Origin of the sequence: Massilia sp. BHUDP2 (assembly GCF_046236355.1) — a bacterium.
In the GTDB taxonomy this organism is placed as follows: Bacteria; Pseudomonadota; Gammaproteobacteria; order Burkholderiales; family Burkholderiaceae_D; genus Telluria; species Telluria varians.
On the sequence record NZ_JBJUVW010000003.1, the window covers coordinates 394166 to 451836 of the forward strand.

General features: G+C 66.7%; 39 protein-coding genes (1 of these 39 cut by a window edge). 10 read left to right on the forward strand and 29 right to left on the reverse strand.

Going from position 1 to position 57671, the window contains the following annotated elements; all coding sequences use genetic code 11:
- The 10 genes from ACK6C6_RS18540 to ACK6C6_RS18585 form a co-directional block, all read right to left on the reverse strand.
- A protein-coding gene (locus ACK6C6_RS18540; protein WP_409268663.1) for a hypothetical protein crosses the window boundary here: on the reverse strand, positions 1-1292 show its 5' portion. The gene continues 238 nt to the left of window position 1, outside the view; 1292 of the gene's 1530 nt are visible here — the first part of the coding sequence; it begins with the start codon at positions 1290-1292; the stop codon falls past the left edge of the window.
- Entirely contained in the window at positions 1292-3283 is a 1992-nt protein-coding gene (locus tag ACK6C6_RS18545; protein ID WP_409268664.1) for a DUF4175 family protein, read from the reverse strand. The genes ACK6C6_RS18540 and ACK6C6_RS18545 overlap by 1 nt, the downstream gene beginning before the upstream one ends.
- On the reverse strand, positions 3267-4238 hold the full coding sequence (locus ACK6C6_RS18550; RefSeq protein ID WP_409268666.1) for a BatA domain-containing protein: 972 nt from the start codon (positions 4236-4238) through the stop codon (positions 3267-3269). Before ACK6C6_RS18550 ends, ACK6C6_RS18545 begins: the two co-directional genes overlap by 17 nt.
- Positions 4235-5125 carry a DUF58 domain-containing protein gene (locus ACK6C6_RS18555; RefSeq protein WP_209589821.1) on the reverse strand — a complete coding sequence of 297 codons (891 nt, stop codon included), beginning with the start codon at positions 5123-5125 and terminating at the stop codon, positions 4235-4237. Before ACK6C6_RS18555 ends, ACK6C6_RS18550 begins: the two co-directional genes overlap by 4 nt.
- Positions 5126-5127: 2 nt before the next feature.
- Positions 5128-6132 carry a MoxR family ATPase gene (locus tag ACK6C6_RS18560; RefSeq protein ID WP_209589822.1) on the reverse strand — a complete coding sequence of 335 codons (1005 nt, stop codon included), beginning with the start codon at positions 6130-6132 and terminating at the stop codon, positions 5128-5130.
- A 3-nt stretch (positions 6133-6135) separates the two neighbouring features.
- A complete protein-coding gene (locus ACK6C6_RS18565) occupies positions 6136-6756 on the reverse strand; it encodes a DUF4159 domain-containing protein (protein ID WP_209589823.1) in 621 nt (206 codons plus the stop codon).
- 10 nt (positions 6757-6766) lie between these two features.
- A complete protein-coding gene (locus tag ACK6C6_RS18570) occupies positions 6767-8104 on the reverse strand; it encodes a TldD/PmbA family protein (protein WP_209589824.1) in 1338 nt (445 codons plus the stop codon).
- A gap of 13 nt (positions 8105-8117) precedes the next feature.
- On the reverse strand, positions 8118-9755 hold the full coding sequence (locus ACK6C6_RS18575; protein WP_409268667.1) for a TldD/PmbA family protein: 1638 nt from the start codon (positions 9753-9755) through the stop codon (positions 8118-8120).
- 180 nt (positions 9756-9935) lie between these two features.
- On the reverse strand, positions 9936-11270 hold the full coding sequence (locus ACK6C6_RS18580; RefSeq protein WP_409268668.1) for a TldD/PmbA family protein: 1335 nt from the start codon (positions 11268-11270) through the stop codon (positions 9936-9938).
- Positions 11271-11285: 15 nt separating this feature from the next.
- Positions 11286-12920: a TldD/PmbA family protein gene (locus ACK6C6_RS18585; RefSeq protein WP_409268669.1), complete on the reverse strand. Its 1635-nt coding sequence runs from the start codon at positions 12918-12920 to the stop codon at positions 11286-11288.
- Positions 12921-13310: 390 nt separating this feature from the next.
- Here ACK6C6_RS18585 and ACK6C6_RS18590 point away from each other — a divergent pair, with 390 nt between their 5' ends.
- Together ACK6C6_RS18590 and ACK6C6_RS18595 are read left to right on the forward strand one after the other, a co-directional pair.
- On the forward strand, positions 13311-14111 hold the full coding sequence (locus ACK6C6_RS18590; protein ID WP_409268670.1) for a class I SAM-dependent methyltransferase: 801 nt from the start codon (positions 13311-13313) through the stop codon (positions 14109-14111).
- Positions 14112-14222: 111 nt separating this feature from the next.
- Positions 14223-15794: a trypsin-like peptidase domain-containing protein gene (locus tag ACK6C6_RS18595; protein ID WP_409268672.1), complete on the forward strand. Its 1572-nt coding sequence runs from the start codon at positions 14223-14225 to the stop codon at positions 15792-15794.
- Positions 15795-15908: 114 nt separating this feature from the next.
- Here ACK6C6_RS18595 and ACK6C6_RS18600 read toward each other — a convergent pair whose 3' ends face one another.
- Both ACK6C6_RS18600 and ACK6C6_RS18605 read right to left on the reverse strand, forming a co-directional pair.
- On the reverse strand, positions 15909-17522 hold the full coding sequence (locus tag ACK6C6_RS18600) for a serine hydrolase (protein WP_409268673.1): 1614 nt from the start codon (positions 17520-17522) through the stop codon (positions 15909-15911).
- A 29-nt stretch (positions 17523-17551) separates the two neighbouring features.
- Positions 17552-19405: a M1 family metallopeptidase gene (locus ACK6C6_RS18605; protein ID WP_409268674.1), complete on the reverse strand. Its 1854-nt coding sequence runs from the start codon at positions 19403-19405 to the stop codon at positions 17552-17554.
- 131 nt (positions 19406-19536) lie between these two features.
- Here ACK6C6_RS18605 and ACK6C6_RS18610 point away from each other — a divergent pair, with 131 nt between their 5' ends.
- Positions 19537-20112: a TMEM165/GDT1 family protein gene (locus tag ACK6C6_RS18610; RefSeq protein ID WP_409268676.1), complete on the forward strand. Its 576-nt coding sequence runs from the start codon at positions 19537-19539 to the stop codon at positions 20110-20112.
- A gap of 4 nt (positions 20113-20116) precedes the next feature.
- Here ACK6C6_RS18610 and ACK6C6_RS18615 read toward each other — a convergent pair whose 3' ends face one another.
- The 5 genes from ACK6C6_RS18615 to ACK6C6_RS18635 form a co-directional block, all read right to left on the reverse strand.
- A complete protein-coding gene (locus ACK6C6_RS18615; protein ID WP_409268677.1) occupies positions 20117-21760 on the reverse strand; it encodes a CehA/McbA family metallohydrolase in 1644 nt (547 codons plus the stop codon).
- Positions 21761-22855: 1095 nt separating this feature from the next.
- Positions 22856-23284, reverse strand: a complete 429-nt coding sequence (locus ACK6C6_RS18620) for a two-component system response regulator (RefSeq protein WP_409268679.1) — start codon at positions 23282-23284, stop codon at positions 22856-22858.
- A 1604-nt stretch (positions 23285-24888) separates the two neighbouring features.
- Positions 24889-25755: an outer membrane beta-barrel protein gene (locus tag ACK6C6_RS18625; RefSeq protein ID WP_036209071.1), complete on the reverse strand. Its 867-nt coding sequence runs from the start codon at positions 25753-25755 to the stop codon at positions 24889-24891.
- Between the two features lie 4 nt (positions 25756-25759).
- Entirely contained in the window at positions 25760-33841 is an 8082-nt protein-coding gene (locus ACK6C6_RS18630; protein WP_409268680.1) for a GH36-type glycosyl hydrolase domain-containing protein, read from the reverse strand.
- Positions 33842-33998: 157 nt separating this feature from the next.
- Complete coding sequence (locus tag ACK6C6_RS18635; RefSeq protein WP_409268682.1) at positions 33999-35966, reverse strand: aminotransferase class V-fold PLP-dependent enzyme; 1968 nt, start codon at positions 35964-35966, stop codon at positions 33999-34001.
- Positions 35967-36112: 146 nt separating this feature from the next.
- On the opposite strand from ACK6C6_RS18635, the gene ACK6C6_RS18640 reads away from it, so the two are divergent.
- The 3 genes from ACK6C6_RS18640 (at position 36113) to ACK6C6_RS18650 (ending at position 39644) form a co-directional block, all read left to right on the forward strand.
- A complete protein-coding gene (locus tag ACK6C6_RS18640) occupies positions 36113-36598 on the forward strand; it encodes an Lrp/AsnC family transcriptional regulator (RefSeq protein ID WP_027867309.1) in 486 nt (161 codons plus the stop codon).
- Positions 36599-36685: 87 nt separating this feature from the next.
- Entirely contained in the window at positions 36686-37822 is a 1137-nt protein-coding gene (locus tag ACK6C6_RS18645; protein WP_409268683.1) for a branched-chain amino acid ABC transporter substrate-binding protein, read from the forward strand.
- A gap of 16 nt (positions 37823-37838) precedes the next feature.
- The gene (locus ACK6C6_RS18650) at positions 37839-39644 is read left to right on the forward strand and encodes a DUF885 domain-containing protein (RefSeq protein WP_409268684.1); all 1806 of its coding nucleotides are present in this window, start codon (positions 37839-37841) and stop codon (positions 39642-39644) included.
- A gap of 36 nt (positions 39645-39680) precedes the next feature.
- Here ACK6C6_RS18650 and ACK6C6_RS18655 read toward each other — a convergent pair whose 3' ends face one another.
- The 6 genes from ACK6C6_RS18655 to ACK6C6_RS18680 all read right to left on the reverse strand — a co-directional run bounded on the left by ACK6C6_RS18655 (position 39681) and on the right by ACK6C6_RS18680 (position 46491).
- Positions 39681-40994 carry an alpha/beta hydrolase family protein gene (locus ACK6C6_RS18655; RefSeq protein ID WP_409268685.1) on the reverse strand — a complete coding sequence of 438 codons (1314 nt, stop codon included), beginning with the start codon at positions 40992-40994 and terminating at the stop codon, positions 39681-39683.
- Positions 40995-41152: 158 nt separating this feature from the next.
- Positions 41153-41656, reverse strand: coding sequence for a hypothetical protein (locus ACK6C6_RS18660; RefSeq protein ID WP_209589841.1), 504 nt, complete (start codon positions 41654-41656; stop codon positions 41153-41155).
- 23 nt (positions 41657-41679) lie between these two features.
- Positions 41680-43368 (reverse strand): M14 family zinc carboxypeptidase, encoded by a 1689-nt coding sequence (locus ACK6C6_RS18665; protein ID WP_409268687.1) that lies wholly within the window; start codon positions 43366-43368, stop codon positions 41680-41682.
- A gap of 17 nt (positions 43369-43385) precedes the next feature.
- Positions 43386-44900: an ATP-binding protein gene (locus ACK6C6_RS18670; RefSeq protein ID WP_409268688.1), complete on the reverse strand. Its 1515-nt coding sequence runs from the start codon at positions 44898-44900 to the stop codon at positions 43386-43388.
- Positions 44897-45829, reverse strand: a complete 933-nt coding sequence (locus ACK6C6_RS18675; protein WP_051996309.1) for a hypothetical protein — start codon at positions 45827-45829, stop codon at positions 44897-44899. The genes ACK6C6_RS18670 and ACK6C6_RS18675 overlap by 4 nt, the downstream gene beginning before the upstream one ends.
- An 8-nt stretch (positions 45830-45837) precedes the next feature.
- Entirely contained in the window at positions 45838-46491 is a 654-nt protein-coding gene (locus tag ACK6C6_RS18680) for a response regulator transcription factor (protein WP_027867316.1), read from the reverse strand.
- Between the two features lie 328 nt (positions 46492-46819).
- Here ACK6C6_RS18680 and ACK6C6_RS18685 point away from each other — a divergent pair, with 328 nt between their 5' ends.
- The 3 genes from ACK6C6_RS18685 (at position 46820) to ACK6C6_RS18695 (ending at position 51652) form a co-directional block, all read left to right on the forward strand.
- Positions 46820-47488: a TonB family protein gene (locus tag ACK6C6_RS18685; RefSeq protein ID WP_409268689.1), complete on the forward strand. Its 669-nt coding sequence runs from the start codon at positions 46820-46822 to the stop codon at positions 47486-47488.
- 122 nt (positions 47489-47610) lie between these two features.
- Positions 47611-49950 (forward strand): M28 family peptidase, encoded by a 2340-nt coding sequence (locus ACK6C6_RS18690; protein WP_409268690.1) that lies wholly within the window; start codon positions 47611-47613, stop codon positions 49948-49950.
- A 64-nt stretch (positions 49951-50014) separates the two neighbouring features.
- The gene (locus tag ACK6C6_RS18695) at positions 50015-51652 is read left to right on the forward strand and encodes a M28 family peptidase (RefSeq protein WP_409268692.1); all 1638 of its coding nucleotides are present in this window, start codon (positions 50015-50017) and stop codon (positions 51650-51652) included.
- A 127-nt stretch (positions 51653-51779) separates the two neighbouring features.
- Here ACK6C6_RS18695 and ACK6C6_RS18700 read toward each other — a convergent pair whose 3' ends face one another.
- Positions 51780-53291: an acetyl-CoA hydrolase/transferase family protein gene (locus ACK6C6_RS18700; protein WP_409268694.1), complete on the reverse strand. Its 1512-nt coding sequence runs from the start codon at positions 53289-53291 to the stop codon at positions 51780-51782.
- A 24-nt stretch (positions 53292-53315) separates the two neighbouring features.
- On the reverse strand, positions 53316-54257 hold the full coding sequence (locus tag ACK6C6_RS18705; RefSeq protein ID WP_209589846.1) for a bestrophin family protein: 942 nt from the start codon (positions 54255-54257) through the stop codon (positions 53316-53318).
- Positions 54258-54372: 115 nt separating this feature from the next.
- Here ACK6C6_RS18705 and hpaR point away from each other — a divergent pair, with 115 nt between their 5' ends.
- On the forward strand, positions 54373-54852 hold the full coding sequence (gene hpaR, locus ACK6C6_RS18710) for a homoprotocatechuate degradation operon regulator HpaR (protein ID WP_409268695.1): 480 nt from the start codon (positions 54373-54375) through the stop codon (positions 54850-54852).
- Between the two features lie 6 nt (positions 54853-54858).
- Here hpaR and ACK6C6_RS18715 read toward each other — a convergent pair whose 3' ends face one another.
- The 4 genes from ACK6C6_RS18715 to ACK6C6_RS18730 all read right to left on the reverse strand — a co-directional run bounded on the left by ACK6C6_RS18715 (position 54859) and on the right by ACK6C6_RS18730 (position 57625).
- Positions 54859-55104: a hypothetical protein gene (locus ACK6C6_RS18715; protein ID WP_409268696.1), complete on the reverse strand. Its 246-nt coding sequence runs from the start codon at positions 55102-55104 to the stop codon at positions 54859-54861.
- Positions 55105-55159: 55 nt separating this feature from the next.
- Positions 55160-55681, reverse strand: coding sequence for a superoxide dismutase [Cu-Zn] SodC (gene sodC, locus ACK6C6_RS18720; protein ID WP_409268697.1), 522 nt, complete (start codon positions 55679-55681; stop codon positions 55160-55162).
- Positions 55682-55786: 105 nt separating this feature from the next.
- Complete coding sequence (locus tag ACK6C6_RS18725; RefSeq protein ID WP_409268698.1) at positions 55787-56533, reverse strand: hypothetical protein; 747 nt, start codon at positions 56531-56533, stop codon at positions 55787-55789.
- A gap of 93 nt (positions 56534-56626) precedes the next feature.
- Entirely contained in the window at positions 56627-57625 is a 999-nt protein-coding gene (locus ACK6C6_RS18730) for a hypothetical protein (protein ID WP_036209107.1), read from the reverse strand.
- Positions 57626-57671: the final 46 nt, after the last annotated feature.

Consider the following 57671-nt stretch of genomic DNA (forward strand, 5'->3'; position numbering starts at 1 on the left):
TCCGGCCAGACGGCCACGCAGGCGGCATCGACACGCGGCGACCAGGAGCGCACCAGCTTCAGGTCCGGGAACGCTGCCTCACCCTTTACGCCGCGCGCGCACAGCTCCATGCGCTGGCCCGGCAAGGGTAGTTCTTCCGGCTCCAACCATTCGACTTCTTTCGAAACGTCGATACCCACGCGGTCCAGCACGGCCTGCCACCACAGCGCCAGCGCTTGCGGCTCGGCGATCGCGTGGCGATGCCATTCTGCGGCGCCGAGCCAGGCGATGCGGCCCTTCTGCCAGCTGCGGGTCCACACCATGCCGTCCGCGCCGAGCCACTCGCCGGCTTCACGCGCGGCGGGGTTCAGCCGCGCCACCGGCAGCTCCAGCGGCGCATCGATCTTCTTGTCCGCCGGCTGCGGCAGCAAGCGCAAGCCCAGGGTGCGCGACCAGATGCCCGGATCGTTGGCGTTCGCGCCCAGCACCAGGAGCGGCAGGCCGCCGGCCACGCGGCCCAGCAGCGCTGAGCGTTCCGCGCTGCTTGCACGCTCGAGCCAGGCAGCGTCGATCACCAGCAGGTTCGGCGCCTTCATCTCGGCCAGCGGCAGCTCGGTGCGCGTGATGGCGCGGCCCAGCACCACCTGCCAGTCGAGCAGCGCACCGCTGCCGGCCAGCAGTTCGTTCAGGGTGCGCACATCAAAAGAAGGCGCGCCGAAGCGGCCCTGCACCTGCAGGATATTCGGTTCCTCGATGGTCAATGGCACCGGACCTTCGGCGATGGTCTTGCCGGCGCCATCCAGCAGGCGCGCCCTGAGCACCAGGCGCTCGGCCAGCGGCGGCATCCAGTTGACGACGAGATCGCCGGTGCCGCGCGCATCGGCGATGAGCTGGCCGTTCTCGGCCAGCAGCTGCAGGCGCGCGTCTGTTTTATCGTCGCGCTGCACCCGGAGCGTGAACGTACGGCCGAGCGCCAGCTGGCGCGGGTAATGCAGGCGCAGGCTGCCGCCTTCCGGACGCTGCCACTGCAGCGGCAGCGCGGGCAGGTCGTTCCACTGGGCGGCGCGCAGGCCGTCGCCCTTGACCGCAAAAGCGCGCACGCCCTCCAGTGCCGGCGCAGGAGCGGCCGCATCGAGCGTGAGGGTTCGGCCCGCATCGCCCGGCAGCTTGACGCCGGCCGCGAACAGGCCGAGCGCCGCCGCGGCGACCAGCACCAGCAGCGCATCGATGAATGCGCGGCGCCAGGCATACAGGCCGGCGCTGGCAATGCCTGCCAGGCCGATCAGGGCCAGCATCAGGTTCGTGCTCATCATTATTTCGTCCCCTCACGCCAGGCGCGCACGAAGGGCGTCTCGACCACCGGCTTGGCCTGCAGCAGCACCTGGCCCTGCCCCGCGCCCTGGCGCAGCCAGGCGCGCAGCACCGGACGGCATGCGACGCAACCGTCGGCCACGTCCTGGATCGCCTTCTGGGCAGACAGGCGCTGGTCGTCGTCCTGCAGGCGCTCGCGCACCCAGTCGTGGGCGCTGCGGGTCCACAGGGCCGGCAGCGGGCCGTCGCCGGAGAGCGCCTGCACCAGTTGGCCGAGGTCTTCCGGCACGCGTTTGTCGGCGCCGCCCTGCTCGCGGCGGTAGCTGGCAGTGCCATCCATGTCGCCGGTCATGCGCTTTTCTTCCTTGATCGGCGGCGGCACGAAGGCGGTCTTGTGCAGGTAGATACGCTCGGCCTGTTGCAGCTCCTTGATCGCTTCCAGCGCCTTGTGCTCGGGCGCCAAGGCCACCTTCGGCGTGATCGCGCGCAGCGCCTTCTCGGCATCCCACATCGCCACCAGCGCGCGGCGCAGCACCTTTTTCGTGTCTTCGTCGTACAGCGTGGCGTTTTCGGCCTCGTCGTGGGCGTGGCCGTATTCGTGCAGGATGTCCTTGGTGCTTCCCTCGCTGCCATGGTCGTGGCCGTCGTCCTCGGCGTGTTCTTCTTCGCCGTCGGTAAACAGCGAGGACTCCTCGCCCAGGAACTGCCCGTAGCGCCGGCGCAGCGTGCCCTGGTCGCTGGCGATCTTCTGGCTGCGCTCGATCACCTCGTCCCTGGCGATCTTCCGGGTGCGCATGTCGGCGATCAGCTGTTCGGTATCGATGATGATCTGGCGCTGGCTGCGCAGGCTCTGTGGCTTGACCAGCATCGGCATGGCGGCGCTCTCCTCTTCCGCTTCCTCCGCGGGCGCCGGCAGGCGCAGGGTATAGGTCGGCGACTGCACGGTATGCGGGCGCGCCGCGTTGTCGGTGGCGCGGACAAAAAAGTACAGCTCGTCGCCCGGCTCCATGCCCAGCTCCGCCAGCGACCAGTTCTTGGACCAGTTGCGCTGCTTCGGGTCGGGCGAGCCCGGCAAGGGCATCTCGCGGTCGGTGAAGCGGATGTTCTCGCCGCTGCCGCGCGCCAGCGTCATGTGCAGGGTGGCGCGCTTTATCAGGTAGTCGTCGCGCACCTTCACGCCCATGGCGGCGCTGGTCGCCGTATCAGGCAGCTCCTGCACCATCTGGGTCGGTGCGGTGATGGTGATTTCCGGCGGCTGGTCGGGAATGACCTTGACCGTATAACGGCTCCCGCGCCAGCGCCAGAACACCGATTCGGTAGCAGTCCAGCGCACGCACTCCTTGCCCGGCTTGAGCACCTGGCCGGTACTGAGCTCGATGCTGTCTTCCGCGGTCGACGGGTCCTTCAGGCACCAGGTCATCACGGTCTGCTCCGGCACCTGCAAGTCCTTCGGCGCCGTTTCGATCGGCGCCACGCCGGTATAGGCCGGCGGCGCGGTGCGCACCACCAGCTGGCTCGCTACCTGCGCCGCGATCGTCGCCGGCAGCTTGGCGGGTGCGGCGACACCGCCCTGCTGCGGAGCGGTCGTGGCGAACCAGACCGCAGCGGCCGCGGCCACGCTGCCCAGCAGCCAGGGCACACCAAGCGTCACGCGGCCGCGCGCGATGCCGCGCAGCTGCCGGTTCGTGAGGCTGGCATCGAGGCGTTCGAGGATGCGGCGGCGCTGCAGCTGGGCGACCGGCGTCGGCGCATGCTCGATCAGCGCGCTGCTGTCTTCCATCTCCGGGACGGCGCCGTCCAGCCAGGAGGTCCATTCGATAGCGACGCGGCGGCGCAGGATGGCCCAATCCCAGGCGCACCACATGCTCCATGCGATCAGGCCCGGCGCGGAGCGGATGAACAGCCACGGCAGCGCACCGGCGATCCACAGGGGCAGCCGGCGCAGCTGGGCGGCACGCCAGACGCGTTTGACGATCTCAGCGCCGTCTTGCATGCGTGAGTATCCTTTCGAGTACGAACAATGCCGTAAGAAGCGCCATCAGCATGTCGCGCAGCGCGCCGCTCGGTTCCGGCGCACGGGCAGTGCCGGACGCTTCGAACACGCGCGACGGCGCGGTATAGGCTGGCGGCCCGACATGCAGGCGCTGCCAGCTATCGAGCAGCGTGCGCGCCGCATCCGCCGTCGCCGGCGGCCAGGCTTCCGAATGCCATACACGGCCGCGCGCGCTGTCGGCATAGCGCAAGCCGTCTACCTGCTGGGCCTTGCCCAACTCCGGGAAGGCGGCGATGTCGGTGACCAGCCACAGCGGCGCGCGCAGCGATGCCGGCGGCGCCTCCTTGCGGTCCCAGACGATGAGCGAGGTTGTCGTGCCCGGCGCCGCGTCGATGGCGATACCCTCCAGGGCGAACACGCGGCGCCACTGCTCGGGACGCTCGCTGGCGATATGGACGCGGCGCTCGACCTTTTCCGGCTGACGCGCCAGGGTACGCAGTTCGATCCTGCGGCCGAATTCCGGCCGCAGAGCCGGCATCGGCACGTCGCCCAGCACCAGCAGGCGCGCTTCCGGGCGCCACTCGCGCTGGTGGGCGCGCAGCCAGGCGATCGCCTGCTCGGCCGGCATGCTCAGGCGGTCGGCCTTGGCCAGCCCGGCCTGCGCCGCCTGCGCATCGGCCCACTTGGCATCGGTGCCGGTGGCGACGATCACGGTATCGCCGCGCCAGGGCGTGACTGGGTCGGCCAGCCAGGCGATGACGGTGGCCAGCAGCAGGCAACGCACCAGCAGCAGGAGCATGTCCTTCCAGCGCCACTCGCGCGTCTGGCGCGGCTCGGCGCGCGGCAAGAAGCGGCTGGTGGCCAGCAGCTCAGCCTTGTTCTGCTCGCGCTTGCGGCGATGCCACCAGATCGGCAGCAGCAGGATCGGTAATGCGAACCACCACAGCTGGTTCATGGGCGACTCCCCGGACGGCGCAGCCAGAGACGCAGGACTTCGCCCGGCGGCTGCTCGATACGTGCGGACACGATCGGGATATCGCTCTTGCGGCAGGCCGCCGTCACCGTGGCGAAGTGCGCCTCGCGGTTCTGGCGATAGCCTTCCTTCAGGTCGGCGCCGAAGCGGTAAACACCCGCCTCCTGCTCCGGGTCGCGATAGGCCAGGTTCGACGAAAAGCTGGCGTCCACTTCCGCCTGCGTCTGCAGGCACAGCACGCGCACGTCGTGGCGCATGCCGCGCAGGCGGACCAAAGCCTGCGACAGCGGCGAGGGCCAGTCGAGCAAATCGCTGGCCGCATAGACGACGCTGGGGGACTGGGCAAAATGCAGGCTGGCACGCAGGACGTCGGCATCCGGCAGTTCGCCCTCGGCCTGCACGCGGCTGAGCTGCAGCAGCACGCGCTGCAGCTGGCGCGGTCCGCGCATGGCCGGAGTGAACTGGACCTTGCCGCCGTTCAGGACGACCAGTCCGAAGGCGTCGCCCTGGCGCTGGGCGATCGCTGCCACGCAGCCGAGCAAGGTGCGCGCATAGGCCAGCTTGTCCACGCCCTCTACCTCGCGGCTGGGCTCGAGCATCGAGGCGCTGGCGTCCAGCACCAGCCAGACGGCCACGTGGCTGTCGCGCTCCGCCTCGCGCACGAAGTAACGGTCGGCGCGCGCCAGCAGCTTCCAGTCGACGCGGCGCCACTCGTCCCCGGGCGCATAGGCCCGGTACTCGGAAAATTCAACGCCCGCCCCACGCTCGCGCCCGGCGTGGATGCCGTGGCCGAGCCCCGCCAGCACATGGCGGATCACGAGGTCGAGCTTCTGCGTGTGCGCGATCAGCGCGGTCTTCGCCAGCGACAAGATTAATCGACCCGGATCTCGTTACGCAGGGATTGCAGGATGTCGGCGATGGCGATGCCGTCGGCCTCGGCCTCGAAGTTGCGCAGCACGCGATGCGCCAGCACCGGCAGCAGCATGGCCTGGATGTCGTCGCGCGTGACTGCCAGGCGTCCCTGCATCAGGGCGCGCGCTTTCGATGCCAGCACCAGGGCCTGGCCGGCGCGCGGACCGGCGCCCCAGCCGATGTGCTGCTTGACCGCCGCCACCGTGGTGAGGGCCGGACGGGTGTTGCGCACCAGGCGCGTCGCGTAGCGCAGCAGGTGTTCGCCGATCTCGATGTCGCGCACCAGCTGCTGCAGGCGCAGCAGGGTCTCGACCGTCATCGCCGGCTCGGCGTCGTCCAGGCCCGCGTGGGTGGTGCGCGAAACCATCAGCACCTCCTCATCCTCGGTCGGATAGACGACGTCGATGCGCAGCAGGAAGCGGTCGAGCTGGGCTTCCGGCAGCGGATAGGTGCCGGCCTGCTCGATCGGGTTCTGCGTGGCCAGCACGAAGAAGGGGCGTGGAAGTTTATGGGTGGTGCCGGCGAAGGTGACGGCACGTTCCTGCATCGCCTCCAGCAGCGCCGACTGGGTCTTGGGCGGTGCGCGGTTGATCTCGTCCGCCAGCAGCACCTGGGTGAACACGGGGCCTTGCTGGAAACGGAACACGCGCTGGCGCGTCGTGGTGTCTTCTTCCAGGATCTCGGTGCCGACGATATCCGAAGGCATCAGGTCCGGCGTGAACTGCACGCGGCGGAATTCCATGTCGGTGGCCTGCGCCAGCGATTTCACCAGGAGGGTCTTGCCCAGGCCCGGCACGCCCTCGACCAGCGCATGGCCGCCCGCCAGCAGGCAGGTCACCAGCAGGTCGACCACGTCTTCCTGCCCGATGATCACGCGCGCCATGCTGGCCTTCAGTGCGCCCACTTTCGCCGTCAGCTCGGCAATTTCCGTTTCACTCCACGCTACCACTTCACGTTCCGCCACCGCTTACGCTCCCAACGCATATTGAATGATATTGACCGCGAAGCGGGTGTTGTCGACCGCGAGAAACCGCTTGTTGCGGAAGTCGTAGTCCCACTCGCATCCGTAGTCCTTGTTCGAGTACAGCAGGCGGATGCGCCCGCCGAACTCGATCGCCTTCAGGTACTCGTGCACCAGGTCGTCGCCCCAGCCATTGAGTTCCCCGCCGGTGGTCGGCGGCCCGTCGAACTTGAAGAAGCAGGAATACAGCGGATGCGTATTCGGAATCTTCTTCAGTGCGGAGGCGCCGAAGATCTTGACCATCTCGGCCTCGAAGGATTTGGCGAACAGCCCGTCGATGTCGTGGTTGCAGTCGTCGACAAAAACGAAGCCGCCGCCGCGTACGTACTTTTCGAGGTTGCGCCGCTCCGCCGGAGTGAACTGCACCAGCTTGTGCCCCGCGAAGTAGCAGAACGGCGCCTGCAGCATCTTCGGATCCGACAGGGCGACGATGCGCTCGGTCGGATCCACCCGCAAGGTGGTGTACTCGACGAGCGAGTTCAGCACGTTGCTGGGCATACGGATATCCACGTCCCAGTCGCCCGATTCGTAACTCAGGCGCGTGAAGTAGAAATCGTAGTTCGCCATCGTTAAAAACTTAAACCGCGTCGGACAGCGAGGTGAAGTTGAAGTCGCGGACCTTCATCGGCGGCAGCACCATCTGGAACGGCACCTCGTCGCCACCGATGATCTCGGGCTTGCCCAGCTCGTCGATGTTGTTGAGGATGGTGACCGGGCTTTCGTTGAAGCGGAAGTTCTTCACCGGATGCTTGATCTTGCCGTTCTCGACATAGAAAGTGCCGTCGCGGGTCAGGCCCGTGATCAGGAGCGACTGCGGGTCCACCATGCGGATGTACCAGGTGCGGGTGACCACGATGCCCTTCTTGGTATCGGCAACCAGCTCGTCCAGCGACTTGGTTCCGCCGGCCATGATCATGTTGCCGTGGCCCGCGGTGGCCTGGTTGCCGGTTTTCTGCGCCCAGAACGGCGAGTAGCCGAGCGAGGCGACGCGGCCGTTCTTGATCAGGTCGGTGCGCTTGCGGGCGATCATGGTCTGGTTGTCCCACGGGGCCACCGGCACGTCCGGGTTCCACGGGTCGGCCCAGATGTTCACCTGCTCGTCGAACAGCTTCTCGCCCAGGCGGTTGCCGCCGCCCTTCTTGGCCAGGAAGCTGCGGCCCTCGTCCGCGGCGCGCGCGCCGAAGGAGCTGAACATGTTGCCCAGGATTTCCGAGGTGGCCGCCGGCTCCAGGATCACGGTGTAGCGACCCGGCTCCAGCGCTTTCGCATCGACCGAGCGCAGCGCCTTGTCGATCGCGATCTCGGCCGCCTCGGCCGCGTTGAAGCGGCGCGCATCGACTGCCGAACGGGTGACCCAGCCCGAACCGCGGCCGTCTTCGGTGCGCGCGGTGCAGGTGAAGGACAGGTCGGTGAATTCCTGGAAGCCGAACACGCCCTTCGAGTTGGCGATGCAGGCGAAACGGGTGCTGTCGGTGAAGAAGCCGGCGGTGACCAGCTTCTTGGCGCGCGCCTGGCCGATCGAGGCGGCCGCCACTTCGGCGCGGTAGGCCGGATCGATGGCGGCGGTGCTCGGAACGAAGGTCTTGGTGAGCTGGTATTCCTGCTTGCCGACGGCCGGCACGAATTCCGGATTCTCCGGCGCCAGGCGCGCCAGTTCCTCGGCGCGGCGCACGGCCTTTTCCAGCGACTTGTCGTCGAACTCGTTGACGACGGCGGTGCCGACGCGCTTGCCGAAGGCCACGCGCACGGCCAGCTGGGTGTCTTCGGTCAGGCCGGCGGTCGACACGCTGTTGCGTGCGAAACGGATGTTACCGGTGCGATTGCCTTCGATCGAGACGCTGCACTCGTCGGCTTTCGAGAAACCGATCACGCGGTCGGCGATGCGTTTTGCTTCTTCCTGGTTCAGCTGTTTCATATTGTCCCCTTCCTCAACCGATCTTGCGTGCGGTGTTGATGACGTTGATGCCATTGAAGCGCGCGGTGCTCGAACCATGCGAGACGGCGCTGACCTGGCTCGGCTGGCCTTTGCCGTCGAAGAACGAGCCGCCCATGCGCCAGTCGCGCTCGTCGCAGATGGCCGAGCAGGCGTTCCAGAATTCCTGGGTATTGGTCTGGTAAGCCACGTCTTCCAGCTGGCCGGTGATCTTGCCGTTCTTGATCTCGTAGAACAGCGTGCCGCCGAACTGCGAGTTGTAGCGCTGCTGGTCGATCGAGTACGAGCCGCGGCCCAGGATGTAGATGCCTTTCTTGACGTCCTTGACCAGTTCGTCCGGAGTCAGGCGCGCCTTGCCGGCTTCCAGCGAGATGTTCGGCATGCGCTGGAACTGGATCGTGCTCCAGCTGTCAGCGTAGGAGCAGCCGTGCGATTCCTTCTCGCCGATGATGTGGGCCTGGTCGCGCGTGGCCTGGTAGTTGACCAGGATGCCGTTGCGGATGATGTCCCACTTCTTGGCCGGCACGCCTTCGTCGTCGTAGCCGATCAGGCCGAGCGAGCCCGGCGTGGTGCGGTCGGCAACGAAGTTCACGCGCTCGGAACCGTACTTGAATTTCTTCGACTCCCACTTGTCCAGGCCCACGAAGCTGGTGCCGGCGTAGTTGGCTTCGTAGCCGAGCACGCGGTCCAGTTCCGTCGGGTGGCCGACGTTCTCGTGGATGGTGAGGAACAGGTGTTCGGGCGACAGCACCAGGTCGTACTTGCCCGGCTCGACCGACTTGGCGCTGAGCTTCTCGCGCGCCTGCTTGCCGGCCAGCTTGGCGTCCTCGATGATGTCGTAGGAGTTGGTGTACAGGGTGGTCACGCCGCCGGCGGCCTGCACCTTGTCGCTGGCCTTGGCGTCGAAGTACTCGTAGCCCATGCTCACCGGTGAGGACAGGCCCGCGCGCGAGCGGAACTTGCCGCTGGCCTTGTCGACCGCGGTCGCATTGATCGGCGCCCACAGGCGGTGGATGTCCTGGTCGATGTAGGAACCGTCGGTGGAGGCGAAGTACTTCTGCTGGTTGATCTGGAACAGCGACGCGGTCATGAAGCTCGCGCCGGCGGCCATGCCCGCCTTGTTGGCGGCGATCAGCATCTCGGCCTTGTCCTTGACCGGGATGGCGCGCCAGTCCTTCTTGACCGGGGTGGCCCAGGCCACGTCGCCCACGCCCTTCACGGGAGCCAGGCGCACCGGCTCGGTCTGCAGCTTGGCGTTGGCCTTGGCGATGGCCACTGCCTGGCGCGCGGCGTTGGCGATGCCGTCCGGAGTCAGGTTGTTGGTCGAGGCGAAGCCGTAGGCGCCGTTGGCGATCACGCGCACGCCGACGCCGGTCGATTCGGTGTTGCTGATGTTCTCGACGTTCAGGTCGCGCGTGATGATGAACTGGTTCAGGTAGCGTCCGATGCGCACGTCGCAGTAGGACGCGCCGGCCTTGGTGGCGGCGTTCAGCGCGGTGTCGGCCAAGGCCTTCTTGGCGCTGGTGGGCATGGCGCTCATCAGCTCATCGGCGGCGATGGCGTTGCCGAAGACGGGGATGAGCATGGCGCCCGCGGTGCCGGCGCCGATCTGGAGGAATTTACGACGTTCCATGTATGTTTTCCGTTAGCGTTCGCCCCTGTGTCGGCCCTCGCACCGTCGTTCCCGCGCAGGCGGGAACCCAATTTTCGCAGTGCAGTGGTAACGCATGCAAAACTGGATCCCCGCCTGCGCGGGGATGACGGTTTTTAGGCCGCGGGACGTGGTTGCCGTGGTGGGTTGCGAGTGAGTGACTTAAACCGCGTCCGACAGCGACGTGAAGTTGAAATCGCGGATCTTCATCGCCGGGATCAGCATCGAGTAGTTCGCCTCGTCGCCGCCGATCACCAGCGGCTTGCCGATTTCCTCGATGTTGTTCAGCATGCTCACCGGGCTCTCGTTGAAGCGGAAGTTCTTGATCGGATGCTTGACCTTGCCGTTCTCGATGTAGAAGGTGCCGTCGCGGGTCAGGCCCGTCACCAGCACCGATTGCGGATCGACCATGCGGATGTACCAGGTACGGGTCACCAGCACGCCCTTCTTGGTGTTGGCGATCAGCTCGGCCGTGCTCTTGTCGGTGCCGGCCATGATGATGTTGCCGGCGCTGCCGATGGCGCGCTGGCCCTTCTGCTTGGCCCAGTACTGCGAGTAGTTCAGCGCATTGATCCGGCCATCCTTCACCAGGTGAGTCCGTTCGCGCGGCAGCATATTGCCGTCCCACGGCAGCACCGGCACGTCCTTGTCCCACGGGTCGGACCAGATGTTGACCTGCTGGTCGAACAGCTTGTCGCCCAGGCGGTTCTGGCCGCCCTTTTTCGACAGGAAGCTGCGGCCCTCGTCGGCCATGCGGGCGTTGAAGCCGCCAATCATGAAGGTCAGCAGGTCGCTGGTGGCGGAAGGCTCCATCACCACGGTGTAGCGGCCCGGCTCGAGGGCCTTGGCGTCCACCGAGCGCAGCGCCTTCTCGATGGCCACGTCGGCCGCTTCGCGCGGATCGAAACGGGCGACGTCGCGCGCCGAGCGCTTGACCCAGCCCGAACCGCGGCCGTCTTCGGTGCGCACGGTGCAGGTGAAGTCGAGCGAGGTGGCGACCTGGTGGCCGAGCACGCCGTTCGAGTTAGCGACGGTTTCAAAAGTCTCGCGGTCGGTGAAGAAGCCGGCCGAGACCAGGCCCTTCTTGCGGCAGGCTTCCATCGCGTAGGCGGCGGCCTGGGCGCGGAATTCCGGATCGATCTCGGCGGTGCGCTTGACGTAGGTATCGGACGACTTGTAGCCGGTCTTGGCGATCGCCGGCATGAACTCCGGATTCTCCGGCGCCAGGCGCGCCAGGTCCTCGGCGCGGCGCACGGCCTTTTCCAGCGACTTGTCGTCGAACTCGTTGATGGTGGCGGTGCCCTGGCGCTTGCCGAAGGCCACCTGCACGGTCAGGCGGGTGTCGTCGGCCAGGCCGGCGGTCGACACGGCGTTGCGGGCGAAACGGATGTTGCCGATGCGGGCGCCTTCGATGTTGACGATGCACTCGTCGGCCTTCGAGAGCGACAGCACCCGGTCGGTGATGCGCTTGGTCTGGTCCTGGGTAAGGATGCTCATGAGGGTCCTCTTGCCTTAGCCGATCTTGCGGGCGGTGTTGATCACGTTGATGCCGTTGAAGCGCGCGGTCGACGCCCCGTGCGACACGATGCTGATCTGCGGCGGCTGGCCCTTGCCGTCGAAGAAGGAACCGCCCATGCGCCAGTCGCGCTCGTCGCAGATGGCGGTGCAGGCGGTCCAGAATTCCTGGGTGTTGGCCTGGTAGGCCACGTCTTCCAGCATCTGGCCGATCTTGCCGTCCTTGATCTCGTAGAAAAGCTGGCCGCCGAACTGGGCGTTGTAGCGCTGCTGGTCGATCGAGAAGGAGCCGTCGCCGACGATGTAGATGCCCTTCTTGATGTCCTTGACCATCTCGTCCGGGGTCAGCTTCTTCTTGCCGGCCGCCAGGGAGACGTTCGGCATGCGCTGGAACTGCACCGAGTTCCACGAGTCGGCGTACGAGCAGCCGTGCGATTCCTTCTCGCCGATGATGTGGGCCTGGTCGCGGGTGGCCTGGTAGTTGACCAGGATGCCGTCCTTGATGATGTCCCACTTCTTGGTCTTGACGCCCTCATCGTCGTAGCCGATGGCGCCGAGTGAACCCGGGGTGGTCTTGTCGGCGAACAGGTTGACGATCGGGTTACCGTACTTGAACTTCTTCGATTCCCATTTATCCAGGGTGGCGAAACTGGTGCCGGCGTAGTTGGCTTCGTAGCCGAGCACGCGATCCAGTTCCGTCGGGTGTCCAACGTTTTCGTGGATGGTCAGCCACAGGTGTTCCGGCGACAGCATCAGGTCGTACTTGCCCGGGAGGACAGACTTGGCGGTCAGCTTGGCCTTGGCATCGCGCCCTGCGGCGCGCGCGTCCTCGATGATGTCGTAGGTGTCGGTGTACAGGGTTGCAACGCCGCCCGCGGCCTTGATCTTGTGCTCCTTGAGGCCATCCAGGTATTCATAGCCCTTGCCGACCGGCGCGCCCAGGCCGGAGCGCGAGCGGAACTTGCCGGTGGCCTTGTCCACGGCGGTGGCCTGGAACGGGGCCCACAGGCGATGCACGTCCTGCTCGATGTAGGAGCCGTCGGTGGAAGCGAAGTACTTCTGCTGGTTCACCTGGAACAGCATCGAGTTCATGAAGGTCGCGCCGCCTTCCATGCCGGCCTTGTTGGCGGCGATCAGCAGGTCTGCCTTCTCCTTGATCGGCACGGTGCGCCAGTCCTTCTTGATCGGCGTGTTCCACGATACTTCCCCGACGCCCTTCACTGGTGCAAGACGCACCGGTTCGGACTGCAGCTTGACGTTGGCCTTGGCAATCGCCACCGCCTGGCGCGCCGCATTGGCGATGCCGTCGTTCGACATGTCCGAGGTGGCGGCGAAGCCGTAGGCGCCGTTCGCGATCACGCGCACGCCGACGCCGGCCGACTCGGTGTTCGCCACGTTCTCCACGTTCAGGTCGCGCGTGGTGATGAACTGGTTCAGGTAGCGGCCGATGCGCACGTCGGCATAGCTGGCGCCGGCCTTGGTGGCGGCGTTCAGCGCGACGTCGGCCAGCGCCTTCTTGGCGGCCGTGGGCATGGAGCTGAGCAGTTCGTCCGCGGCAATCGCGCGGGTGAAGGGGACGAGCGTGGAGGCGAGCGCCAGGCTGCTGAAATTGAGAAAGGTACGGCGTTCCATAAAGTCTCCTGAAATCAACCTACTTCTGGGCAGCGGTCCCGCCTTGTGGTGCGGCCCGCTCTTGTATTTACTACGGAGGGAGTGGTTTCAACGGAGCTGATGGCCCCGCTAAACTTGTCAACCTTAGCAGCAACTCGAGGTTTTGAATAGGCAATTGTTGTGCCAGATCAAAGCACGTTTTAAGCCCATGATTTGGTGGACGTCGACTGTCCGCGCAAAGTGTCCGGGCAGGTGTCCGGGCGTCCGCCGCGGACACCTGCCCGGACATGTTTACGAGTGGAACATATGCATGTTTGAAGAACGCTTGACTGTCCGGCAAGTGTGACCGATCATCAGCGCGGCGGCGGCGTCCCGCCCGGCCGCGCACAATCACCTGGAGACTTCGAACCGATGAAACGACTGATCCTGGCCGCCATGCTGGCCACCGGCCTGGCCGGCGCCGCCGGCACCGCATTGGCGGACGACGCCCTGAAAGCCGCCATCGCGGGCGAACACCGCAGCGCCGCCAACAAGGCGCGCGACGCCGCGCGTCACCCGTACGAAACGCTCACCTTTTTCGGCATCAAGCCCAACATGACGGTGGTGGAACTGGCGCCCGGCGGCGGCTGGTACACCGAGATCCTGGCGCCCTACCTGCGCCAGAACGGCAAGCTGATCGCCGCAGGCCAGGCCTTCGTGCCGGAAAAGCGCGGCGGCATGGCGCTCAAGCAGAAGTTCGAGGCGACGCCGGCGGTCTACGACAAGGTGGTCCCGGCCGTATTCGAGCCGCCTGCCACCTACCAGATCGCGGCGCCGAACAGCGTCGACATGGTGCTCACCTTCCGCAACCTGCACAACTGGGTCGGCAACGGCGAGGAGGCGCTGAAGAACACCTTCAAGGAAATCCACAAGGTGCTCAAACCGGGCGGCGTGCTGGGCGTGGTCGACCATCGCCTGCCGGCCGCGATGACGCAGGATGCCAAGGCCTCGAGCGGCTACGTGCACGAAGCCTGGGTCATCAAGACCATCGAAGGCGCCGGCTTCAAGCTGGCCGCCAAGTCCGAAATCAATGCCAACCCGAAGGACACCGCCAACCACGAAAAGGGCGTGTGGACCCTGCCGCCGGTGCTGTCCAACAAGGACAAGGACCGCGAGAAGTATATGGCGATCGGCGAGAGCGACCGCATGACGCTGAAGTTCGTCAAGCAGTAATCCCCTCCACCGGGAGGCGCAACGCCTCCCGTGAAGATTGGTGTATATCCTTCGGCGGCGAGCGTGTATATTCTTGCCACTCGTACTACTGTTGAGCCACCGAAGGAACCCATGAAAACCGCACGCCTCGCCGCCGCCGTGGCATTCGCCCTGAGCGGCCTCGTCCACGCCCAGGACACCTCCCCGCCTCCGGCACCGACTCCGGCCACGCCGCCCTCGCCGGCCGTCGCCACCCCGTCCGCCACCAAGGCGCCGGCCCTGCCGGCGGTCGAGAACTCGGTGGTCAAGATCTTCGCCACCGTGCGCCGTCCGGATCCGTACAAGCCCTGGACCAAGGCTTCGCCGGCCGACGTCACCGGCTCGGGCGTCATCATCGAGGGCAAGCGCATCCTGACCAACGCCCACGTGGTCGGCTACGCCAGCCAGGTCGAGGTGCAGGCCAGCCAGTCGGGCGACCGGGTGCCTGCCAAGGTGATCGCGCTGGCGCGCGGCCTGGACCTGGCCGTGCTGGAACTGGAAGACCCGAGCTTCTTCGACAAGCGCCCGCCGGTGCAGCGCGCCGCCGTGCTGCCGGACGTGCGCGAAGCGGTGTTCGCCTACGGCTATCCGGTCGGCGGCAACTCGCTGTCGACCACCCGCGGCATCGTCTCGCGCGTGGAATTCGTCGGCTACGGCTCGTTCAGCTCGGGCCTGCGCATCCAGATCGACGCGCCGATCAACCCGGGCAACAGCGGCGGCCCGGTGATCGCGGGCGACAAGATGATCGGCCTGGCCTTCTCGATGGCGGCCAATGCCCAGAACATCGGCTACGTGATCCCGAACGAAGAGATCGAGCTGTTCCTGAAGGACGTGGCGGACGGCCGTTACGACGGCAAGCCGCTGCTGCACGACAGCTTCCAGAACCTGGAGAACACGGGCCTGCGCCAGTACCTGAAGATCGACAAGTCGGTGGAAGGCGCACTGGTGCACCGTCCGTACAAGAACGATGCCAGCTGGCCGCTGAAGGAAGGCGACATCGTCACCCACGTCGGCGAGTACCCGATCGACAACCAGGGCATGGTGAAGCTGGGTTCGAACCTGCGCGTGCGCTTCCAGTACCGCATCCAGCAGCTGGCGAAGGACGGCAAGGTGCCGATGTCGATCATCCGCGCCGGCAAGCCGATGAAGGTCGAGGTGCCGACCAGCGGCCCGCGCCCGCTCCTGATTCCGGACCTGAACGGCGGCTATCCGTCCTACTTCGTGTACGGCCCGGTGGTGTTCACCCGCGCCACCAGCGAATTCCTGTCCTTCATGGTGGCGAGTGCGCCGGCGGCGAATGCCTATGCCTTCAACGACAGCCCCCTGATCACGCGGCGCGGCGATTCGCCGGACGCCACGCGTGAGGAGCTGGTGGTGATCAGCGGCCCGTTCTTCCCGCATCCGCTGGTACGCGGCTACAACAACCGCTTCGGTTCGGTGGTCGACACGGTCAACGGCGTCAAGATCCGCAGCCTGGCCCACCTGGTGTCGACGCTGCGCGATTTGAAGGACGAGCACGTCGTCTTCAAGTTCGACCAGCGCTATGGCGAAAACATGATCCTGCCGCGCAAGGCGGTGCTGGATGCGACCGAGGGGATCCTGTCGGATAACGGGATTCGGACGCAGGGGTCGGAGGATATGATGAAGGTGTGGAACGGGAAGTGAGCGTTTCGACGTATCTACGTGTAGTTGACCGCGTGGGCAAGAGACTTGCCCACCCTACGAACGGCCTCCTGTAGGGTGGGCGGGTCTCCCGCCCACGCGGTCAGCCGGCAGTAATCAGACCTTCTTGTCCTTCTTCACCGGCACGAACAACAGATCCTGGAAGTCATAGCTGAAGTCCGTCTCCGTCGACACCGGCTTCATGCGCACCCGTTCGATGCTGCCGTCGTGGTCCAGCGAGAAGGTCACGTAGGCATCCGCATTGAAGTTACGCTCCTTCCAGCGCACGATGAAGGTGTCGTGCTGGAAGTGCTCCATCTCCCCGGTCAGGTCCGGCGTCTTCGCGAACGACAGCACCAGCTTGTTGTTCACGCGTTTGATCGATGCCTTGCCGTACCACGCATCCTCATATTCCCCTTCGTAGGACGCCAGCGGCAGCGACGGCTTCGAGCCCGCCGCGCGCGATGCCGCTTCGCCCTTCACGCGGGCCGCTTCCTTGGCCTGGTTCTCGCGGTCGATGTCGGCGATGCGGCCGATCCAGTCGGTCGGCGCCACGCCCAGGTGCTGGTCCAGCAGGCGGTACTGCAGCGCGTTCAGCGAGGGGCCGCTTTCCGCGTTGGTGAAGATCGCGATGCCCAGCTTCGACTCCGGCACCAGGAGCACGCGGGTGTAGAAGCCCTGCAGCGCGCCGCCGTGCATCGCCACCAGCTTGCCCTGGTAGTCGCGCAGCTGGAAGCCGAGGCCGTAGGCGTAGAAGTTCGGCTTGGTGGCGGCCAGCGGCGCACGCGGCGTGTTGATCGTCATCGGGGTCTGCGCGGTCCACATCTCGCGCGCCTGCTTGTCCGACCACAGGCGCACGTCCTTGCCGTCCGCGCCCTTGCCCAGCTTGCCGCTGTCGAGCAGCACGTTCATCCAGCGCGCGATGTCCTCGGCATTGGTGTTGATGCCGACCGCGCCGACCGCGTTCGCCACCGGCATCGGTTTCACCGGCACGGCCTTGCCGTTGATCTTGCTGTGCGGCGCCGAGACGTTGGCGAACTTCGCGTTTTCTTCCAGGCTGGTGGTGGTGTTCGTCATGCCGACCGGTTTCAAGATCCACTCGTGCATGGTCTCGCCCCAGGTCTTGCCCGACTTGGCGGCGATGATCTTGCCGGCCACGATGTAGAGCAGGTTGTCGTAGGCGTAGGCGCTGCGGAAGCTGGTGGCCGGCTTGATGTAGCGGAGGTTGTGGATGATCTCGTCGGTGCTGAAATTGGTGGTCGGCCACCACATCAGGTCACCGGCGCCCAGCCCCAGGCCGCTGCGGTGCACCAGCAGGTCGCGGATGGTCATCTCGGCGGTGACGTAGGCGTCGTACATGCGAAAGTCCGGCAGGTGCTTGATCACCGGGTCGTCCCAGCCCAGCTTGCCCTGGTCGACCAGCATGGCCAGCGCCGCGGCCGTGAAGGCCTTGGAATTCGAGGCGATCTCGAAGATGGTCTTGCCGTCGACCTTGGCCGGCTCGCCGCGCTTGCGCACGCCGAAGCCTTCGGCGGCCAGCACCTTGCCGTCCTTGACCACGGCGATGGCGATGCCCGGCACGTCGAACTCCTTCATGACGCGTTCGACGTCGGCTTTCAGGTTATAGGCGGGTGCGACGGCAGCGGTGGCGGGCGCGGCGTCCTGTGCGAATACGGCGCCGGCGGCGCTGGCGGTCAGCGCGAGCAGGGCCGCGGCTGCAATGCGATTCATGGCAAACACTCTGTTCATCCCCTTGTTTGTTACTTGTTCATTTGCTTGTCGACGCTGCCTTGCGTCTCCGGGTGGTAGCGCTCGCGCGCAGCTTTATAGACGCGCTCGGCCCAGGCACGGTCATCAAGGTTGGCGCGCAGCGCGCCATACAGCGGCACCACGAACTTCTGGCGGCCCACGCTCATCAGGAAGGCTTCCAGGTTCGGGCGGATGCCGCGGTAGCCCGCGTGTACCGAAGCGCGGTAGAAGCGGAAGGCCACCTCGTTGTTGCCGGTCTTGGCCAGGCCGTAGGCCTTGTCCAGTTCTTCCAGCCTGGCGGCATCGGCCTTATTGTCGATATCGTTCAGGAACTTCATCCACTCGGCGGCGTTCCAGTCCTTGGCAGGCAGCTGGGCGGTGGTGATGTCGCCCTTGAGCCAGCGCGCGGTGGTGTCGTTCAGCTTGGCCAGGCGGGCCGAGACGGCGCGGGTAGCGCTGGCCGGGATGCCCGGACCATACAGCCATTCGTCCAGCTCGGCGTCGCTCATGATCTTCGGATTCTTGGCCAGCAGATTGGCGCGCAGGAAAGCCACGAACTGGTCGGTGGTCACGCTCTGGAAGGCGTGCTGGTCGAACCAGCTGCGGAGAAAAGTGTCGAACGCTGCGCGGCCGGCGCGCTGCTCCAGGGTGCGCAGGAACCAGGCGCCCTTCGGATAGGCCAGGCCTTCATCCGTATAGTGCTCGGAACTGGTGTCCGGGTCGCGCGTGACGAGTGCCTGCTTGGCCTTCGGGATGTCCTTGAGGGAGTCCAGCGCTTCTTCCTGCTCGAGCTGCAGGTTCATGGTCGCCACTTCCTCGCCGTACATCTTCTCGAGGATGCGGGTGGTGACGTAGGTCGTAAAGCCTTCGTTGAGCCACCAGTGCTTCCACGAGGCGTTGGTCACCAGGTTGCCCGACCAGCTGTGCGCCAGCTCGTGCGAGACCAGGTCCACCAGGCTGCGGTCGCCCGCGATCATGGTCGGGGTCAGGAAGGTCAGGCGCGGGTTTTCCATGCCGCCGATCGGGAAGGACGGCGGCAGCACCAGCATGTCGTAGCGTCCCCAGCGGTACGGGCCGTACAGCGATTCGGCCGCGGCCACCATCTTCTCGGTGTCGGCCAGCTCGTATTCCGCGGCCTTGATGCGCATCGGCTCGGCGTAAACGCCGGTGCGTGGGCCCAGGGTGCGCGCTTCCAGCTCGCCGATGCCGATGGCGATCAGGTAGGACGGCACCGGCTGCGGCATGGTGAAGGTCCAGCCGCCCTTGCCCGTAGCTTTCGGGTCGTTGTCGGCGCTCATCACCACGCGCATGCCCTCCGGGGCCTGGATGCGCGCGGTGTAGGTGAAGCGCACCGCCGGGGTGTCCTGGATCGGCACGAAGGAGCGCGCGGCGATCGGCTGCGACTGGCTGAACATGAAGGGGTACTTGCCCGACATGGTCTGCTTCGGCGTGAGCCACTGCAGCGCCGGCGCGGTGGGCGCGGTCTGGTAGTGGATGCGCACCTTGGCCGGCTGGCCCGGCAGCGCGACGTGCAGGGCCTGGCCTTTTTCAAGATCCAGCTTGTCCAGGGTGTACTTGACCGGCTTCCACGCCCCTTTCGCGTCCTGCGCCTCGATTTTCGAGATCTTCAGCTCACGGGTGTCGAGGTCCAGCGTGGTGGCCGACTTGTCGATCCAGTTCAGGGTCAGGTCGGCGTAGCCGGCCAGGGTCTTGCGCGCGAAGTCGGCCTTCAGGTCCAGGTGCAGGGCGGTGGTCTTGACCTGGTCGTATTTGGCGTAGCTGAGGGGGTCGAGTGCGAACGCGTAGGCGCTCCACTGGCAGATAAAGGCGCAGGCCGAGGCGCGCAGCAGGGTGCTAGTCTTCATGGTCTCTCGCGTGGAAGGAAGCGGGCAGAATAGCATTTTCGACCGTGGCCGGAAAGCACCGGGCCGAGGCTGGCGCGCGCTGCGGGAACCGGGGGCTCTGCTAAGATCGGGACTTTCGTACCTGCCGCTTCATGGACGCCTTTCTCGTATCGACCGGCATCGTGGGACTTGCCGAGATCGGCGACAAGACCCAGTTGCTGGCCCTCCTCCTCGCCGCCCGCTTTCGCCGCCCGCTGCCGATCGTGTTCGGCATTTTTGTTGCGACCGTGTTCAACCACGCTTTCGCCGCCGCCGTCGGCGCCCTGGTGAGCGAACTGCTGGGCGCGGGCGTGATGCGCTGGGTGCTGGGCCTGTCCTTCCTCGCCATGGCCGCCTGGGTCATGGCGCCCAGCAAGGTGGATGCGGACGAGCTGCCGCTGGCGCGCTTCGGCGTCTTCCTGACCACCGTGCTGGCCTTCTTCATCGCCGAGATGGGCGACAAGACGCAAGTGACTACCGTGGCCCTGGCGGCGCGCTACGACTCGATGGCGGCGGTCGTCGCCGGCACCACCTTCGGCATGATGCTGGCGAACGTGCCGGCGGTGGTGTTCGGCGAGCGCATCGCGAACCGCGTGCCGCTCAGGCTCGTGCACGGCCTGGCGGCGCTGATCTTCGCGGTGCTGGGCGTCGCTACCCTGCTGGGTGCGGGCGAGCCACTGGGCTTCTGATCCCCTACTCCTGCGTCACCCACACCGGCGCCGACCACAACACATTGCCGTCTTCCTGGGTCACCCGCGCATAGAAGAAGTGCTTGCCCGGCGCCGGCGTGAAGGTGGTGGTGGCCAGGTTCGAGACCTCGGTGACGCTGCCGTTCCGTCCCGGCACGCCCGCCAGGATCGACACCGCCGCCACCTTCTTGCCCGCGCTGGATGCGAAGTTGGCAACGAGCGTGAGCGGCCCGCGGTTGGTGAAGCGCTCGCCCATCAGCTTGCCGTTCGCGGTAAGGACCAGCTGCGAACCCTTGTCCATGGTGGCGAACACGCGCCGCGCCTTGAGCGCCTCCACAAACGCGTCGCGCGTCAGCGCCGTCCCGTTGGGCAGCAGGATGCCGGTGCGGTTGGTGTAGGACGCGCCCCAGTTGGCGCAGTGGTTGTCCTGGTTGGTGCTGAAGGCTACGTGGTAGCCGGCTTCCAGCAGCTTGTTGCAGGCCTGCTCGAAGTTGCTGCGCCGGGTTTCGGTCTCGGTGTCGTTGGTCGAGAAGGCGGTGCTGTTCATCACCTCGCACAGCGCCATCGCCTCGTCGCCGTCAGGCGTGTAGGCGAGCGGCACGCCGTTCACCTTGAACTGCCCACTGTGCGAGGGATGGTTGAACTGCCCCACCCAGCCGCGCTGGCGCATCAGGGTGTAGAGCGCCCCGTAGTCGCTGCGCGCGGTCTGCGTATCGGCCAGCAGTTCGCCCAGGGCGTTGGTCTCCCAGCCCAGCAGCTCGTCGCTGTTGAAGATGTTGACGTGGCCGCCGTTGTTGATGACGCCCCACTCCATGCCGTACAGCGCCAGGAAGCCCGGCTTGGTGGCATTGAAGGCGGCCGCGCTGGCCAGGCCGGCCTTGTACAGGTCCTTGGCCCTGGATGGCTCGGCGCCGGGGTCGGTGCCGTCCGAGCCGTCGTACATGTGGTTGTGCTCGGAGACGGCCAGGATGTCGAGGCCGCGGCCGCGCGCATAGGCGAAGGCGGCTTCGGGGCCGTACTTGGCCTTGAGCGGATCCTGGGCGCCCCTGCAGGCGTCGAGGGCGGCGCCGCCGTCGCTGTGGTTGCTCTGGCTGTGCAGGTTGGCCAGGTAGACCGTGTAGGGCAGCGAAGCGGTGGCCGGCGCTGCCGCCGCCCCCGTCGACGCGGCGTCGCGCGCGCCCGGCAGCGGGGTAAAGCGCGGCGTGTGCTGCGCCGGCGGTGCGCCGACGGCGATCTGCCAGTCCTGCTCGACGGCGTCGTGCTGCTCGTCGTGCGGCACGCCGCGCAAGACGGCGCGCATGCGCACTCGGTACAGGCCGGCCGGCGCGGGCGTGCCCTTGATGCGGCCATCCCAGGCGACCTGGACGGAAGCGGCTTCGCCGGAAACGGCGCGGTTGCCGCGCCAGACCCGGACGGCGCGCCCGCCTGGGTCGACCAGTTCTAGCTTCCAGTAGACGGTACCCGGCTGTTCGAGGCCGGGATAGCTGAAGTTCAGGCTGAAGGTCCGGCGTGCGTCTGATACGCCCTGAAAGGGCGCATGCAGGGTGGCTTCGAATTCCTTGTGTTCGGACGCGGCCGCGATTGCGCTACTGCAACAAAAAGCCAGCAGGAACGCACCTAAAATAGAAAATAAGATTGGCGTTTTCATAATGCAATTCTGACAATTGCATCGAAATGCTCATTGAGCGCGCCACCTTTAAGATTGCAAATTTATCTACATAATTTGAGGAAGTTTAAATTCGTCGTGAATTCCTCCGTTCCGGTGAATAAAACTTAGGAACGCTAACCAATCGTCTTACCTTCTTTATAGAAACAGTCTCGTACAGTGAGCCGACGTACACTCTTGATGGCTCCAGTAATGCTTTCGACGGTCGTCTTACCGATGCAAACTGAGCCGCACTCTTCTTGAATGACTGGCCGGCAGTATGAGTTCCAAGCTGTGGCTTGATCACCGTACAGTAATCTTGGGCAGCCGGCTTTTAGTTGGCACAGTCCTCGACCACAAGGAAAGTTAATTCGATTCACCGAATTGTTACCGAGTTTTCTGAAAGTACTAACTGTTTTGGCGCGTGTCACGTCCTGGAGCTGTCCAGCTTTTTTTTCAAAAATTTATAGTCGGGTAAGGCATTCTTCCGTACGCACGGAATCTAATACTGTGCTGACCGCGACGCTGCTAAGGGGGGATGCCATGAAAGAAAAGCCAGACCATCGGAAAGAGCGCCGGATAGATTTCCGAACCTCGGTGTTAATCGATGCAGCAATCAACGCGGCCTGTTCATATGAAGTCTTCACTGCAGCAGATGAACTACTTGCTCAGAACACGCCGCCTGACGTTGTCATACGTGTTTTGACCAGACCCACGAAGCGACGTCGGTATCTTGAGTGAAATATTTAAATCATGAGATACCATCGGGCATTCCGCGCCGACGCAGATTCTCCTCGATTGGTAGTGGACACAAGGCCAATGGTCATATTGCCGCCCTTTTGCCACCCATTTCTGCTGTCTTGAAATCTCCGTTTACAACTAGGTTTGGACCAGTAACAGCAAGGACAACATTGAGACCAGTGCGACGATAGGAAGGATTCTCATTGGAATCTCCTCGGCAGATTGAGCTTAGCGAAGTCGCATCTTAACGAGTCAGCATTGTGCTTGATGAAACTCATAGGTATAGACGGACTGCGCAATGTTGCTTGCGCACTTGAATAACTGCATAGACTCGGATCCATGAACCACGCCTACCCATCAGGCCACCGCCCTGGGGAATGCAGCTGATCCAGATGCATTGCCCTGCCTTATTCTAGCTGTATCTCTTAGAATAACCAGGATCTGATCATATTGAACTGGTTTAAGCAGAAACCTGTCAAAACCGGATGTCCTGGCATCCTGCGGAATGCCGTTGTAATAGTGACCGGTTAGCGCAATAAGCGATGTACGATGACTTGGATCTAATGAGCGAAATCTCTTGCTCACTTCAAGAAGCGACATTTGCTCTAAAAAAAGCTCAGTAAAGATAACATCAGGAATGTTTCTTTCGATCAATGAGAACGCTTCGGTATAGCTCTGAGCAGTTTGTACATGACAGCCGGTCAACTCCATTAATGTTTTTAATAAAAACAATGAGTCACTATCGGAATCGATGAGCATCAAATTCAGCTCAAGCTTTGAAGACATGATCTTGAACTCCGTAAAGTATAAGACTTCAGAACTTAGTAGCATTCTTGCGCTGTTGTACCTTCACGTGACTCCAGTATTGCATGCGCGACAATTATTACTCACTCTTCCTTAAGACAGATTGCATCATCATAAGGTCTGCGCGTGGGCACTTTCCGAACGGGATCACATGCTACATGATGTGGCAGCAGCAATAAACATGCGTACTCGCAATGATTCGAAATCATTGGCAACATCGTTGAGTTGGCTACTTTATAAGCTTGACAAATTTGTGACTTTTAGTGACAGTACAATGCTGACGCATGAGCTACACTGAAGGATCGTTCTGGCCCATAAGTTAAAAGTCCGATTCTATTTTCAACATTAGCTTGCGGCTCTCCCACTGTATAGTTTTTCACCTCGTGGATCCTGCTTTCATATGAGCACTACAATTCAGGCGGAAACATTTGCAGCATTGCCCGACAGTGATTCTCAATTATCACCGAAACTTGACGGGGTCCCTGGCCAATCGCTTGGTATGAAAACCATGTGGCAGCTTGATAAAGGATTTTATCTCGCCACAATCGCATGGATTATCTCTACGTTACTTTTAACTTTTTATGTAATTTTTCCCTCGTGGATCGCAAGCTCCCAAGGTCCTTCGCTTACTTCGGCTTGCAAGCTCGCTTACATGAGATAAGAGAAACGAATGACAGCTTTTAACCATACACAATGAGCTAGACAATAACAGCACAGGAGTATTCAGCATGGCGAGTGCCGAACCTAATTGGACCTATCGTGATCTGCTGAATTGCACACTAGCGGAAGTTGACACGCAAATCTGCAGAGCTGCAGACCCTCATGAACGTGAAGATGCGCTTGCGAAAGCTTGTGGAGCCGTTGGTCTATGGTTGCGTTTAACCGATGACTCACGCAACCCTGAAGACACCAAGCTCTTGATGGATAGATTTAAGACAATTCTTTCACTCCCTAAAATAGAGAGTTATTGTGCATTGGAGAGCCGCCTCCGTTGCGGTCGGGATAGGAATTAAAGTAATTCTCTATACAGTCTGTGTTGTTCATGCCAGACAAACCGCTATTTCAGCCAACATCCTGAAATTCGAATACTGGGAATATCTGCCGCGTGAACTGGCCTGCGATAGTGGCATGACCTGCTGACGGCGTTGTCAAGAACAGATGCAAGCAGGCGCTTGGCATCGTGCCAGAAGGCAGCTTTGCAGCATCTCCGTAATACGGCCAGCTCTTATGGAATAGAGCAAGCGTTGACGCCGCCAGCATGGGGTACTAGCTGCTGGTGACCATTCCTGCCGAATCAAGCTAATTTTGCCTTGGTGAATCAACGAGACTGTCTCTGGTCGCCCGGATGCTTGGCGACCAGAGACATGATTCACTATTCGTACAGTCAATCCTCACTGTTAAAGGATGGTCGGGCGTGCCTGTGAACACAGGCTACACGCTGGTCAAGCGTCTGCTTCTTGAGTACATCGAACTTGGCTCCGCCGGCGTGGGGCTGCAGCGCGGATCGCACGCTGCGGTTCGGAGTCATGCAAGCAGCTCGGTCGACCTTGCCGGCGTGTCGCCACGGCGCTCAGGCGTGAGTGCAGTCAGAAGTGAAAATCCGCCCGTACCATCGGCGTGCTGGCACGCTGCCCCGCCCCGCCGGTCGTCCGGCGCGAATTGCCGAACTTGTTGTTCCAGAACTGGTAGCCGACGCCGACCCGCACCTTGTTCTTCGCGTAGCCCAGGCGCGGGCCGACGTCATACATGAAAGCGAAGTCCAGGTTGGTCTCGGCGCTGGTCGGGGCGCCGGTCTCGTCCAGCCCCTTGGCGGCGATAAAGTTCAGGAAGCCCTCGAAGGACCAGTGCTCGTTCACCGGGATGCCCCAGCTGGCGCCGAACATCGGATGGGTGTCGTAGGTATAGCGCCCGCGCACGTTGGCGATCGGCGGGAAGGGTCCGCTCGGCGCATTCGATTCGCGCAGCCACAGGATGCTGGTGTTCAGGAAGCCCGGCACGTCCCACATCAGGGTCGGACCCGCGACCAGCATGCGTTTGCGCGAGTTGTAGCCGACGTCGTCCTTGTGGTTGACGTCGAAGCCGACCGTCAGCCCCACGCCCTTCACCTTGCCGAAGCGGATCTCCTGGCCGCGCAGGGCGCCGATGTCGAGCGTGTGGCGGTACAGCAGGTAGCCCTCGAGCGCGCCACTGTCGCTGCCGAGGTCGCGCGGGTCCGTGCTGTCCGACTTGAGCACGTCCAGGTTCAGGTAGTTGCTGCCGTACTTGTAGCCGCTGGCGTGGGTGAACGCCACGATGTGCTTCTTGATGTGCTCCGGATTGAAGGGCTCGGCGAAGCGGGTGCCGTAGCGGTAGCTGATGGCGTTGTCGCTCCAGTCCACCGCGCTTGCCGGCGCGGCGCAGCACAGCAGGGCGGCGCAGGCGGCGCCGCTCCATGTCGTCAATCGTTTACTCATGTCCTCATTCCTGGCTGGTTGTTTGATGGCCGGCGAGCGCGTCGCCCGGCCTGCGTTCCACATACAGTTCCACCGTGTGCTCGCGCCCGTCGTCGACGAGCTCGATCGCCCTCTCGGGCTGCGGTGTGCCGTCGAGCACGAGCAGCTCGCCCGTGGTCGCCGGCAAAACCGTGACATGATAATCGGTCCGGCCGTTACGGTAGCGAAAACGCAGGCTGTCCCAGCCCAGCGGCAGCAGCGGCGCCAGCGCCAGGCGGTCGACCGTGCGCTGCAGGCCGAGCAGTGCGTCGCTCAGCAGCAGCTGCGCCCAGCCGGCGGCCGTCCCGCCCCCAACGGCATCCATCATGAGCCAAGGCGCGCCGGCTGGGCGCACGCGTGTGCCGGCATCCGGCGCAAGCGGATTCAGGCGGCGCACCAGTTCCCAGGCGGGTGTGCCGGCGCCCTCCGCGGCCAGGGCCAGCGCCGCCCACGCCGCCGTGCGCCCGTCCTGCACCTCCCTCGTATCCAGCGCGGCGAGCACCGCCTGGATGCGGGCTGGATTCGCCCCGGCCATGGCGGCCCAGGCCTGGGTGGCGGCGCCGCCGTCCCCATAGGCGGCGCCGTTCCAGCCGTATTCCTCGGCCTGCGCCTTGAGCGCCAGCGCCGCGCCGCGGCAGGTGGTGGCGAAGCCGAAGTCGGCGCGCCGGTCGGCCACCTCGGCGAAGCGCTGCAGCACCGCGGCCAGCAGGAAGGCCAGCAGCACGCTCTCGGGCCGTGCGTCCAACTCCTCGTCGCCCTCGTGCATGCGCGCATCCTGCAGCGGCATGCCGTGCACCCCGAAGCGCAGGCAGCCGCGCAGGCCGTGCACGCAAACCTGGTACAGGTCGTCGCGCGCCAGGCGCGTGCCGCTGGACGGGTCGCCGCCGGCCGGCTCGCGCAGGATGCCGTAGTCGCCGGTGATGCCAACGTAGCGGTGCAGCGCGTAGGGCAGCCACAGGAAGTCTTCCACCGGCCGGCCTTCGGCGCCGATGTCGGCGCGCGCCGCCCGCAGCAGCGCATCGCGCAAGACCGCCGGGTTGCCGTGCACCGCCGCCATCGCGCCCTGCAGCTGCTGCGCCGGCGTGCCGCCCATGGCGCCGGACACCGCCGCATAGGGCAGCCAGCCGTTGGCATACAGGTCGAAGGCGGCATCCGGCGTGGACACGCGCTGGCTGCCGAGCAGCTCGTCCCAGAAGGCGTGCACCTGGCGCAGCGCCAGCGCCGCCGCCTTGGCCCCGCCGTGCTGCTGCACCGCGCGGCTCGCCGCCAGGCTGTCGGGCCCGGCCACGCCGAGCAGGAACACCAGCTCGATCGCGGCGCCGGGCGCCAGCTCCACCCGCGTCTGCAGCGCCGCGCACGGGTCGAGCGCGGCGCCCACGCTGCCTGACAGGCCGCTACGCTCCAGCGCCGCCGGCCGCGCCAGGCTGCGGTGGCGGCCGACGAATTCGCGCCGGTCGCAGGTCGACGCCACCTGGGGCGCGTCCAGGTGGAAGAAGCCGAGCTTGTCGCCAAAGCCGTCGCCGAAGGCATTGCGCGCCACCAGCGCGCCGCTGGCCACGTCGACGCCCGTGACGACCTGCAGGCCGGGGTTGGCGGCGGCATCGTCCATCCACCATTGCACGTAGCCGGTGACGGACAGGCGGCGCGGCGCGCTGGAGGCGTTGTGCAGCTTGATGACCGCATACTTCAGCGGCGCCCCGGGCGCCACGAAGCAGCGCAGTTCGGACCCGATGCCGTGCGCCACGTGCTCGAACAGCGTATAGCCGAAACCGTGGCGCGTGCGATAGGGCTCGCCGGACGGCATCGGCCAGGGCGTCGGCGACCATGCGGCGCCGGTGTCCTCGTCGCGCAGGTAGAAGGCTTCGCCCTGCGGCGCGCTCAAGAGCAGCGAGCGCCGGCCGCACCAGGTGCTGCCCGGGCCGGTCTGCGGCAGCACAGCGCCGAACACGCCGTTGGCCAGCGCGTTGTCCCACGGCGCGGTCGATGCCTCGTCGCTGCGGATGAGCAGCTCGCGCCCGTCCCGCGAAAATCCCTGGTCGAGCGGGTGCGCCTCGGCATCGGGCAGGCGCGCCTCGCTGGTCCAGGGCGCCGGCTGCTCCTGGGCCGCGAACGGCGCCGGCAGCGCGGGCAAGCCTGGCGCGGCGCGGCGCAACTGGTCGGCCAGGTTGCCGCGTTCTTCGAGCAGCAGCACCTGCGCCGCCGCGCGCAGCAGGATGCGGTCTTCCTGCGGCACCTCGGGCAGCAGGTGGACGTGGATGCCCTCCGCCTCGCCCGGCGCCAGCGCCGTGAGCTGGTCGAACACGGCGCGGCTCTCGCACAGCACCAGCAAGTCGGCCTCGAAGCCGCGTGCACGCCAGTAGCCATGCGCCTGCAGCACCTCGCGCGCTAGGGCGCTGTCCGGGCCGGGCTGCAGCACCAGCAGCGGGCGGCTGCCGTCCACGCCGTAGGGACGCAGGGCGGCGCGTCCGCGCACGTTGCGTTCGATGACGCCGGCGTCCGCCCGCAAGCCGGGCGCCGGGTCGAGCAGGCAGCCGGCCAGGCGGTTGTAGAGCTGGGCCTGCGCCTCGCTGATGCCGGCCGCGCGCAGGAAGGCCTGGCCGTGGGTCCAGGCCGCCTCCACCGCCTGCCCCACCGCCTGGGTGCCGGCATAGCGCGCAGCCAGTTCGCGCGCGGTGGCGGGGGTCGGGGCGACGCCCAGCACCAGGTCGATGCTCACTTCCTGGTTCGGCGCCAGCGTGATGCTGCGGCGGATCGCCAGCGCCGGCTGGGGAACGGGCGATGTCTCATCCAGCAGCGGCAGCGCCGCAAGCGGGTCGCGGCAGGCGGCGCTGTAATCCGGTGCGCCAGCCTCGCCGCGCACCGCCATCAGGTGCAGGACGGTCGGCGCGCCCGGTCCCAGGGTGCAGAGCATGGCCAGGGTCGGCGCATCGATGCGCAGCTGCGCCGCATGCCCTTCTTGCGCCAGCAGCGCGACCTGGCTCGTCACCTCCAGCGTGCGCGGTACGGCGCCCCGGTTGTGGATGCGGATGTGGCGCAGCTCGATGTCGTCCTCGGGCGCCACCACCACCTCGCTCACGATCGCCAGGCCGCGCTCTTCGCGCCGGAAGCTGGCGCGTCCCTCCGCGAACACCGCTTCGTAGCGTTCCGGCTCGCCGTAGATGGGCGCCAGCGTGGGCGACCACAGTTCGCCGGACGCGCTGTCGCGCAGCACGCAGGCAAGGCCGCCGCGGGCGCCGAGCGGGTCCGGCTGCCAGCGGGTCAAGAGGAATTCGCCCCAGCGGCTGTAGCCGGCGCCAGTGCTGTCCACCAGCACGTGATAGCTGCCGTTCGACAGCAGCTGCACGTCCGGCGTCGACGTATCCGCACGGTCGATGACCCGTCCCTGGGCGGATCCCGGGTGCTGCGGCGCGCTGTCGTAGGCCGCTCCTAGGGATGCGCCGCTGGCCGGCACCGGCTCCTGCAGCAGCGGCAGGGCCGCACGCAGTTCCGGGTCGAGGCGGAAGCGGCGCTGCATCGGCGCCCCGTGCAGCAGCTGCAGCAGCGCGAGCAGGCCCATGCCCTGGTGGCGGGTGGCGACGACGCGCACCACGTGGCGGCGCTCGCCGTGCGGCAGCCTGCCGGGGGTATGGTCGACCGCATCGAGATAGCCGTAGTCTCCGGCCAGGCCTTCCTGGGCCATGCGCTCGAGGTTGGCCAGGGCCAGGGCCGGCGCCACCGGCAAGGCCAGCATGGCCGCATACGGCGCCGCCACCAGGCCGGCATCGGCGTTGCGCTCCAGGCTGGCCGCGGGAACGCCGAAGCGGCCGAACTGGAACAGCAGCTGGGCGTCGACCGCGTTGCAGCTCGACTCCGAAAAACCCCAGGGCATGTCGTGACGCGCACCATGCGCCGCCTGGGCGCGCACGGCGGCACGGCCGGCGTGGTCGAGCAGGGTCTCGCGCCAGGCCGGCATCAGGAGCTGCGGCGCCAGGTAGTCCGACAGGCTGCCGGTGCGCGACAGCAGCAGCTGTTCCGGCCCGGCGATGCGCAGCGGCCGGCCCAGCGCCCACCAGTGACGCTGGCCGAGCTGGCCCTGCGCCACCGCCAGGAAGCTGGCCATGCGGCTGTCCGAGGCCAGCAGGTCGCAGCTGCCCGTGTCCAGGCGGCCGTCGCGCACGTGGCAGGCGGCCGCCAGCAGGCCGGTCTCGGGATCCAGCAGCGCGGCGAAATCCATGCCGGCGAAGCTGCGCGCCTGCCCGGCCAGGCGGTCGCACTCCGCCAGCAGCTTCTGCGCGTGCTGGCGGCCTTCGCGCACCAGCCGCGCCAGGCCGTGGTGGCTGCCGGTCGGGGCCTCCAGGGACGCCAGTTCGCGCAGCGTCGGGATGCGCGTCAGGCTGGCCTCGAGCACGTATTCCTGCTCGGCGCGCATCCAGGGGGCCAGCGCCAGCAGCTCGTCCTGCTGCGCATGGCATTGCGCGGCCAGGCGCGCCGCCCAGCCGCGCAGCGCGGCATCGGCGGTTTCCGGCAGGCCGGCTTCCAGCGCGTCGGCGGCGGCGGCCACGTGGCGCAGGCATTCGGACAGGCCCGGCAAGGTGTCCGCCGCGCGGCAGCGCTGCGGGTCGAGCGCGCCCCAGACCTGCGCCACCAGCGCACGCACGCCGTGCGCCTGGTGCTGGACCAGATCGTCCACCACCTGCACGGCGGCGCGGATCCCGTCCAGCGCCCGCGGTCCGGCGACCGGCGTGTCCGGCAGCTCGTCCAGCCCGACGGCAAGCAGGCGCAGGCCGAGCGCCAGCCAGCCGCTGTCGCGGGTGGCTACGCAGGCCGGCTCGACCGGCGCCAGGGTGGCGCTGTCGTAGGCGGCCAGGAAGTGGCCCTTCCAGCGCTCCAGCAGGGCCATCGAGGCCAGCGAGACATCCAGGCGCCGCAGCAGCTCGCCCGGTGCGATGAAACCGAAATCGCGCGCCGCGAGCGTGGACAGCAGGAACACCGACATGCCGCTCGGGGTGGTACGGGCGTCCACCAGGGGATGGGGATGCTCCTGCACGCTTTCCGGGGGCAGCCAGTTGTTGGCCGGGCCGGCGTGGTCCTCGAAGAAGCTCCAGCTGCGGCGCGCGAGGCGCTGCAGGCTTGTCTGCCGCGCCGCCGGCAGGCGCGCCTGGGCGCGTTGCGGCAGGCTGGTCCACCAGGCCAGCAGCGGCGACAGGAACCACACCAGCAGGACCGGCGCCGCCGTGAACAGGGAATACGGGTTGGCAAAGGTCAGCAGCAGGCTGGTGGCCACCGCCAGCGCCGGCGCGAACCACATGGTCAGCCAGTTGTTGGCCACCACCCGCGCCGGGCGCGCCAGCGCGGCCGGGCGCCATTCCAGCTGGCGCCGGCGCGACACCCGGCTGCGCCACAACGCCTTGAGCACCGCATCGAGCTGGCACCAGGCCGCATGCGGCAGGAAGCTGGTCGCCAGCGCCGCGCGCACCAGCGGCACGCGCGCGCCGCGCGCCCAGCTGTCGAGGTGCTGGCGCCAGGGCGCATCGTGGGGGCGGTCGCTCAGCGCCACCAGGCTGCCCAGCAGGGCCGGCAGGAAGAACACCGACAGCACCATGGCGGTCCAGAACGCCGGCTCCGCCAGCCGGCTCCAGCACAGGACCAGCAGCGCCGCCAGCGCCGGCGCCACCAGACTGTCGCGCAGGGTGTCGAACAGCTGCCAGCGGTCGGCGGCGCTCATCGGGTTGGCTTCGCGCTCGCCCTTCGCCTTGCCGATGCGCGGGCGGATCCAGCCGGCCACCTGCCAGGCCGCCCGCACCGCACGGTGGCGGCGCACGGCATGTTCACCATAGCTGCCGGGCAGCGCTTCGGCGAGGCGGACCTCGCAATCGCTCTTCGCGTGCAAACACCCTTCGTCGACGATGCCCGGCGCCGGCAGGACCTCGTCCGGCAGGCGGCCGCGCAGCACCCGTTCGTAGGCATCGATCTCGTAGATGGCGGACCAGCCGAACATGCCCTGCGCTTCGTACTCGCGCACGGCCAGGCCGGCGGCCCAGGTGCCGTGGGCTTCGAGCCACATGCGCTGGTAGCGGCAGGCCTGCGGGTCGGGCAAGGCGCCGCCGACGACCGGACGCAGCATGGCGTGCCCTTCGGTCACGCGGGTGCCGCCGGCACTGAGTGCCGGCTGGTTGAGCGGATGGGCCATGGCGCCGACCAGGCGGCGCGCCGCATCGCGCGGCAGGTCGGTGGCGGCGTCGAGCGTGATCACGTAGCGCATCTCCGCCAGCCCGGCCGTGTTGCCCGCCACCGTGGCGAAGCGCTCGCGCCCGGTCCCGGCCAGGAAGGCATTCAGGTCGGCCAGCTGGCCGCGGCGCCGCGCGCGCCCGATCCAGGCATGCTCGCCTGCGCTCCAGGTCCTTGGGCGCTGCAGCAGCAGGAAGGGTTCGACGCGCACCCTGGTGGTGGTGGGCTGGCCGTCTTCGTCGAACGTGGGGAAGCGGTGTTCGCGCGCATGCTTGCGGTTGAGCGCCTCGATGGCGGCGGCGGCATGCACCACCAGCGCCTCGTCGCCCGGCATGGTCTCGCCGGGCGCGTCGTACAGGTCGGCCAGCAGGCAGAAACGCAGGCGCGGATCGCGGTTGGCCAGGTAGCGCACTTCCAGGTCGCGGCACAGCGCGTCGAACTGGGCGCTGTTGACCAGGCGCGCCGACACGGCCACCAGGGCCTGTTCCTCGGCGGGGATGCCGTCGTCGAAGTCCATGCGCGGCGTCGGCGACGGGCTTGCCAGCCAGCTCGCCATCATGTCGACCAGCGAGCGCGCCAGGCCGCTGGCGCCGATGAGCGCAAGCAGTCCGATGACGAGCTGCAGCCCGAGTCCGGCGCCCTGCTGGCGCGCGGCAATGACGACCGCCGCCGCGAACAGCAGCGTGAACACCGCCATCCCGGCGATGCGGGCCGCCAGCGGGGCGTGGCGCAGGCGCCGCCCCAGCCCTGCCGCCAGGCCGGGTGTCGGCTGCAGCCGCGCTTCCAGCGCCGCCAGGCCGGGGCCGGCCAGGTAGTAGCCGATGTGGCGCCGGCGTGCGTCGAGTCCTCCTTCGCCGGGCGTCAGGTTCTTGCCCGCCAGGGCCAGCGCCTCTTGCGCCACCTCGGCTTCGCTGCGTCCGCTCCTGCGCGCCAGCCGTTCGATGGCGAGGCGGTACAGGTCGCGGGTGGCGCCGTCCATGCGCGGATAGCTGCCGTCCGGGTCGGCGCGCAGGATGGGTTCGACGGTGCTGGCGCCTTCAGCCAGCTGCCGCCAGTCGATCCCGCCGAGCAGGCGCAGGCTGGCCAGGCTGTTCGCCACCCGCGTGCCGTCAAGCGCCATGGCGTCGCGCTCGTCCGCTACCATCTGGCTGATGCTGGAACCCTCGTCCGCCAGGCGCGCATCGATCCAGCCGAGGGCCTGGGCGACCACCGGCCCCTGCCCCTGCAGGCGGCGCGCCAGTTCCGCCACGAAGCTGCTGCCCAGCGGTTGCACGGCGCGCGCCATGTCGGCCACCAGCAGGACCAGGTCGCCGGAGCGCTGCGCGGCGGTGTCGAGCAACTTTCCGGCCCAGTCGGCGGCCAGGATGCGTTCCTCGCAGGCGCGGGCGCCGCGCACGGCGACCTGGCGCAGCCCGTCGAGCAGGGCCAGGCGCAAGGCGGCAGGAAACAGGCGCAGCTCGGCCAGCAGCAAGGGAGCGTCCTGCTGGGCGGCGGCGAGGAAGCCGGCCAGGCCAGCGCGTTCGATGCGTCCGTCGTCCCGGCTCGCCGCGTCGCGCGCCAGCATCAGGATGCGGGCCTGGCCGCCAGGTCCCGGCAGCGCGCCGCGATCGTGCAGGCCGATGGCGGCCCGCACCTGGCGCAGCTGGGCATCGATCAGGGGGCTGTTGTCGAGGATGGCGCCGGCGGCGGGCGGCAGGTCGCTGCCGCGCTGGCGGGCGCGGTCGAGCGCATCGCATGCGGCATCGATCGCGCCGGCCAGTTCGGCCAGCTGCGCCCGCAGGCCGGGCGCGCCCTCATCGCGCGCATTGTTCATGACTGCGGCGGTGCCGGATTCAGCCTTCGGGTTCTTCTCTTGCTTCAACAGGGACCTCGACACAGAGGCGCGCGCTGTCGACCGCCGGCGCGCGGCGCGCCTGAAGCAGGTCGATGGGAAGGGAAACGCAGGGCGCGCACGGCCACCGCCATGCTAGAAGAAGCCAGCGGTAGCTACTGTGCGGTGCCGTACACAGGCGGGGGATTCAGCTGGCCAGCGCCAGTCCTCCGGCCACATGCCAGGCCTGGGCGTGCCCGAGACGGCGCAGCAGGCGCGCGGCGCGGGCGCTGCGGTTGCCGCTGCGGCACAGGAACACCAGCGGACGGGGCTCGCGCAGCCAGTGTGCAGCCTGCCCGGCCAGCTGCGACAGCGGCACGTGCTGCGCGCCACGTCCGCGCAGCTGGGCGCAGGCCGCCGCGTGTTCCGGCAGCTCGCGCACGTCGACCAGCAGGGCGTCGGGGTGGGCCGCCAGGTAGGCGGCGGCCGTGGTCGGGTCGAGGTCGATGCCTTCGTCGGGCAGGGCCTCGGCGCCGGGCCGCGACACCGCGGGTTCGCCGATCCGGTGACAACACAGGGCGGCGTCGAAGCCCTCGGTCCCAGGAGCGGCGCCGAACACGAAGCGCACCGCGCCTGCGGCCAGCACGCCGTTTTCCGGACGCCCCAGCAGGTAGCCGTCGCCGTGTTTCGCCAACACGTCCTGGCCCAGCTTGACGGCGTCGAGCCTGGCGCCGGCGAATTCCACCTGCTGCGCGCCGCCCGGCCAGCCCGGTGTCAGGCCCAGGATGTCGCATAGCGCGTCGGCGCCGCCGGCGCCATGGCTGGTGGCGAAACAGGCCAGCAGGCGGCATTCGCGCGTGCTCAGGTCGGCGGCAATGCGCGCCGCCAGCGCTTCGGGCGGATCGATCGCGATGCAGTGGCGGCCCTCGTCGTCGAACAGCAGCCAGCCGCTGGCGCCGCCCGCCTCCAGCTGTTGCAGGCGCGCCGCCGGCCTGGCCTGCGCCAGCGCGCGGCCGCAGTGCGCGATCCGGGCGCAGGCGCTCTCGATGAAGTCGTCATCCACCAGCGGGCCGAAGGACAGGCGCACGGCCGACGCGCTGCGCTCCAGGGGCACGCCCATCGCATCGAGCACGTAGCTTGGCGCCGCCTTGGCGGCCGAACAGGCCGAACCCGCGCTGACGCGCACGCCGGCGGCATCGAACAGGTCGAGCAGCTCCTTGCTGCCCAGGCCAGGCACCGAGAAATTCAGCGTGGTGGGCAGGGCATGTTCGAGCGGTGCATTGAACACCAGGCCCGGGAAGGCTTCGCGCAGGCTTGCCGCAAGGCGGTCGCGGTAGCCGCGCAACTGGGCGTGGCTGCGGAAAGTCGTGCCCTCCTCCAGCGCGCCGAGCACCGCTCCAAGAGCGGCGATGCCGCCCATGTTCTCGGTGCCGGAGCGCTGCCCGGCTTCCTGGCCGCCGCCGCACATCAGCGGCGTGTAGGGCGCGCCCTCGCGCACGTACAGCAGGCCGATGCCCTTGGGCGCATACAGCTTGTGGCCCGAGAAGGGCGCATAGTCGATGCGGGTGGCGTCGAGGCCGAGCGGCAGCTTGCCGAGCGCCTGCACGCAGTCGACCATCCACAGCGCCGGACTGCCGGTTTCCTGCAGCACGCGGGCGATGCCGTCCAGGTCGGACACCACGCCGGTTTCGTTGTTGGCGGCCATGGTGCACACAAAAGCGGCACGCGGCGCCAGTTCGCGCAGCAGGTCCAGGCGGTGGCGGCCGTCGCCGTCGACCGGCAGCGCGCGCAGCTCCAGCCCGGTACCGAGCACGCGGTTCCAGTGCGCCAGGCTTTCCGGCACCGCCTTGTGCTCAGTGGCGCCGTAGAGCAGCAGGTCGCCGCAGGCTTCGCCGCGCGCGCGCCGTTCGCGCACCGCGCACAGCGCCGACAGCACCGCGGTCTGGATGCCTTCGGTGGCGCCGCTGGTGAACATCATCCGCCCCGTGGCGGCGCCCAGCACGCGGCGCGCCCGGGCGCGGGTGGCGTCGAGCAGAGCCTTGGCGCGCAGGCCGCAGGCATGGCTGCTGCTCGGGTTGCCGAAGCAGTCCTGCATGACGGCCGTCGCCGCTTCGATGGCTGCCGGGAGGACCGGCGAGGTGGCGTTGGCGTCGAGGTAAACTTCGTTGTTCATCATCACATTACAAAAAAGTAATTAGTTGCTGCGGATCGTGTTATTGTTGATGAGTATGTTACGGAGTCGCGCCAGTAAACATATCCTAATTTATCCGCTTTATGGCGCGGAATTGGCATATACGTTCTCGATATATCGATATAGTGAAAATGAACTCACTCGACAAGTTTGATTGCGCTATTCTTGCCGCGTTACAGGCGGATGCCACCCTCTCCATTTCCGGCCTCAGCGAAAAGGTCGGCCTGTCCAGCACGCCCTGCTGGAAGCGCGTCAAGCGCCTCGAGGAAGAGGGCTATATCGAAAGCCGGGTCAGCATCGTCAACCGCGAGAAGGTCGGCCTGCCGGTGACGGTGTTCGTCAGCGTGCGCACCACCGAACACGACGAAAAATGGCTGGCGCGCTTCGCCGCGGCCGTGGTCGCGCTGCCGGAAGTGCTCGAGTTCCACCGCATGAGCGGCGATGTCGACTACCTGCTCAAGGTCGTCACCACCGACATCGCGGGCTATGACCGTTTCTACAAGAAGCTGATCAAGACCGCGCGCCTGACCGGGGTGTCCTCGGCCTTCTCGATGGAGCAGATCAAGTGCACCACCGCGCTGCCGCTGGAGTTGATCTCGCACGGGCTGCCGGCGTAAGCTTGTAAGCACACGTTGCGCTGCTTAACCGGCGCCGGGTTTCATGTCATGATGGCGTCCGTTTCGAACACAACGGAGACCCAGGGAATGCCATCCAAACTGCACATGGCGCCGCTCGCGCTGGCCGCGCTGCTCGCCATCGACGTCAATACCGCCAACGCCGCCGAACAGGTCGTCAAAATCGGCGTGAGCGGCCCGCTGTCCGGTTCCAACGCCTTCGCCGGCAAGGACAACGAGAACGGCGTACGCCTCGCCATCGAAGAACTCAACGCGCAGAAGCTCCAGATCGGCGGCAATACGATCCGCTTCGAACTGCAGTCCGAAGACGACCAGGGCGACCCGAAACAGGGCGTCAACGTGGCGCAGAAATTCGCCGACGCCAAGGTGAAGTTCGTGCTCGGCCCGTACAACTCGGGCGTGGCGATTCCCGCTTCGCGCGTCTACAACGACAACGGCATCCTGATGTCGACCGTCGGCACCAATCCCAAGATCACCCAGTCCGGCTACCCGACCGTGTTCCGCATCGTCGCCAGCGACACCCAGGTGGGCGGCTCGGTGGCGGCCTACGCGGCCAAGGAACTGAAAGTGAAGAACGTCGGCGTGATCGACGACCGCACCGCCTTCGGCCAGGGCGTCGCCATGGAATTCAAGCGCCAGGCCGCCGCCAACGGCATGAAGGTCGCCGGCCACGAGTACACCACCGACAAGGCGACCGACTTCGCCGCCATCCTCACCTCGCTCAAGGCCAAGCGCGTGGATGCCGTCTTCTTCGGCGGCTATGCCCCGCAGGCCGCGCCGATGGCACGCCAGATGAAGGCGCTCGGCCTGAACGTGCCGCTGCTGGGCGGCGACACCCTGTGCAGCCCGGAGATGGCCAAGCTGGGTGGCCCGGCGGTCGGCGAGAACGTGCGCTGCGCCCAGGCCGGGGCGATCGTCGCCAAGCAGCCGGGCGGCCCCGCCTTCATCAACGCCTACAAGGCCCGCTTCAAGCGCGACCCGGACGTGTATGCGCCCTCGTTCTACGACCAGACCAAGTTCATCGCCCAGGCCATGAAGTCGGCCAACTCGGTCGATGCCGCCAAGGTCGGCGCGGCCATGCACAGCATCAGCTACCAGGGCGTGGTGGGCACCTACGGCTATGACCCGAAGGGCAACCTGAAGAAGACGGCCGTCACGGTCTACACCTTCAAGAACGGCGCACTGACGCCGCTGGCCAGCTACTGATTCACAAGGAAACACCATGAACGCAAGCTTCAAGCTCGCAAGCCTGGCGGCGGCAGCGCTGCTGGCCTGCGGGCCGGCCGCGGCCTCCCAGGCCGACGCCCCCAAGCCGGCTTCCGCCGCCGCCAGCGCGGAAAGCCGCCAGCTCAATGCGCTGGCCGACGAGTACTACGAGTCGCTGGCCCGCTTCGAGCCGGTGTGGGCCACCGAGAGCGGCGACAGCCGCTTCAACGACAAGCTGGGCCTGTCGATCTCGCCGAAGCTGCGCGAGCAGCAGTTCGCGCTCTACCGCAGCTACCTCAAGCGCTTGTCGGGCATTCCGCGCGAGCGCCTGGGAGCGCGCGACCAGACCAGCTACGACATCCTCAAGTTCGAACTGAACAGCGCGCTGCGCCTGGCCGCCTTCCCGGAACACCTGATCCCGATCGACCAGATGCTCAGCATGCCGGTGATCCTGGCGAACTACGCCGGCGGCCAGGGCGCCCAGCCCCTGAACACCGTGCGCGACTACCGCGCCTACCTGAGCCGCCTGGCGCAGCTGGTGCCGCACATCGACCAGTCGATCGCCAACATGCGCGAAGGCGTCAAGCGCGGCGTGGTGCAGCCGCGCGAGCCGATGCAGTCCGCCCTGCCGCAATTTAAACAGCTGGTAGCGGGCAAGACCGAGGCGAGCATCTTCTACACGCCGATCAAGAACATGCCGGCCAGCTTCACGGCTCTTGAAAAGCGCAGCCTGACGCAGGCCTACCGCAAGACGATCGCGAACAAGCTCAATCCGGCGCTCAAGCGCCTGGCGACCTACCTGGAAAAGGACTACCTGCCGAAGACGCGCACCAGCGCCGGCTGGAACGCCCTGCCGGACGGCGCCGCCTGGTATGCGGCGCGCGTGGCGGCGATGACCACCACCAGCCTCACGCCCGAGCAGATCCACGAGATCGGCCTGAAGGAAGTGGCGCGCATCCAGGGCGAGTACGCCGTGACCGGCCCCAAGATGGGCTACACCGGCCCGGCGGCCGGCCTGCCGCGCTGGGTGGCGGAGCAGCCGAAATACAAGCCCTTCACCTCGGACCAGCAGGTGATCGACGTGTACCGCGAGCTGGACACCAAGGTGCGCGCCAAGCTGCCGGCCCTGTTCACCCTGATGCCGAAGGCGCCGCTCGACCTGCGCCTGGAGCCGGAACTGTCGCGCGCCACCGCCTCGGACCACTACACCCCGCCGGCCGCGGACGGCTCGCGCCCGGGCGTGTTCTGGTCGGTGGTGAACGATCCTAAGCTGTACGGCAGCACCGGCATGGTCACGCTCTACCTGCATGAAGGCCAGCCGGGCCACCACTTCCACATCGCGCTGGTGCAGGAACTGGGCCTGCCGAACTTCCGCAAGTTCGGGGGCAACAACGCCTTCACCGAGGGCTGGGCGCTGTATGCCGAAACCCTGGGCAAGGAGATGGGCCTGTTCGACAAGCCCGAGGATTACTTCGGCCACCTGAACGACGAGATGCTGCGCGCGGCTCGCCTGGTGGTGGATACCGGCCTGCACGCGAAGGGCTGGAGCCGGGACCGGGCCATCACCTATTTCCAGGACACGCTGGGCTACTCGGAAGCCGAGGCACGGGCGCAGATCGAACGCTACATGGTGTGGCCGGGACAGGCGCTGGGCTACAAGATCGGCTCGCTGAAGATCATGGAGCTGCGCAAGCGCGCGGAAAGCGCACTGGGCGAGAAGTTCAGCCTGCCGAAGTTCCACGAGATCGTGCTGGGCGAAGGCACGCTGCCGCTGGCGGTGCTGGAGGCGAAGGTTGATCGGTGGATTGCCGAGACCAGGTAAGGCTGGGACGAAGCCGGGGATTTCCCCGGCTTTTTTTCATTCGTGCCCGGTTACCTTCTTCATCCATGCCGACATTAAAGTAAGTGCAGACGGTGCGACCGTTTCCTCGATCACAAAATACTCGCTGGCCTTGCCGGTCCTGGCAGTCTGGAAGCTGTGGTTGAGGCCAGGGAGCTGGCGCACGACGCTCTGGGGAGAGCGGCTTGCGAGGGCACGCTCGATCTCTTTCAGGTTCTCGGCGGGCGGAACCTGGAGGTCCTTCTCTCCTCCCAGGGCCAGCACCGGGCAGGTGACGCGCTTGAGATACTGGCGCGGGTCCAGTGACAGGAAGCGCCGGAACCAGGGCGTCAGCAAGGCCTCGAAGGCTTCGTCGGGGATCCCTTCCGGCGGAATCTCGAGTGCGGTCCTGGTCGCCGGCGGCAAGGCATGCGTGGCCGCCCGCATGGCCACGAGCGCATCGGCCCGGGTCCGGCCGCTTGCGGCGATCTCGAACAGCTCGCGTTCCTGCGACCGGTTGAGCAGGACGAGGGACTCGTCCATGCCTTCGGCGCGGCGGGCGGCCGCGTCCTGCAGGCTCTTGATGTCGATGCCGGGCAGGCCGGTACCGCCGAGCATGACGATGAAGCGGACGTCCGCCGGCGCCTGCGCCGCCACCATGGACGCGATGATGCCGCCTTCGCTGTGCCCGACGATGCCGATCCGGGATGCGCGGACATTCGGCTGGATTTTCAGGAAGCGTACGGCAGCCAGCGCGTCGGCGGCGTAGTCGTCGGTGGTCGAGTCGGGATGCCGTCTGCCTCCCGTCAGCCCGACGCCCCGTTTGTCGTACCGAAGCACGGCAAAGCCCTGCCGGGTCAGATGATCCGCCAACACCGCCAGCGTCTTGTGCAGGGACATTCCCCCATCCCGGTCATGCGGCCCGGTGCCTGCAAGCAGCACGACACCGGGAAAAGGACCGCCTGCCGCCGGATAGCTGAGTGTCCCCACCGGTGACACCGCCGGATCGGGCGTGTCGAAAACGACCTCCTGCGTGACATACGGCAGGGGCGCGGTCGGGTGTTGCGGACGGCGGCGTTCGGCGTAGACATGAAAACCGCCACCGGCCTGTTCTATCAGGAAGCTGGTCGGGAAGCCGCTGCTTCCGACTCCCGTGATGCGCATCGGCTGTCCCCTTGCCGGCGCTTTCCATTCCTCGCTGAGCTTCACGTTCATCTTGCCGAGTTCCGTGTTGACGTCTTCCGCCTTCTGCGTCGAGAACATGTAGCGCTTGATCGTGGATTCGGCAAACGCCGTGGGTGCGCATGCGACCAGGGCCAGGGAAGCGGCAACGCGTACGAGGAGACTATTCATGGCAGGTATCCGGATGGTGGTGAGTCCAGGCAGGATACGGACACATCATGGAGAGATTGTGGAGGCGCTTCACCGCTTCGCCGCAAGGCATGCACGGGTCGGCGCATTCTCGTTTCGATAGCGTCGCTTCTGGCCGCGCGGCCGCCGTGCCGGTTGACTCAGCGAGGCGTTCTGACGATACGGTCCAGGACCTTTACGTCGAACCCGGCCAAATCGATCGGGCGCGTCAGGTCCGAGTCGGTGATTTCGGTCCTCTGCCCGGCGTTTCGATAGATCAGCCACTGTTTCGACGGGATGTACGGCTTGCCGGTCGAGCCGTCGATGGCCGTCTTGAATCGCGGGTTGCCGACGACACTGAAAGCACAAGCGCTGAAAGACGTGGTCACCAGGATATCGCCAGGCTTTGACTTTCCCTTGTACACACGGTCAACCCTGAAAACAGCGCGTTCTGCGTCCATTTCGAAGTCGATCCCGCCGCCCTTTACCTTGACGACTTCGGCGCGTTGCAGCGTCACCAGCTCGACCGAGTCGACGCTGGCGAGCCGTTCCTTCACTCTTTCTACGGTCTCGGCATACCGATCTCGAGGCAGCGGCATGCAGGCGCGTGCATCCTGGTTCGAGAAAACAAGAGCAAGGATAAACACGTAACAGGGCTTCTTCATATCAGCGCCTCGCGTCGTGAAGTTCAACCGATCATGAACACCGGATACCGCCTCCACTCCGGCTCGCGATAGCGCTCGCAATTGGCGAAGATGAAGTCGAGCACCGCCTCCTGGTTCGACAGCAGCGCCGGATTGGCCTCCTTCCACGCCTCGAACTTGGCGGCCAGCGCCGGCTCGTCGTTGAGCAGTTCGGCCGCGTGGTCCTCGAACACGTAATCCGAATACGCTTCCTTCTTCTCCAGCACGCTGTTGAAGAAGCCCCAGCGGAAGAAGCTGTCGTGGCCCAGCGGCTCGAGCGTCTCGACCGCGTAACGCGCATGGTCCTGGTCGAGCGGCACGATGACATCGCCCGCGCGCAGCTGGACCTGGCCGCGGCGCTTTTCCAGCACCACGTCGTCATGGAACATGTGGCCTTCGTAGGCGTTCGGACGCGAGCTCACCGACACGATGTGGTAATAATCCACCTCCTCCACGCGATCCGCTTCGACACGTTCCATGCGCACGCCGTTCCACTGCAGGCGCTCGATCGCCTCGCGCCACTGTTGCGGCACCACGTAGGCGCGCGGCGCCGGCACGGTGATGTCGGCCGGGAAGCGGTTGTACCAGGCGATGTCGCGCTCCCAGGGCTTGCTGCGGTCGTACCACAGGCGCGAATAGGTGCCCAGCACGCTCGGCTTGTACCCGGCTTCGTAGCCCTTGAAGCGGAAGCTGTCCGGGTTCGCCTCGTCCATCGCCCAGTGGATCGGCCATTCGGCGCGGGTGCGGCCCAGCTGCCTGGCGGCGCGGCGCAGCGCCTGGATCTGCCCGGCGTTCTGCACGGTGAATTCCAGCGCGGTCTCGACCAGCGCGCGCATCGACGCGTAGCGGTCCTTGAAGGGCTTGAGCATGTGGGTCTCGGGCATGAAGCCGATGGTGTGGTGCAGGGCCGCGTAGCCGGTCGAGAAGCGCGCCGTCTCGAGGAAGTCGGCGATGCCGTGGTCCGGGCTGTCCTTGACCGGGTTCACGTAGGGGCAGGTCGGCCAGCCGCGCTGCTGCATGCCTTCGTACATCGCCGGCAGCATGGTCGAGCGCAGGAACTCGCCCAGCTCGCCGCCCAGCTTGTCCGGCTGGGTGTGGATCAGGGTCATGGTGTAGCTGTAGTCAGCGCCGTTGGAGGTGTGGGTGTCGACCATCACGTCCGGGTCCCAGGCCGTGAACAGCTTGTTGAACACCTGCGCGGTCAGGCTGTCGCACTTGATGAAGTCGCGGTTCAGGTCGAGGTGGCGGCTCATGCCGCGGAAGCCGAACTGCTCCGGGCCGTCCTGGTTCACGCGCGAGGTATCGGCGCGGTTCAGGCTGCCGTCCACGTTGTACAGCGGGACGAACAGGAACACGGTGCGGCCCAGCGCTGCGAGGCGCTCGGGCTGGGTGCAGAAGTCGCGCACCAGCGCCATGCAGGCGTCCACGCCTTCCGGCTCGCCCGGATGGATGCCGTTGTTGTTGAAGAAGACCGGGCGGCCCGCGCGCTTGATGTCGCCGCGGTCGAACACGCCGTCGCTGCTCACCACGCCCGCGTGGATCGGCACGCCGGCGTCCGACACGCCCACCTGCTCGAAGCGCAGCACGTCCGGATAGCGGCGCGCGAGGTCTTCGTACCAGGCGATGCATTCGCCATGCGTGGTGGTCTGGTTCAGGTTGCCCTTTTCGAAGGGCGTCAGCAGTTCAGTGGACATAATGACTTTATAGGGAGTTAAACCGTTGGGGCAGGCACGACGGTCGCCGGCGCATGCAGCGGCAGCGTGATCGCCACCACCGTGCCGCCGCCGACGCTGGAGCGCACGTCCATCACGCCATGCACGGCGTAGACGCGTTCGCGCATGCCGATGATGCCGATGCCTTCCGAGGCGCTGGCCGGATCGAAGCCGTTGCCGTCGTCCGCGACCACGATGCGCAGGGTCTGCGCGCCTTCGTCCAGCACCAGGCGCACCTGGGCGGAGGTGGCGTGGGCGTGCTTCATCACGTTCGACAGCGCTTCCTGCACGATGCGGTAGGCGGAAATCGCCAGCTCGTTCGACAGGCGCGAGAAATCGCCCTCGCCGTGGAATTCGAAGCTGCAGCCCGAGCTGCCGTCGTAGTGGCGCACCATCTCTTCCACCGCGCCGTGCAGGCCGAGCATGTCGAGCACCTCGGGGCGCAGGCGCCGCACCAGGCGGCGGCCGTTGGCGTACAGGTCGAGTGCGAGCTTGGTGATGGCCTGCGACTTGCGCCCGATCTCCTCGACTTCCGCACTTTGCGGCGCCTTGGCGGCCAGTGCGCCGATCGACTGCGCCTCCAGGCGCGCGGCGATCAGGGACGCGTTCAGTTCGTCGTGGATCTCGACCGCGATGCTCTTGCGCTCGTCCTCGATGATGGAATTGACCTTCTGGATCAGCTTGCGCTTGTCGGCGTCGGCGCGCAGCGCCTCGTTGCGCGAGGCCAGCAGGTCGCGGGTGCGCTCGGCCACCTTGTTTTCCAGGTCGCGCTTGGATTCGTCCAGGGCCAGGGACATCTCGCCGATCGAGGCCTGCAGCTCGCCCACCTCGCCGCCGGTCGTGACCGGCAGGTGCACGCGGAAGTCGCCGTTGCGGATGCGGCTCAGCGCGCCGATCGCCTCGCGCAGCGGCACCGTGAGCGAGCGCGCCAGCACCCAGGCCAGCACGCCGCTGACCACCAGCGCCAGCGCGGCCATGCCCACCTCGAAGCGGAAGCGCCGGGTCTGCTTGGCCATCATGTTCGAGGGCGACATCGTCACCCGCACCCAGCCGACGATCTCGGTGGTGAGGGTGGGTGGACGCAGGTCGCTCGAGGCCGACACGTGCGGGGTGCCGTTGTCGGTGAACAGGTTGATCCACACCACCTGCTTCTTGATCGGCGCCTCGTAGTGGTGCGACTGGGCGTCGATGGCCGATTCGGAATCGACGCGCACGGCCTGGAGGCCGTCCACGCCCACCACTTCGATGCGGTAGATGCTGCTGTCGGACTGCACCAGGCCGTTGATGGTCAGGCGCAGGTCGGACAGGTTGCCCGAGATGACGTTGTATTCGCTGGTCTCGGCCAGCGCGCGCGCCAGGGTGCGCCCGCGCTCGGCCAGTTCCTCGGCCACCTGGGCGCGGTGCGAATAATACGAGTACCACACGAAGGCGGTGAACAGGAAGGTCACCGGCAGCATGGTGATGAAGGCCATGCGCCGGCCGATGCTCCAGCCGCGCCAGAAGCGCAGTTTCATGGCTTGGCCGCCTGCCGTGCCGTCAGCCGCGCCGGCAGGTTCGAGAAGCGGCGCGCGCCGTCGGTCACGCGCACGTCGAGCGAGCGCGCCACGCCCTCGTTGACCACGGTGCGGAAGTAGCGCGGGAACTGCGGCGGCGGCAGGTTGCCGGTGACGACAAAGGCGGCCGCGATCTCGGCCACCTGGGTATTGATGTCCTCGATCTCGGAATAGGTGGTGGCCAGCGCGCCGACCTTCACCATGTCGGCCGAGAATCCGATCACGCCCTGCTTGCGGCGGTAGGTCGAGAGCAGGATGTTGCGCACGTTCTCGGGGTTGTAGACGTCGCCGTCGGGCATGGCCAGCAGCACTTCGGAGCGCGTCATGCGGTTGAGCGTGTGGTTGATGTCGTCCCCCAGGGCGAAGGGCTGCACTTCCACCTCCGGCTCCAGTGCCGGGCGCAGGAAGGTGGTGTCTTCGCCGAGGATGGCGCCGACCCGCACCGGGCGCCCGTACAGCAGCGCGGCCAGGCGCAGCTGGTCGGGCGGCGCCGGCTCGGCATACACGGCGGTGATCAGGCCGGCGCGCGCGGCCGGGGTCTTGGCGGTGAGCGCGCGCCACACCTGGCTGGAGGTGAAGGCGGAAATGATCACGCAATCGCAGCGGCGCGCCACGGCGTCGCGCAGCGCGGCCGGGCCGATGGCCACGTAGAGCATGCGGCGGCTCTGGCCCAGTTCGGTGCGAAAACCGGCGAAGGTGGGCACCAGGCGCTTGTACAGGTCTTCGGCGATGCGGCGCGTGACCTCGCTGTCGTCGCCGGTGAGGATCTGGAAGCGATAGCCGGTGATCTCGTCGTCCTTGCGGACCGGATCCACAAGCTGCGCCTGGGCCACGCCGGCAAGGAGCGCAAGCGCAGCCGCGGCCGCGCGCAGGGACGTCGTGAGGCGCATCGGCTTGTTTAAGGTTCGATCAGGCCGTGCTTCACGGCCAGCAGGGTAATGTTGGCCTGGCGGTGCACGCCCAGCTTTTCCTTGATCGACTGGCTGATGTTGCTGATGGTCTTGGTCGACAGGTCGAGCTTCTCGGCGATCTCCGCGTTGGTCAGGCCTTCGGCCATCAGCTTGAAGATCTCCAGCCCGCGCTCGTCGAGCTGCGACTGCGGCGTCACGTCGCCGCGCACCGCCATGCTGGCCAGGCGCGAGGCGATCTGCGGCAGGAAGTAGAGCTTGCCGTCATGCGCGTGGCGCACCGCGGTCACCAGGTCGGACGGGTCGCAGTCCTTGGTGACGAAGGCATGCGCGCCCATGCGGTAGGTTTCCTTGATCAGGCTGTCCTGGTCAAACTGGCTCAGGAAGATGATCTTGGCGCGCGGGTCATCCTTCAGGATGCTCTGCGCGGCATCGAGGCCGGTGAGCTCGGTCCCGAAGCGCATGTCGAGGATGACGACGTCGGGTTGCTGGGACGCATACAGCGCCACCGCCTCGCTCGGGGTCTTGGCCTGCCCCACCACTTGCATGCCGGCCGCCTCCAGGGACATGGCAAAGCCGGTCATGACGATCGGGTGGTCGTCCGCAAGCATCACGCGGATCGGTTTTTTCTGTTCGGACACCATTTCACTCCTGTTGATCACCCGCTTTTGCGCACGCAATATGACACTGTCATTCGCTTACCAATCTGTGGAGGACTGTGTGCCAAGGGACAGAAAGCATGCGGGGTATACAAGGATTATTTCATACAACGGGCCGCGACGCGAGACCCCAGCCATTCTCTGCTTTTACGCCAAGAAGACTTACAACCGGAAGCAAAATTACCAATAAATAGCTTTACAGACTACCAAGCCCTAGCATATATTCATTCCATCAGCTGTCAGATGCATATCTTTCCTTAAGCAAAAAGTTCTGCGATGCAATCGTAGAACCCAACAAGAAGAGGAGATCGCCATGCACTTCACGCAACTCAACGATGGAACCGGCGGCAAGGCCGGCAAGTTCGCAGTCGTCGCCGGCCTGCACGTGCTGGTAGGCATGGGCCTGATCAATGTGATGAACTCCAAGAGCATCACCCTGCCCAAGCTGATCGAAGACGCCACGGTCTGGATCCAGCCTCAGACGCCCCCGCCTCCTCCGCCGGAGCCGCCGCAGCCCGTGGTGAAGGCCGTCAAGCCACCGCCGATCGTGGTGCCGAAGCCGGAAGTCGAGGTGCCCCTGCCCCCGCTCGAGGAACCGATCCAGGCCACTACCGAACCTGATCCGCTTGTCGAACCGGCGCAGCCGGTCGCCAACGACGTCCCGCCCACTCCGGCGGCCAAGCCCGGCAGCACGCCGGGCCAGATGGGCAGCGCCGTGCTGGCCAATGCCGAGGGCTGCGCCAAGCCGGACTATCCAATCAACGCGGCGCGCAACGGCGACACCGGCACCGTGACCCTGGCCCTGCTGGTCGGCGCCGACGGCCGGGTGCAGGATGCGCGGGTCCAGAGAACCAGCGGCCACCGCGAGCTGGACCGTGCCGCGCTGAATGCCCTGAGCCTGTGCCAGTTCAAACCCGCCATGAACAACGGCGTCGCGCAGCCCGGATGGGGGCAGATCGCCTACGTCTGGACGCTCGAATAAACATTCCCGTTCCCTTCTTTGCCCGCTTTTCATCGCGGGCTTTTTTTCGCCTGGCGTCGAGGAGACCGCCGCCTGCGACCCGGCAGCACTGACAACAAAACGAATAACAAGGAGAGAGAAGCATGTCTACCGCTGGATCACCGATGGCGCCGCCGCGCGTCCTCGACAGGCGTACGCTGGCCGCGCTGGCGGCCGGCCTGCTTGCCCTTGCGATGCTGGGCATCCTGGCCTGGACCGCCAGCCGCCCCGCGGCCCCGCCTGCGCCGGCTGCCCAGGCCGCGCCACCGGCACTCGACCGGATGATGCGCCACGTGTCGGTTCTGGCGGCACAGCCGCGCCCGATCGCCACCGCCGCCAATGCCCGGGCGCGCGCGTACATCGTCGAGCAGCTGCGCGCCATCGGCCTGGAGCCGCAGGTGCAGACCGCCACCGTGCAGAAGTCGACCATCCGCTTCTGGGGCGGCACCGACGTGACGCTCGGCGTGGTGCACAACATTGTGGTGCGCCTGCCGGGCAGCGCGCCGGACCGGATGCGCCGTCCGGCAGTGCTGCTGGCGGCGCACTACGACAGCGGCAACGCCACGCTCGGCGCGGCGCGCGGGGCGGCCCAGGTGGCGGCCATGATCGAGACCGCGCGGGCGCTGCACCTGGGCCCGGCGCATCCCAACGCGCACCTGAACGACATCGTCCTCCTGTTCCTGGATGGCGAAGACGTCGGCGCGCTCGGCGCCAAAGGCTTCGCCGAACAGCATCCGCTGGCGCGCGAGGTGGGCCTGAGCCTGAAGTTCGACGCCACCGGCAGCGCCGGGCCGCTGTCGCTGTATGCGGCGACGAATGCGGGCAGCGGCGCGCTGGGCGGCTGGGCGCGGGCGGTGCCCGACTTGAAAGGCTCGTCGCTGATGGCGCGCTTCTACCGGCTGCTGCCGGACACGCCGCGCATGGGCCCCCTGGCCACCATCGACGCTCCCGCCCTGCTGTTCGTGAACACCGGCCGGCCCTTCGACCGCGGACGCACGCTCGATGCCGTGGAGCGCCTCGATCCGGCCCTGCTGGGCCACCTGGGCGACAGCATGCTGCGCCTGTCCAGGCACTTCGGCGCGCAGACGCTGGCGCGCGGCAGCTACGGTCCCCATGCCTGGTTCAGCTTGCCGCTGCTCGGCAGCGTCCAGCATTCGGCCATCCTGTGCTGGGGCCTGGCGGCGCTGTCCTGCCTGATGCTGGCGCGTGCCTACCGCCGGGCGACACTTGATACCGACACCACGGTGGCGCCGCTGGTGCAGGGCTTCTTCGGCATGGCGCTGATCCTGCTGGCGGCGCGCATGCTGCTGTGGGAGCGGCGCCACGAGCTTGGTGCGCTGGCGCAGTCGCAGGAAACGGGGCCGGCCGTGGTCTTCCTGGTCTCCGGCGCCTGCCTGTGCGTCGGCGCGCTTTACCTGTTGCGCAGGCTGGTCGGCGCGCAGTCCGTATTCCTGGGCGCGATGTCCTGGCTGGCGCTGGCGCTGCTGCTGATGCTCTCGTGGGCGCCGGAGGCCGCGTGGCTGCTGGCCTGGCCGCTGGCGGCGGCGCTGGCCGCCTTCACGGCGCTGGAAACACCGCGGCCCTTCCTGCTGCGCGTCCTGATCCTGGCCGCCGGCATGCTTCCCGCGCCGCTGCTTATCGTGCCGGCGCTGCGCGCGGCGTGGACCGAGCTCGGTCCGCAGGGACTGTACGTGCTGGCGGTGCTGATCGCCGCCGCGCTGCTGTGTTTCGCCAGCCTGTTCCTGCTGCTGCCGCTCGGACGCGTGGTCGGCGTCGGCGTGGCGGCGGCATTCGCGGCCTGCGTCGCGCTGCCGGGCCAGGCCTCGGGGCCGGCGCTGCCAGGACCAATCCAAGAACAGCCGCTGGTGGCGCCGAACCGCCTGGTCTACTTCAAGGACATGAACAGCTGGCGCGCCTACTGGCTGCTGCCGCCCGAGCCGCTCGACGCCTGGTCGAAGCAGCTGTTCCCGAACCTGGACAAGCCCTCGATCTACGTCGACGTGTTCGGCTGGCACAGCCCGCGCCAGTGGTTCGCGATCGCGCCGCGCGAAGACCGCATCGCCTTCCCGGAAACCTATATGCTGCGCAACCCGCGCCTGGCCCCGCCCAGTGTGAATCCGCCGCTGCGCCGGGTGGAATTCACGCTGCGCTCGAAGAACCGCGCCCCGCACATCCAGATGTGGGTGGCCGGCACCAAGCCGCGGCGGTCCACCCTCAATGGCCGCGTGCTGACCTCAGGCGAGAGCCCGTGGTCGCTGTCGCTGTACGGGATGGAAGACCAGCTGCTGCGCTTTACCATCGACGCACCGAACGACGACCCGCTGGCGGTAATGATCGAGGAGCGCATGCCGGGACTTCCGGAACACCTGCTGCCGCCCGGCGCCCCGCCGCGCATGCCGGGAACGGGCATGACAGTCTCGGCGGATGTGTTGCGGTTCTACTGAACAGTTGGCATACAATGTTCGACGCACACCGTGCACACCCCGATTAACCAAGCAGCAGGAAGCCATGCACAAGATCGTCTCCTCCGTTGTCCTCACCGCCCTCGCAAGCAGCCTGGCGCTGGCCTACCCGGCCCATGCCGCCTCGCCAAAGGCACAAGCCGCTACCGTCAAGGAAGCGCCCCTGCGCGCCCACCTCGCTTTCCTGGCGTCCGACGCCCTCGAAGGCCGCGGCACCGGCCAGCGCGGCGGTGAACTGACCGTCACCTATCTCGAAACCCAGAGCGCCGCGATCGGCCTGCAGCCGGCCAACAAGGGCAGCTTCCGCCAGCCGGTGAAGATCGCCGGCGTGCGCTCGCTGCCGCAGAAGAGCACGATCGGCCTGTTTGCCGGCGGCCAGCCGCTGCCGGCGCAGTTCGGCGCCGACTGGGTCTGGGGTCCGGGCGATGCGCAAGCCGACCACACGCTGGACGCGGACATGGTCTTCGTTGGCTACGGCATCAACGCGCCGGAAGAAGGCTGGGACGATTTCAAGGGCCAGGACTTCAAGGGCAAGGTGCTGGTGATGATGGTGAACGATCCGAAGCCGACCGCCGCCGAGCCGAAGCGCTTCAACGGCGAAGGCCTGACCTACTACGGCCGCTGGACCTACAAGCTGGAAGAAGCGGCGCGCCAGGGCGCGGCCGGCGTCCTGCTGATCCACACCGACGCCTCGGCCTCGTACGGCTGGAGCGTGGTGCAGAACAGCTGGGCCAATGCCGAGCGCTTCCAGCTGGCCGAGGGCAAGCTGGGCACCGGCCTGCAAGGCTGGATGACCGACGCGACCGCGCGCAAGCTGTTCGCAGCAAGCGGCCAGGACCTCGACAAGCTGCGCGCCGCCGCCGAAGACAAGAACTTCAAGCCGGTGGCGCTGAACGCCCGCGTGAAGGGCGAGGCGCGCGCCGAGGTGCGCACCCTGAACGAATTCAACGTGGCCGGCATCGTGCCGGGCACCGACCCGAAGCTGAAGGACGAGCTGGTGGTCTACAGCGCGCACTGGGACCACATGGGCAAGCAGGGCACCGAGGGTGACACCATCTTCAACGGCGCCGTCGACAATGCCTCCGGCACCGCCGCCCTGCTGGCGATGGCGCAGGAAGCCGTGCGCAACCCGGCCAAGCGCAGCCAGATGTTCCTGTGGGTGGCAGCCGAGGAACAGGGCCTGCTGGGCAGCGCGGCCTACGCCGCCGCGCCGCTGTGGCCGATCGAGAAGACGGTGGCCAACCTGAACCTGGACAGCCTGAACTTCGTAGGCCTGGTCAAGGATGTCAGCACCCCGGGCAGCGAACGCACCGATCTGGGCGCGATGGCGGCCGCCACCGCCAAGAGCATGGGCATGACGATCGCACCCGCCAGGCCCGACCTGGGCGGCGGCTACTTCCGCAGCGACCACTTCAGCTTCGCCAAGGCCGGCGTGCCGGCGTTCTCGGTGGGCGCGGGCAGCAGCTGGGTGAAGGACGTGGAAGCGAGCAACGCCAAGCGCAAGGCCTACGGCCCCCGCTACCACCAGGCCAACGACGAATACGATCCGACCTGGGACCTGTCGGGCATGGTGCAGCAGGCGCAGTTCACGCTGAACCTGGGACGCATGGTGGCGGATTCGCCGAAGGCGCCGCAGTGGAAGGCGGGGGACCCGTTCGGGAAAGCCCGCACCGCGGCCAAGTAATCTGGCTGTACGGCTTCGGATGGGAAATTGGATCCCGGCCTGCGCCGGGATGACGGCTCATCCTTCAGTGGTACTGTAAGCATGTCGTCCCGGCGCAGGCCGGGACCCAAGTTTGCCGGCGTCGAGTTTAAGCCGGCAGCATCGACCCCGTCTCGCGATACCGCACATGCCACGAGAACGCCTTCTCCAGCACGTGCGGCGTCTGCCCCCCTCCCCGGTTTGCCTCTTCCACGTACTCACGCAGCATCCCCTTGTACGGCTCGGCCACGCAGTTGTCGATGATGCGCTGCGCCCGTTCGCGCGGCGCCAGGCCGCGCAGGTCGGCCAGGCCGACTTCGGTGACGACGATGTCGACGTCGTGCTCGTTGTGGTCCACATGCGAGACCATCGGCACGATGCTCGAGATCTTGCCGCCCTTGGCCACCGACTTGGTGGCGAATACCGATAGATAGGCGTTGCGCGCGAAGTCGCCCGAACCGCCGATCCCGTTCATCATGTGCGTGCCCGACACGTGGGTCGAATTCACGTTGCCGTAGATGTCGAACTCCAGCGCCGTGTTGATGGCGATGATGCCGAGGCGGCGCACGACTTCGGGATGGTTGCTCACCTCCTGCGGGCGCAGCACCAGGCGGTCCTTGTAGCGCTCCAGGTTGCCGAACACTTCGCGGCCCTTGGCTTCGGACACCGTGATCGAGGAGCCCGAGGCGAAATCCAGCTTGCCGGAGTCGAACAGCTCGAAGGTCGAGTCCTGCAGCACCTCCGAATACATGGTCAGGTGCTTGAACGGGCCCTCGTTCAGGCCGGACACCACCGCGTTGGCGATGGTGCCGATGCCGGCCTGGATCGGCATCAGGCTTTCGGTCAGGCGGCCCTGGGCGATCTCTGCGCCGAAGAAGTCGATCAGGTGGCCGGCGATGGCGGCGGTCTCGGCGTCCGGCGGCAGGATCGTCGAGGCGCTATCAGTCTTCTCGGTGAAGACGATGGCGACGATCTTCTCCGGCGGGATCTCGATGGCGCTCGTGCCGATGCGGTCGCTCACGCTAGTCAAGGGCATTGGCTCGCGGCTCGGGCGGCGCTTGGGGATGAAGATGTCGTGCAGGCCCTCCAGGGCCGGCGACTGGCTCAGGTTGATCTCGACGATCACCTTCTCGGCCAGGATCGCGAAGCTGGCGCTGTTGCCGACCGAGGTCGTGGGAACGATGCCGCCGGTTTCGGTGATGGCCACCGCCTCGATCACGGCCACGTCGACCGGCGCGATCTGGCGCGTGCGCAGCAATTCGACGGTCTCGGACAGGTGCTGGTCCATGAACATCACCTCGCCGCTGTTGATCGCCGCGCGCAGCGCCGGGTCGGTCTGGAAGGGCATGCGGCGCGCCAGGGCGCCGGATTCGGTCAGCTGCCTGTCGGTGTCGCCGCCGAGCGAGGCGCCGGTGATCAGGGTGATCTTCAGGGGCTCCCGGCGGGCGCGCTCGGCCAGCGCCAGCGGCACCGCCTTGGCGTCGCCGGCGCGGGTGAAGCCGCTCATGCCGACGGTCATGCCGTCCTTGATCCAGGTGGCCGCCTGGGCGGCATTGGTGATGCGTTCGCGCAGCTGCGGCAGGCGGATGCGGTCGTGTAGAACGTGTTCGTCGTGGTGCATGTGGTCCTCGAAGGGGCTACGAAATTACATGAGGGTGAAATCGACCGCCTGCAGGGGCGGCGGGATGTCCTCGTCGTCCAGCGCGCTGCGCAGGTCGATCTCGATCGCGCGGCAGATGGCGTCCAGCGGCAGGTCGTTCGGCTCCATGCCGAAGGGCTCCTCGAGCTCGTCGCCGAGGGCGTCGAGGCCGAAGAAGGTGTAGGCCACGATCGCCACCACCACCGGCGTCATGAATTCGAGCGTGTCGACCAGGCCGAAGGGCAGCAGGAAGCAGTACATGTACGCGGTGCGGTGCAGCAGCACCGAGTACGAGAACGGAATCGGGGTATTCTTGATGCGCTCGCACGAGGCGGCGGCGGCGGTCATCGCGGACAGCGTGGCGTCGATGTTGGCGGCCAGGCAGGCCTCGATGCGGCCCTCCTTCACGCACTGGCCGAGGTCCTGGCCCATGTGCCGCATCAGGTAATCGGGTTTGTTGGGCGCGCCTTCCATCCGCGCGAATTCCTGAGGCGCGAGGAAGCGGGCCAGGGACGGGTCGAGCGGCCGGTGGCGCAGCTGGTCGCGCAGCGAAGCGCAGAAGGCCACGGCGCGCAGGACCATGCGTACCCGCACGTCCTGCATGCCGTTGCGGGCCAGCGCCGGGCCCTCGCCCCCGATCAAGCCGGTGCACTGGCGCGCCAGATTGCGGCTGCGCAGCACCAGCTCGCCCCACAGCTTGCGCCCTTCCCAGAAGCGGTCGTAGGCCGAATTGTTGCGAAAACCCAGGAAGATCGCGAGCGGCAGGCCGATCAGGGTAAACGGGATGGGGGTGATCGTGATCTTCAGGCCGCCGAGCACGCCGTGCGTCCAGGTGACCAGGATGGCGATCGCCACGTTGACCGCGAGCGTGGGCAGGATGCGTGGCAGGACCGAACCGCGCAGCAGCAGGAACAGCTTGAGGCCGGAAGGCCTGTCTCGGATAATCACGATCTTGCCGCTTGAAAAAGGTGTCGGTGTACGCCGATATTCGCTAATATGCTCGCAAGTTAATCACTAATATGTTAGCCAGTCAAGCTCATCGTTTCGCAGAATGGAGTAGATAGTGTCCCGTCGTATCACCAACCGCGACCTGCCGCAGCAGCTGTTGAAGGCGCGCGATGCGCTGATGTCCCACTTCCGCCCGGTGCTGAACCACTTCGGCGTGACCGAGCAGCAGTGGCGCATCCTGCGCGCGCTGGACGAGCACGAGCAGCTCGAGCCGCGCGAACTGTGCGAGCTGTGCCAGATCCTGAGCCCGAGCATGGCCGGGGTGCTGGCGCGCATGGAAGAGATGGGGCTGGTGCAGCGCCGGCGCGTGGCGGCGGATGCGCGCCGGGTGATGGTGAGCCTGGCGCCGAAGGGCGACGCGCTGTTCGACGAGATCGCGCCGCTGATCGAGCGTCAGTACCGCTTGATGGAAAAGGCGTGGGGCAAGCGCGTGCTCGACGACCTGTCGGCCGCGCTGGCCGGCTTCATCGCGGCGCAGGCGACGCCGGTGCCACTGGTGGAACTGCCGAAGGATGGGCGGCCGGCGGACGAGTGACGGGTCTCAGTCCAGCCAGGACAAGGCGGGCCAGGGGAACAGGCGCCGGGCCAGGTCCAGCTTCAGCCTGCCGAACAGCCGCCCGCGTCGCCCAGTCCAGCCGAGCACGGCGAAACCCAGACCCAGCAGGCTGAGCGGCAAAGGTTCAGGGAGCGGCCGGCCGGCCGGCCCTGTGTCGGCAAGCAGCGTCACGGCGCCGCTGTCGAATGCCAGCAAGAGCAAGACCATGCCCATCAGGGAGTGAAATTTCATTTCGTTTTACGTCCTAAATTGAAATTTTATTTCATCCCTGATGTGCCAGGGATGGCTACTGGATGACGCCGCAGGCCATCCTGCCGCCTCCGCCGCCGAGCGGCGCCGGGTGGTCGGCGTGGTTGTCGCCGCCCGCATGGACCATCAGGGCCTTGCCCTTGATGTCCGCCAGCTTCAGGCGCGGCGCCAGCACCGGGTTGGTGGCGTTGCCCTTCTCGTCCACCGTCAGGGCCGGCAGGTCGCCCAGGTGGCCATCGCCCCAGGGCAGCCCGTGCTTGCCGGTCTTGGCCGGATCCAGGTGACCGCCGGCGGCGCCCGCGGGCACCGTCTTGCCGTCCTTCTGGTTCGGGCCGCAACTGCCGTTTTCATGCACGTGGAAGCCGTGCAGGCCGGCCGGCAGCTTGCTCAGCGCCGGCGTGAACACGAGGCCGTGCTTCGTTTCGCTGATGGTCACGGTGCCGATATCGGCGCCCTCTCCTTTTTCGGTCGCCATCTTCATAGTGACTTTCATGTCGGCGGCGTTGGCAAGGGCACAGGTGGCGCCCAGCATGACGGCGCACATCCATCGAATGTTCATACAAACCTCCTTCGAGATCCGGTTGAGATAATAGAAAGCCAAGCAAGTGTATTCCATCCCTTTGGATGGGGGATGTTCCGGAGGACATCCCGACAGGCAGGCTTCCTACGTCGCACCGCCCGGCTTGCGGCCGCGCGTCCAGCCGAGCAGCGCCAGGCCGGCGCCGACCAGGACCAGCGGCGCCGGTTCCGGCACCCTGGCGACGTTCAGCGCCGCGACTTCCTGCCGGCTCAGGGCGTGGTCGTAGAGGTGGATGAAGTCGACCGCGCCAGTCGCGAATTCGCCCGAGCCATCGTCCTTGAAGAAGCTGAGCAGGCGCTGGCGGGGCGGCTTGCCCGGGTTGCGCGGATCGAGCTCGTCGGCCAGGTCGGTCTGGCCGCCCAAGCCGAGGCCGTCCTGGAAGCTCAGCATCGCTACCCCGTCGTGGTAGAAGCTCACCAGGGAATTGCTGTCGCGGGTGACGGTCAGGCGGATGTCCTGCTGCGGCGTGAAGCTGCTGCCGTTGCTGCAGTTGCCGCGATAAAAGCAGAACTTGTCGGTGGAGACATACAGGCCGTGGTCCGGTGTCGCGAACTGGAAGTTCAGGATGCGCTGCCAGTTGGCCTTGTCGCTGCCGAGCCTGAACTCCATGTCGATCGTGTAGACCGAGCCGAGGGCGTACTGCAGCTGCAGCCCCTTGTTCGCGGTGAAGGCGTAGGCGCCTGGTCCTTGGTCGCCGCCGAAGGCGAGCAGGTCGGCCCCGCCCTTCGCGTCCTTCAGGTCGCCGTTCAGCTCATACTGGTGGATCAGCCCGGCCTGGCTGGCGCCGGCGGCGCACAGCAGCGCCGCCGCGATCAGGGAATGCAGTGTCATTTCGTGTCGTCCTCGTATTGATCAGGACAACATGGTAAAAAATGAAACACATGCATTCCACCCCCTGCGATGGGGTGAAGTGCCGCAAGCGGCTTACATGCGCGAGATCGCGGGACGCAGGATGGCCAGCAGGCCGGCTTCGGAGGTGCAGCCGAATTTCTCGTAGACCGCCTTCACGCAGTCGCGCAGCACGGCGTCGCTGACGTCCATGCGCGAGCGCGCCGCGTCGCGCCCTCCTCCCAGCCCCATCCAGAAGGCCACTTCCATCTGCTGCGGCGACAGCTCGACGCTGCCCAGGGCGCGCCAGATCCGCAGCGGCATGGGCACCACGAACTTCAGGAAGATGCCGACGGTGCGGCTGTGGATGGCGTCGTAGGAACCGGCGCTCATCCACTGCGCGCGCGCTTCCAGCACGCCGCCGGCCAGCTCCAGCGTCCCGGCCGGCAGGCGCCAGGGATAGCGTTCGCCGTACACCACCGACTCCACCAGGCGCAGGCAGAACGGCGGCAGGCTGCGGCGGTCGAACACCTGCTGCTCCTGCGAGGCCAGCTGGCCGAGCAGCGCGCCGGCCGAGTCGCTCAGGAACAGGATGTCGCCATTGGTGGTGGCCAGCAGCATGGCCTCGTCCTCGATCACACCAAGCAGGCCGTTGCCGGCCGCGGCCGCCGCATTGACATTATGTAGCGCGTAATCGAAATACTTGGCGACGCGTCCCAGGTCTTCCTCGTCGTCCGTGTCGAAGGCCGGGCCGTCGTCGCGCAGCAGGGTGAGCGTGCCGAGCGGGTTAGCCGCCGGACCCAGTCGCACCTCGAGCACGTGGGCCGCGCGTGCGCGCGCCTCCGCCGGCGGCACGCCGAAGTGCACCGAATCGCCATAAAAATAGCCGTTGGGCGGCGGCAGCACGCCGAGCACGTTCGCCTCGTGCACGTCTTCCGGTGCACGTTCGGCGTGCAGGAACAGCTGGGACGCGCTGTTGGGAATCAGCTCGCGCACCAGCTCCAGTGCATCGGGAATGAGGGTCATCAGGTGCAGCCCGCCGGAACACAGGATCCGCAGGCGCGCCCATTGGCGGCTGTTCTTTTTACGGGACACGGGCGTAGACAGATGTCGGGGAGTTAAGAATATTGCTGAGTTACAG

Coding starts and splice junctions, on each gene's coding strand:
- ACK6C6_RS18675 (WP_051996309.1), bottom strand. CDS start 45,829: ATGCGCCTCACGACGTCCCTGCGCGCGGCCGCGGCTGCGCTTGCGCTC.
- ACK6C6_RS18640 (WP_027867309.1), top strand. CDS start 36,113: ATGAACTCACTCGACAAGTTTGATTGCGCTATTCTTGCCGCGTTACAG.
- ACK6C6_RS18655 (WP_409268685.1), bottom strand. CDS start 40,994: ATGAATAGTCTCCTCGTACGCGTTGCCGCTTCCCTGGCCCTGGTCGCA.
- ACK6C6_RS18605 (WP_409268674.1), bottom strand. CDS start 19,405: ATGAAGACTAGCACCCTGCTGCGCGCCTCGGCCTGCGCCTTTATCTGC.
- ACK6C6_RS18660 (WP_209589841.1), bottom strand. CDS start 41,656: ATGAAGAAGCCCTGTTACGTGTTTATCCTTGCTCTTGTTTTCTCGAAC.
- ACK6C6_RS18690 (WP_409268690.1), top strand. CDS start 47,611: ATGTCTACCGCTGGATCACCGATGGCGCCGCCGCGCGTCCTCGACAGG.
- ACK6C6_RS18610 (WP_409268676.1), top strand. CDS start 19,537: ATGGACGCCTTTCTCGTATCGACCGGCATCGTGGGACTTGCCGAGATC.
- ACK6C6_RS18570 (WP_209589824.1), bottom strand. CDS start 8,104: ATGAAACAGCTGAACCAGGAAGAAGCAAAACGCATCGCCGACCGCGTG.
- sodC (WP_409268697.1), bottom strand. CDS start 55,681: ATGAACATTCGATGGATGTGCGCCGTCATGCTGGGCGCCACCTGTGCC.
- ACK6C6_RS18700 (WP_409268694.1), bottom strand. CDS start 53,291: ATGCACCACGACGAACACGTTCTACACGACCGCATCCGCCTGCCGCAG.
- ACK6C6_RS18545 (WP_409268664.1), bottom strand. CDS start 3,283: ATGCAAGACGGCGCTGAGATCGTCAAACGCGTCTGGCGTGCCGCCCAG.
- ACK6C6_RS18590 (WP_409268670.1), top strand. CDS start 13,311: ATGAAACGACTGATCCTGGCCGCCATGCTGGCCACCGGCCTGGCCGGC.
- ACK6C6_RS18580 (WP_409268668.1), bottom strand. CDS start 11,270: ATGAGCATCCTTACCCAGGACCAGACCAAGCGCATCACCGACCGGGTG.
- ACK6C6_RS18550 (WP_409268666.1), bottom strand. CDS start 4,238: ATGAACCAGCTGTGGTGGTTCGCATTACCGATCCTGCTGCTGCCGATC.
- ACK6C6_RS18565 (WP_209589823.1), bottom strand. CDS start 6,756: ATGGCGAACTACGATTTCTACTTCACGCGCCTGAGTTACGAATCGGGC.
- ACK6C6_RS18665 (WP_409268687.1), bottom strand. CDS start 43,368: ATGTCCACTGAACTGCTGACGCCCTTCGAAAAGGGCAACCTGAACCAG.
- ACK6C6_RS18575 (WP_409268667.1), bottom strand. CDS start 9,755: ATGGAACGTCGTAAATTCCTCCAGATCGGCGCCGGCACCGCGGGCGCC.
- ACK6C6_RS18715 (WP_409268696.1), bottom strand. CDS start 55,104: ATGAAATTTCACTCCCTGATGGGCATGGTCTTGCTCTTGCTGGCATTC.
- ACK6C6_RS18620 (WP_409268679.1), bottom strand. CDS start 23,284: ATGTCTTCAAAGCTTGAGCTGAATTTGATGCTCATCGATTCCGATAGT.
- ACK6C6_RS18600 (WP_409268673.1), bottom strand. CDS start 17,522: ATGAATCGCATTGCAGCCGCGGCCCTGCTCGCGCTGACCGCCAGCGCC.
- ACK6C6_RS18695 (WP_409268692.1), top strand. CDS start 50,015: ATGCACAAGATCGTCTCCTCCGTTGTCCTCACCGCCCTCGCAAGCAGC.
- ACK6C6_RS18680 (WP_027867316.1), bottom strand. CDS start 46,491: ATGGTGTCCGAACAGAAAAAACCGATCCGCGTGATGCTTGCGGACGAC.
- ACK6C6_RS18595 (WP_409268672.1), top strand. CDS start 14,223: ATGAAAACCGCACGCCTCGCCGCCGCCGTGGCATTCGCCCTGAGCGGC.
- ACK6C6_RS18650 (WP_409268684.1), top strand. CDS start 37,839: ATGAACGCAAGCTTCAAGCTCGCAAGCCTGGCGGCGGCAGCGCTGCTG.
- ACK6C6_RS18685 (WP_409268689.1), top strand. CDS start 46,820: ATGCACTTCACGCAACTCAACGATGGAACCGGCGGCAAGGCCGGCAAG.
- ACK6C6_RS18635 (WP_409268682.1), bottom strand. CDS start 35,966: ATGATGAACAACGAAGTTTACCTCGACGCCAACGCCACCTCGCCGGTC.
- ACK6C6_RS18625 (WP_036209071.1), bottom strand. CDS start 25,755: ATGAGTAAACGATTGACGACATGGAGCGGCGCCGCCTGCGCCGCCCTG.
- ACK6C6_RS18585 (WP_409268669.1), bottom strand. CDS start 12,920: ATGGAACGCCGTACCTTTCTCAATTTCAGCAGCCTGGCGCTCGCCTCC.
- ACK6C6_RS18615 (WP_409268677.1), bottom strand. CDS start 21,760: ATGAAAACGCCAATCTTATTTTCTATTTTAGGTGCGTTCCTGCTGGCT.
- ACK6C6_RS18725 (WP_409268698.1), bottom strand. CDS start 56,533: ATGACACTGCATTCCCTGATCGCGGCGGCGCTGCTGTGCGCCGCCGGC.
- ACK6C6_RS18670 (WP_409268688.1), bottom strand. CDS start 44,900: ATGAAACTGCGCTTCTGGCGCGGCTGGAGCATCGGCCGGCGCATGGCC.
- ACK6C6_RS18645 (WP_409268683.1), top strand. CDS start 36,686: ATGCCATCCAAACTGCACATGGCGCCGCTCGCGCTGGCCGCGCTGCTC.